The organism is Streptomyces sp. DT190 (assembly GCF_049846985.1).
GTDB lineage: Bacteria > Actinomycetota > Actinomycetes > Streptomycetales > Streptomycetaceae > Streptomyces.
Map to the genome: position 1 here is coordinate 1 of NZ_JBNCNM010000018.1, position 48,824 is coordinate 48,824.

A 48,824-nucleotide genomic window follows, 5' to 3' on the forward strand; every position below is an offset into this window, starting at 1 on the left:
GACCAGGCCGTCCATGTCGGCGTCGAAGGCGATGGGGTAGATGTCCTGGTACTTCTTGGGCGGGTTCTCGGCGTAGGCGATGGTGCCGTCGGGCCGGTGGTGGAACCACTCGGGGTGCTTGTGCACCCAGGGGTGGTCCGGGGAGCACTGCAGGGCGAAGTCCAGGGCGATCTCCAGGCCCAGTTCGCGGGCCTGCTCCACGAACCAGGTGAAGTCCTCCAGGGTGCCCAGGTCGGGGTGGACGGCGTCGTGGCCGCCCTCGGGCGAGCCGATCGCCCAGGGCACCCCGACGTCGTCGGGGCCGGGGGAGAGGGTGTTGTTCCTCCCCTTGCGGAAGGTGGTGCCGATGGGGTGGATCGGCGGCAGGTACACCACGTCGAAGCCCATCGCCGCGATCGCCGGCAGCCGCCGCGCGGCCGTGCGGAACGTCCCGTGCGGCCTGTCCGGGGTGCCCTCCGAGCGGGGGAAGAACTCGTACCACGAGCCGTACAGCGCCCGCTCCCGCTCCACCAGCAGCGGCAACGGCTCGGAGGTGCTGACCAGGTCCCGCAGCGGATGGCGGTCCAGCACCGCGACCACCTCGGGCGTCAGCGCCGCAGCCAGCCGCGCCGCCGGAGGCAGCGTGTCGTCGCGCAGGGTCCGTGCCGCGCCGAGCAGCACGGCGCGGCCGGCTTCCTTCGGCACGCCGGCCGCCGCCCGCTCGTGGAGGTCGGCACCCTCCTCCAGGACCAGGCCCGGGTCGATGCCCGCCGGGACCTTTATGCCCGCCGTGTGGCGCCAGGTGGCCACCGGATCGCTCCAGGCCTCCACCCGGTACGTCCAGCGGCCCTCGGCCGGTGCGGTGACCTCGGCGCCCCAGCGGTCGCTGCCGGGGGCGAGCTCCCGCATCGGCGTCCACGGGCCGGGGCGGCCCTCGGGATCCTTCAGGACGACGTTGGCGGCGACCGCGTCGTGTCCCTCCCGGAACACGGTGGCGGTGACCTCGAACGTCTCTCCCACGACCGCCTTGGCCGGCCGGTTGCCGCTCTCCACCGCAGGCCGGACGTCCCGTACCGGGATACGGCCGATGGGCCGAGTCTTGCTCATGGTCCTCACCTCCACCGTGCTCGAGAGCCGGGCCGGGGCCCGGTCGGGGGACAGCTGGGCGGGAAGGCCGTTACCTTCCCGCCGGGGAGCGCCGCTCGGCCACCGGCGCGCGGCGCTCCACGGCCGGCGGTCTTCGCCCGGCCGCGGCGGCCGGGAGAGCCCGTTCGTCCAGCTCCTCCAGGGTGGTGACGACCTGGTTCGTGCGCAGGTACCGCTCGGCCGCGTCCGCCGCCTCCCGCGCACAGCGCTTGCCCATCAGCACGCAGAGGGTGTAGCCGGAGTCCTCGAAGGTGGCCCGCACCGTGAGGTCGTTCGGTGCCGCGAGCATCACGCGTTCCCAGGCCCGGTAACGCCGCAACTGCCGGGCGACTTCGGCTTTGGCGGGTAGCAGCATGGCGCCGATCACCTTTCGGGCTCGAGGGACACGGTCTCCCGACGGTCGGACGGCATGCCGTGCGCACAGTGGCACGGGACCCGTAACGGCGATCGAGTTCCTCACACATGGTGCACGCACGACGACGCAGCGTCTTGTTGGAGGTTCAACCAGCGGCGGTTCGACTGCGCCGTTCGGGCCATCCGCCCCGCTCACTTGCGGCCTCGGCCGCCTCAAAGGTGCGCTCGTGTTGCACGAACGGGCTAGCACCCTCAGGCTGAGGGTGACTCAGAAGCGATACGCGCTCACGTTCCGTGTTCGGGGCTCGTCCCGCAGGACCGCGGGAACGAGGAGGAGCTGAGCTTCGCGGTGAGGAGCCGACCGATGAAGACCGCAGTGCCCTGCTACTACCACCTCGACGTGGAAGTCAGCCCTGACCGGGTGGGACAGGTCAGCCGTATTCTGGCCGCTCACCTGAAGTTCTGGGACCTGGACAACCTGGTCCAGCCCGTCTGCGGCGGTGCCGAGATGCTGCTCAAGGCCATCGACGAACACGCCACGGACAAGAACACGTCGATCGAGATGTGGTGGAACGGGCAGCACCTGATCACCGCCATCGGGGACAACGACCGGGCGCTGCGCCCGGACCAGGAGCTGCGTGGCTGCCTGGAGCACCTCGCGGCCGTGAGCGACGGCTGGGGCTGCTGCGCCACCGAGACCGGCAGCAAGGTCATCTGGTTCTCGCAGCGCGCCCGGGCCGGCGAGCGGGTCCCGCTGGTGCCGACCGCGCCCGCCCCGCAGGAGAGCGAAGGCCTCGAAGTGCCCCGAGAAGTGCGCATCACGCAGCTGGCCGGCCCGGCCGTCCTCCCGGACGAGGTCCTGGAGGATGCCCGGTGACCCGGCGCCCGACACGGAAAGGGGTGTCCGCGTGGAGCGGGCGCCCCTACCCGCTCGGTGCCTCCTACGACGGGGAGGGCACCAACTTCGCGCTCTTCAGCGAGGTCGCCGAGCGGGTCGAGCTGGTCCTCGTCGACGACGACGGCACCCACACCCGTGTGCCGCTGAACGAGGTCGACGGCTTCGTCTGGCACGGCTACCTCCCCGGGGTCGGACCCGGCCAGCGCTACGGCTACCGCGTGCACGGGCCGTGGGCCCCGGCAGCGGGCCACCGCTGCAACCCGGCCAAGCTGCTGCTGGACCCGTACGCCCAGGCGGTGGACGGGCAGATCGACAACCACCCCTCGCTCTACGAGCGGAACCCGGACGGCCCCGACCCGGCCGACAGCGCCGGGCACACCATGCTCGGCGTGGTGACCGACCCCGCCTTCGACTGGGGCGACGACAGCCGGCCCGGCCGGGCGTACGCCGACACGGTGATCTACGAGGCGCACGTCAAGGGCCTGACCCGCACCCACCCGGAGGTGCCGGAGGAACTGCGCGGCACCTACGCCGGGCTGGCCCACCCGGCCGTGGTCGAGCACCTCACCTCGCTGGGCGTCACGGCGGTGGAACTGATGCCGGTCCACCAGTTCGTCCACGACGGCGTGCTGCACGACCGCGGCCTGTCGAACTACTGGGGCTACAACACCATCGGCTTCTTCGCGCCGCACAACGGCTACGCCGCCCACGGCACACGCGGCCAGCAGGTCACCGAGTTCAAGCAGATGGTGAGGACCCTGCACGCGGCCGGGCTCGAAGTGATCCTCGACGTGGTCTACAACCACACCGCCGAGGGCAACGAGATGGGCCCCACCCTGTCCTTCCGCGGCATCGACAACTCCTCCTACTACCGCCTGGTCGACGGCGACTGGGAGCACTACTACGACACCACCGGCACCGGCAACAGCCTGCTGATGCGCCACCCGTACGTCCTGCAGCTGATCATGGACTCGCTGCGGTACTGGGTCACCGAGATGCACGTCGACGGCTTCCGTTTCGACCTGGCGGCCACGCTGGCCCGGCAGTTCCACGAGGTGGACCGGCTCTCGGCGTTCTTCGACCTGATCCAGCAGGACCCGGTGATCAGCCGCGTCAAACTGATCGCCGAGCCCTGGGACGTCGGCGAGGGCGGCTACCAGGTGGGCAACTTCCCGCCGTTGTGGTCGGAGTGGAACGGCATGTACCGCGACGCGGTGCGCGACTTCTGGCGCGGCGAGGACCACACGCTCGGGGAGTTCGCCTCCCGGCTGACCGGCTCCTCCGACCTGTACCAGCACAGCAGGCGCCGCCCCCGCGCCAGCGTCAACTTCGTCACCGCGCACGACGGCTTCACGCTGCGCGACCTCGTGTCCTACAACGACAAGCACAACGCGGACAACGGCGAGGACAACCAGGACGGCGAGAGCACCAACCGGTCCTGGAACTGCGGCGCCGAGGGCCCGACCCGCGATCCGGCCGTGCTGGAGCTGCGCGGCCGCCAGCAGCGCAACTTCCTCGCCACGCTGCTGCTGTCCCAGGGCATCCCGATGCTCTGCCACGGCGACGAACTCGGACGCACCCAGCGCGGCAACAACAACGCCTACTGCCAGGACAACGAGACCTCCTGGATCGACTGGCGGCTGACCGGGGAACAGCGCGAGCTGCTGGAGTTCACCCGGTACGTGATCCGGCTGCGCACCGGCCACCCCGTGCTGCGCCGGCGCCGCTTCTTCCTCGGCGAGACCCTGACCCGCGCGGACCAGCCGCTGCCCGACCTGGTGTGGCTGGCGCCCGACGCCTGCGAGATGACCGACGAGGACTGGCAGCGCGGCGACGCGCACTCCGTCGGCGTCTTCCTCAACGGCGACGCCATCGCCGAGCCCGACCCGCGCGGCCGCCCGGTGGTCGACGACTCCTTCCTGCTGCTGCTCAACAGCCACTGGGAGCCGGTCGACTTCCGCCTCCCGGACGCCGCCTACGGCGAACGCTGGACGGCCCTGATCGACACCGCCGACCCGGAGGGCACGCCCGACGAGTCGGAGCACAAGGCGGGCACGGGCCTGACCGTCGGGGCCCGCAGCCTGGTCCTGCTGTCCCGGCCGTCCCGGGCGGCGCGCGGCACGCCCGGATGAACCCGTGAACACGGCGCCCGGCATGCGACGGCCCCGCGGACCAAGTGGTCCGCGGGGCCGTCGGTCGGCCGGCGTCGTCCTGCGGTCGTCCCCGGCATGGGGCGGGGCGGGCGCGGCGGTGCGGCGTCACCTGTGCGGCGGGCGGTGAGCCACGGAACCCGGCCGGGGCCGAACGGTTCGGACACGGGCGCCGGTGACGCCCGGGCGCCGCGGGCGCGGGGGATCAGCGCTCGCGGCGCGCCGTCACCGTGAACTGGGCGCCGTCGTGGTCGCGCAGCACCGCCTCGTCGCCGCCCTTGGACAGCACGCTGCCCCCGTGCAGCTCAGCGGCCCGGGCGCAGGCCTCCACGTCGTCGACGCTGAAGTGCACCTGCCAGTGCGGCCGGATCGTGGGGTCGGGGGCCGCCTCCAGCGCGCCCGACTCGATGCGCGCCACCACGTCACCGCGGCTGCGCAGCACCACCTCGCCGCCCTCGTAGTGGACCTCGCAGCAGCCGGGGCGCCCGGAGGCCCAGTCGAGGACCTCGCCGTAGAAGATGGCCGCGTCGAAGGCGTCCCGGGTGTGCAGCGTGATGAAGGCCGGCTGCGCGTTGCGCCAGGTCTCCCAGTCGGTGAAGAGGTCGCCCTCCCAGATCCCGAAGGTCGCCCCGTCCCGGTCGGCGAGCAGGGCCGCCCGTCCGGGCGGCAGCGAGATCGGCCCGACGGCGGTCGTGCCCATGCGCTCCTGCACCCGCGCCACCGCCTCGTCCGCGCTGCGCACGGCGAAGTACGGAGTCCACGCCACCGCCATCTGCCACATCGTCGCCACCCCGGCGATCCCGGCCACCGGCGAGCCCTCCGCCAGCGCGATCCGGAACCGGTCGCCGAGCTTGGCCGGACGCCACTGCCAGCCCAGCACCGCCCCGTAGAACTCCTCGGTCGCCTTGACGTCGCGGCTGGTCAGACTCACCCAGCAGGGTGCCCCGAACACGGAGTGCGATGAGAGCACGTCCTTCGTGCCGGAGGAGGTGGGCATGTCGTGGTTCATGGCAGTCGCGTCCTGATCTCGTCGGCCCGGCAGCCACCGGAGGGATGACACCAGTGTCCGACCGGAACCGTTGCGGGCGCCTGCCGAGTACCCCGGCGACGGCACCGAAACGGTGTCCGGAACCGGCTGCTCCGCCCCGGTGGCAGCGGGCGGGCCGAGTGACGACGATGGAGGGGTCGGACACTGTGTCAAGGCACTCAAGCACTCCGTGAGGCCTCGACGGCAGCGGCGCACCGGACCCGGAGGTGACCATGACCACGGACGGGGGCTCGGAGCGGATCTTCGCTCTGCAGGAAGAAGTGCAGCAACTGAAGGAGGCGGTCGTCTCCCACGCCGTCGTCGACCAGGCGATCGGCATGGTCGTGGCGCTCGGCCGGGTCTCCCCCGACCAGGGGTGGGACGTGCTGAAGGAAGTGTCGCAGCACACCAACATCAAGCTCCGCAACGTCGCGGAGCTGATCCTCGTCTGGGGCCGCACCGGCCTGATGCCCGAGGAGATCCGGGCCGCGCTGGAGGACGCGCTGGACCGCGCCGGACCGACCCAGATCCCCGGGGCGCCGCCGGAGGCGTGACCCCCGGCGGCACCGGTCTCCTGCCCGCCGGGCCCCGCTCAGCGGGGCTCGGTGAGCAGCTCCTCACGCAGGTGGGCGAAGCAGCTGCTGAGCAGCCGGGACACGTGCATCTGGGAGATCCCGAGCTGCTCGGCGATGCGGCTCTGGGTCATGCCCTTGAAGAACCGCAGGTAGAGGATGACCCGCTCGCGTTCCGGCAGCGCCATGAGGCAGGGCTTGACGGCGACGCGGTTGACGACCGTGTCGAAGGCCGGGTCCGGCGCGCCGATCGCGTCCCCGAGGGCGTACCCGTCGGTGCCGGGCATCTCCGCCTCCAGCGACAGCGCGGAGAAGCACTCCAGCGCCTCCATGCCGGTGCGCACCTCGCCCTCGGTGAGGTCTGCGTACTCGGCGATCTCGGCGACCGTGGGGGAGCGGCCGGAGGTGGTCTGCGACAGTTCCTTGACGGCGTGCCGCACCCGGTTGCGCAGGTCCTGGACGCGGCGCGGGACGTGCAGCGTCCACATGTGGTCACGGAAGTGGCGTTTGATCTCGCCGGTGACCGTCGGCACGGCGTAGGCCTCGAAGGCGTTGCCGCGCGCCGGGTCGTAGTGGTCGACGGCCTTGACGAGACCGAGGGCGGCCACCTGGTACAGGTCCTCCAGGGCTTCCCCGCGGCCGCGGAAGCGTACGGCGATCCGCTCGGCCATCGGCAGCCAGGCCTCGACCAGCTCGTCGCGCAGGGCCTTGCGCTCGGGCCCCTCGGGCAGTGTCACGAGACGTGCGAACGCCTCGGCGGTGTCGGGGGCGTCGTCGTGCGGGTGCGTTCGGGTGCTGCCGGCGATACGCATGGAGCGCACCTCCCTGAGCAGGTGCGGAAGGGACGGTCACCAGGGGAGGCGCGGACGCGGACCTCACGGGGCACCCGGGGCCCGGACGGCCGGCTCCCACGGACGTGCCTCCTGTCCGAAGCACTTCACTGCCCTCGCCGGGCAGCGACATAAGAAACAATTCCGACAATACGGCATTCGAGGCTGCTTGGCGCCGCCGCGGTGGCGCCGAGCGTCCGGAAACCGGTCGGTGTCCCGGTGATCTTCACTCGTGGAAGTGATGTGCGGCACGCTCGGGCAAGCGCTTTCTCCAGTGGCTCGCGGATAACCGCTGGGCACGGCTTGATCACCGATCAAATGGGATGAACTGCCTGGCCACAGCGCATTCTGCTCATTTGACAGTGCGCTGAGACCACAGATAGGAAGCAGCTTCCAGAGGTCGAGAGGTGCAGCGTGTACGAGCCGAACGTGGTCGGGGACTGGCAGGAGTACGACGAGCATGCCGGTCTGCGCGTCCGCGTCCACCGTCTGGAGCTCGCGGAGCCGCCCCGCGGACGCGACGACGCCGCCGACGGGCTGACGTACTTCTGCCTGCGCGTCACCGTCGAGAACCGGGGCAGCCGGCACCTCGGCATCCACCTGGAGGACGGCCAGATCGACGTACGGGTCGGCCCCGACGGCGAGAGCGCCTTCCTCGACTGGCGCAACTCCCAGTTCATCGAGGGCTTCGACGTCTATCCGCTGCGCCGGGTCACCGCCGTGCTGTACGCGGCCGCCGCCGAGGCGTCCCTGGGGCTGGTGGACGTCCAGGTCCAGCTGCGGGTCGAGGAGGAGTGGACCGGCCGCCGGCTGTGGTCGGGCTCCATCGGCGCCCACGGGGCGACCGCGGAGGCCCAGCAGGGAGCGGTGCGGGACAGCCTGGCGCACCAGGTGAGCGTGTTCCTGCGGGATCAGGCGGAGGAAGGCACCGCCTGATCCGGCGCCGCTGCCCGGGTGCCGCGGGGGGTCAGTGCGGGATGCCGTCGATGATCTCGCGGGCGCCCTGACGCAGCAGGGCCACGGCGACCGAGGTGCCGAGCGTGGCCGGGTCGAGCCGTCCCGCCCACTCGTGGGCGTTCAGCCGGGTCTTGCCGTCCGGGGTGAACACGCAGGCGCGCAGGGACAGTTCGCCGCTGCGGTCGACCCGCGCGAACCCGGCGATCGGGCTGTTGCAGTGTCCCTGGAGCACATGCAGGAACATGCGCTCGGCGGTGGTCTCCCGGTGGGTGTCCGGATCGCCCAGACCGCTGATCGCGTCGATCAGCTCGGTGTCGTCCTCGCGGCACTGGAGCGCCAGGACGCCCGCGCCGATGGGCGGCATCATCGTCTCGGTCGACAGGATCTCGCTGATCACGTCCGTGCGGCCGATGCGCTCCAGGCCGGAGACGGCGAGCAGCAGGGCGTCGGCCTCCCCGGCCTCCAGCTTCGCCAGGCGCCGGTTGGCGTTGCCCCGGAACGGCACGCACTCCAGGTGCGGGTGCGTGGCGGCCAGTTGGGCGACCCGGCGCACCGAGGAGGTGCCGATGCGGGTCCCGGCCGGCAGTTCGTCCAGGGTGAGTCCGTCCGGGTGGATCAGGGCGTCGCGGATGTCGTCGCGCTTGAGGAACGCGGCGAACACCGTCCCCGCCGGCAGGGGCCGGTCGGCGGGGACGTCCTTCACGCAGTGCACGGCGAGGTCGGCCTCGCCGGCCAGCAGCGCCGCGTCGACCTCCTTGGTGAACGCGCCCTTGCCCTCGACCTCGGACAGGTCGCCCATCCACTTGTCGCCGGTGGTCTTCACCGGCACGACCTCGGTGCGGACGTGGGGATGGGCGGCGGCCAGCTCGGTCCGGACGCGCTCCACCTGGGCGAGGGCCATCGGGGAGTCGCGGGAGACGACGCGGATCAGTTCGGGGACGGACATGCCGACACGATAGACCCTCCCAGGGGTGCGTCTCGCTCGTATCTCCCTCGATCGCCCGGCTGCGCACGTCAGTTCGGGGCGAGCGGCTCGCTCAGCTCGATCGCGCGCAGGGCCGCGGCCAGGGCCCGCTCGTCGCCGACGTCGAGGGCGGTGTCGGTGAGCTTGACGACGTGCTCGTCGCCGTGGGCGAGGGCCCGGTCCAGCACCTCCCGCGCCGTGCGGCCGTGCGCGGGGGCGAAGGCGGCGGGCTCCGCCGGTGCGTACATGGCGGTGACGGCCGCGGACGCGGTCCAGGCGGCGTGCAGACTCGGGGCCCACAGCTCCCGGGGCAGGGAAGGAAGGACGCGCAGCACGGCGTTGGGCGCCGTCGCCGCGTGCACCAGCATGGTCTCCTCGCCGTGGCCGTGGGTGGCGTACCGGTGGGTCGCGGCGCGGACCAGTTCGGTCAGGCGGGCCCGCGCCGTGTCCGGGTCGGTCACCTCGCCCGCCCACCGCGGCAGCCGCCGGACGGCCGCCAGCCGGTCGGGGAAGCCGCCCCGGGGCTCGCTGATCGGCGGCACGGCGTCCAGCGAGCGTGCGGCGCCCGGGGCCGCGGGCAGCGGCACGATTCCGGACAGGGGGCGGTGCCGGGCCGCCCAGTAGCCCAGGCCGTGGGCGAGTTCGGTGAGCCGCGGCGTGTTCCGCGCGGCCTCCAGGGCCCGTACGGCGTGGCCGACGCGGATGACCGGATGGGTGGAGCCACCGTAGATCCCGGGGAGCAGGCGCGGCCACCAGACGGCGAGGACGTCCCGCCAGGGCCGTTCGGCCAGGGCGCGACCGAAGTGGCCGATCCAGTCGGCGGCCCTGCGTGGATCGCCCAGTGCCTCGCGCCAGTTGGCGTCCGTGACCGGGGCGAAGGGCCGCGGGAAGTCCTCCAGCTTGGGCCGGTACAGGTCCAGCCAGCGGTGCACGGCGTCGGCCCGGCCGTGCGCGGCGAGCGCCTCCACGACCATGGGGGCGTGGTTCGTGAGCCTGCCGAGCCGCTCGGGGCCCGAGGCGTGGAGGCGTTCGAGGGCCTCTTCGAGCGTCCCTGTCGAGTCGTGCGTGTCCATGACGGCACGCTAAGCGCCCGGCCGGGGCGGCGGATCGGCCGCGGGGCGGAGAGCGGACCCGGCCGGGGACGTAGGCCCCCGGCCGGGCGGCCGGTCTCAGGCGTACGGGTCGAAGGCGATGCCCGACGGCTTGGCCGAGGCCAGGTGGCTCGCGAAACTCGCGTCCTTCAGACCGAAGTTCGCGCTGCCGAAGTTGTACGACGTGAGCTTGTCGCGCACCCCGGCGGGGTAGCCGTTCCAGCCGACCAGCGGCGGGTACTGCCAGGTGCCCCTGTGGTTCTCCGGCGGCTCGTCGTTGGAGTTGGCCAGCCGGAAGCAGTGCGTGCTGATGCCGTCCTTGTGGTAGACGATCTTCGGGTGCGTGCCGTCGAAGCGGACCGAGGACGCCGCGTGCACGGTGAACGAGCCGTGGTTGGACGTCGAGACGTACTTGACCTGGTTGTCCTGCACCCACACCGCGACGTGCTCGAAGTCGTGCCGGTGGCCGCCGATGCTGCTGCCGGGCAGGGCCTGGTCCTTCTCGAAGTAGAGGGCGTACAGGATCGCGCACCAGCCGTTGTTGCACTTGTAGCGCGAGTAGCCGTTGGTGTTGTCGAGGTCGGAGGCGTCCCGGCAGTTGCCGTTCAGGGCGCCGGTCGGGTTCAGCCCGCCGTTGACCGCGCCGTCCGGGCCGATCGCGGCCGACGAGTAGCAGCCGTCGGTGTCGTAGTCGTAGGCGGGCTGGTACGTCCGCTCCAGGGCCTCCGCGTTGGCGGGCAGGGCCGGCGGCGGGGCGGCGAACGCCGTGGCGGGGAAGGCGAGGACCAGGACGGCGGCACCGGCTGCCCCGGTGAGCCATCTCCTGCGCGATGCGAACGGGCGTGACGACACTGCGTCCTCCTCTTGGGCGCAGCCCAACGGCTGTGGGGGAAAGGGAGGTTCAGCTTCCAGGCTGAACGCGTCCATGCCAAGAGGGGTGGGAGGTCCCAACGGTGAATCACAGCCCAATAGTTGGCGCCCGGAGGGCCGATTCAGACCAGGTCGTCCGGGATGTCGGCCGACGCCTCCTGGGGTGCGAGGTCCGGCCGCAGCCGCAGCCAGGACGGCTGGCGCAGCAGTCCCTCCCGCGTGCGGGTGCTGTAGCGGACCTCGCCGACCAGCCGGGGAACGACCCAGTGCGCGCCCGGAGCGCGCGGGGCCGGTTCGAAGGGGCAGACGTCGGTCGCGGCGGCCGCCAGCAGCCCGGCCAGCTCCGTGCGCTCGGCCTCGCTCCAGCCCGTGCCCACGCTCCCGACGCAACGCAGCCGTCCCGCGGCGCGCTGCCCGACCAGCACCGCGCCCGGCAGGCCGGTGAGCCGCCCCTTGCCGGGCTGCCAGCCGCCGACCAGGACGTCCTCGGTGCGCATGTTGCGGATCTTGATCCAGGACCGGGAGCGCACCCCCGGTTCGTACACCGAGTCCAGCCGCTTGCAGACCAGGCCCTCCAGGCCGTGCTCGCGGGTGGCGCGCAGGGCCTCGGCGCCGTGGCCGACGAGCGCGGCCGGGGTCGACCAGGCAGGCCCGGCCAGACCGAGGTCCTCCAGCGCCGAGCGGCGTCGCGCGTAGGGGAGGCGGAGCAGCGGCCGGCCCGCCAGGTGCATCACGTCGAACAGCACGAGGTGGACCGGAACCCGGGCCGCCCGCCGTGCGGCCAGGGCGGGGGCGTGGGCCAGCCCCATGCGGGACTGCAGCAGCTGGAAGCTCGCGCGGCCCTCGGCGTCCAGGGCCATGATCTCCCCGTCCAGCACGGCGGGCGTGGCCCCGAGGGCGGCGCCCAGCGGCCGCAGCTCGGGGTAGGCGGCGGTGATGTCGTCGCCGGAGCGGGCGCGCAGCAGCACGCTGCCGTCGCCGGGCAGGTAGGCCACCACGCGCTGCCCGTCCTGCTTGGTCTCGTAGGCCCAGCGGGTGTCCTGCGCGGCGGGCGGCAGGGAGCCGGACGTGGCGAGCATGGGCGGGATCAGCGGCAGGTCCACGGGTCAGTTGTCGACGGACCGGGGCGGGGTCACGCCCGGATGCCGTGTCTTTCCCCTGAACGGCGCTGACTGCCACGCATTGCCGCCCCCCGTCGAGAGGCCGCCGCGGGGCACTACGGCTCGACGGCGGCGCGGTGGCACACCGGTGGACCGAGCCGCCCGATTTACTTGAGTTACGCAACGATATGGTAAACTTGCCCCCATGCCCACACCACCGCCCCCCGGCAGCCCGTCCGCCGAGGTCGTCGAGATCGAGCGCGCGCTCACCCGGATCACCTACCTGAGCACGCGCGCCCGCCAGCACGAACGGCTGATGGCCCTGGCGGGCGTCCCGCTCGACCGGGCCGCCGTGGCGCTGCTGCGGCAGGTCGCCGACTCCGAGCCCCAGCGGCCGGGGGAGCTCGCGGCGCGGCTGGGCGTGGAGGCCTCGCACGTGACGCGGACGGTGCAGCAACTGCAGAAGTCCGGGTACGTCACCAACGTCCCCGACCCGGACGACCGCCGCGCCCAGCGCATCGAACTCACCGACGCCGGCCGGCAGGCCATCGCCCGGATCCGCGAGGCCGGAGTGCGCGGCATGCAGACGGCCCTGTCGGACTGGTCGCCCGGGGAACTGCGGCAGCTGGCCACGCTCTTCCACCGCATGGTGGACGACTTCCTCGCCCACGCCGTGGAGGAGGAGCCGGAGCCGCAGCAGTCGGCGGCTGCGGGCCCGCGGCCGCGGTGAGCCGCGTGCCCCTCGGCCCGCCCTCGCCGTGACGCCGGGTCGCGTGCGTCCGCCCGCCCGGCGACCCCGGCCTCCGGCGGCGCGGGGTCGCGCAGCCCGCACAGCGCCTGCCCGCCCAGGGCGGGCAGGGCGATCAGCGGCAGCAGGGCCGTCCGCAGTGAGGTCGCGTCGGCCGGCGTCCCGATCGCCGGAGCCGCGAGGCCGCCCGCGCTCACCGTCGGCCCCGGCGTCACCCCGCTCGCGGTGCCCGGCCGCCGGGGCGGGAAGTCCTGAGCCGGGGTGAGGTGCAGCGAGAACGGCACGTACAGGCCGGCCGACATGAGCGCGGCGAACAGGTACACCGGCGGCCCGGGCACCAGGACCGGACCCGCCACGGCCGGGACGGTCAGGGCGTACGAGCGGCGGACCACGGCCATCCGCCCCTCGTCGACGGCGCGCACGGGACCGCGCGCACCGACCTGTCTACCGTCCAGTAATATCGCGCGGCAGGCCATCAGAGGAGGAACCGTGTCCCGGTCCGAACGCTCGCCCCTGCTGCTCGCCGGCCTGCTGGCCACCGCGGGCGCCGCCCACTTCGCCGCCCCGCGTCCGTTCGACGCGATCGTCCCGCGCGGACTGCCGGGCAGGCCCCGGACCTGGACGTACATCAGCGGCGCCGCCGAACTCGCCCTGGCCGCCGGAATCGCGCTGCCCCGGACCCGCAAGGCGGCCGCGCTCGCCACGGCCGCGTTCTTCGTCGGGGTGTTCCCCGCCAACGTGAAGATGGCCGCCGACTGGCGCCACCGGCCGGCCCCGCAGAAGGCCGCGGCCTTCGGCCGGCTGCCCCTGCAGGTGCCCCTGGTGCTGTGGGCCCGCGGGGTCGCGCGCGACGCGCAGGGCCGGTCGTGACCGCCCGCGTGGAGACCGGCGACAAGGTCGGGGACTTCTCCCTGCCCGACGAGACCGGCACCGAACGCAGCCTGTCCGCGCTGCTCGCCGAGGGACCGGTCGTGCTCTTCTTCTACCCGGCCGCCCTCAGCCCCGGCTGCACCGCCCAGGCCTGCCACTTCCGCGACCTGGCCGCCGAGTTCGCCGCCGTCGGCGCGCGGCCCGTCGGCATCAGCGGCGACGCCGTCGAGCGGCAGCAGGAGTTCGCCGGGCGGCACACTCTCGGCATGCCGCTGCTCTCCGACGCCGACGGCGCGGTCCGCGAGCGGTTCGGGGTGAAGCGCGGCTTCTCCCTGGCCCCGACCAAGCGCGCCACGTTCGTCATAGGGCAGGACTTCACCGTCCTGGACGTCGTCCGCAGCGAACTGCGCATGAACGCCCACGCCGACCGGGCCCTCGCCGCGCTCCGGGCCGTCCGGGGCTGAGCCTCCCGGGTGTCCGGTGCGGAGTGCCGCTCACGGCGTTCCTCACCGGGCCGCCCGGGCGGTCACCGCTTCATGCGCGTGCCGCGTCCGAGGCGACCTGGGCCAGCGTGCGGCCCGACTTCGCGGAACGGGCCCGGCGTGGATCGGGGGCGCCGGCCCCACCGCCCGGGTCACCGGCGCGCCTGACCAGCAGCCACGCCTCCTCGCCGGCGCCGTCCCGGTCGCTCCGGAACCGGGTCAGGGCGTACGCGCCGCGCAGTTTCGAGCCGTGCAGCCGGAAGGTGGCGTGCCCGCGCTCCAGCGACTCCGCGAAGTCGACGGGCCGCCCCCGGCGGTCGTGACTCAGCGGCTCGTAGGTGCCGCGGTCCCAGACGATGACGGTGCCGCCGCCGTACTCGCCGCGCGGGATCACGCCCTCGAACTCCTCGTACTCCAGCGGATGGTCCTCCGTGGGCACGGCGAGCCGCTTGTCCTTCGGATCCGCCGAGGGGCCCTTCGGGACCGACCAGGACCTCAGCACGTCGTCGACCTGGAGCCGGAAGTCGAAGTGCATCGTGCGCGCGTCGTGGATCTGCACCACGAACCGGGGCCGGTCCGGCGGTGGGGCGGCGCTGCCCGAGGGCTCCGCGGTCCGGCCGAAGTCGCGTCTGCCGCGGTACTCCCGCAGCCGGTCCCGATCGGCCACGTCCGGCTCCTTCCCGTCCCGGGCCGCCCGGGTACCCCGTCAGAACTCCTCGTGCACCTCGGGGTCACCGCCGAGCCGCCGCCGGGCCCGGTCCGCGACCGCGGTCATCTCGTCCTCGCTCAGCTCGAAGCCGAACACGTCGAGGTTGGCCCGTTGCCGCTCGGGGTTCGCCGACTTCGGGATGGGCACCGCGCCGAGCTGCGTGTGCCAGCGCAGCACCACCTGCCCGGCGCTCACCCCGTGCGCCCCGGCGATCCGCGTCACGGCGGGATCCTCCAGCAGGGACGAGCCCCGGCCCAGCGGGCTCCAGCTCTCGGTGACGATGCCCTTGGCCGCGTGGAAGGCGCGCAGCTCCTCCTGCGGCAGCAACGGGTGGAGCTCGATCTGGTTGACGGAGGGCAGCACCCCGGTCTCCTTCTCCAGCCGCTCGATGTGCGCGGCCGTGAAGTTCGAGACGCCGATGGACCGTACGAGTCCGTCCTCGCGCAGCTTGATCATGGCCTTCCAGGAGTCGACGTACCGGTCCACGCGGGGCAGCGGCCAGTGGATCAGGTACAGGTCGACGTGGTCCAGGCCCAGGCGGGCCCGGGACTCCTCGAAGGACGCGAGGGTCTCCGCGTAGCCGTGGTGGCGGCCCGGGAGCTTCGTCGTCACGACGATCTCCTCGCGCGGCACCACACCGGAGGCCACGGCCCGGCCGACCCCCGTCTCGTTGCGGTAGTTCGTCGCCGTGTCGATCAGGCGGTAGCCCGCCTCCAGGGCCGAGACCACCGCCGCCTGCGCCTCGTCGTCGCCGAGGGGCCAGGTGCCCAGGCCCAGGGCGGGGAGTGTCATGCCGTCGTCGAGCGTGTGCGTCGGGGTGCTGATCACCGTCGGACCTTCCCGTTGACTGTGTCGTCCCTCCAGCGTCACGGATAGGGTGAGCAATGATCAACCGGACGGCTGGGGGACGAGGGCGGCGGACGGCATGGGCGGTGCCGAGGAGAAGACGGCGACGGGATCGGGACGTCCCACCTCACGGGACGTGGCCCGGCTCGCCGGCGTGTCGCACACCGCGGTGTCGTTCGTGTTCAACGGCCGTGCCGACGGCAACCTCTCGCCCGCCACCCAGGAGCGCATCCGGCGGGCCGCCGCCGAGCTCGGCTACCGGCCCGACCCTCTCGCGCGCGGCCTGCGCAGCCGCCGTACGGCCGTGATCGGCCTGGTCACCGACGAGATCGCCTCCTCGCCCTTCGCCGGACGGCTGCTGCGCGGCGCCATGGACACCGCCTGGGCCGGCGAGCACCTGGTCCTCACCGTCGACTCCGGCGGCGACCCGGCCAAGGAGGACGCCGCCGTTGCCGAACTCCTCGACCGGCGGGTCGACGGCATCATCTACGCGGCCATGTCGCTGCGCCGCGTCCGCGTCCCCGAGGGCCTGCACCGCACCCACTCCGTGCTGGCCAACTGCCTGCCCGAGGACGGCTCGCTGCCCGCCGTCGTCCCGGCCGAGCGGGCCGGCGGCCGCACGGCGGCCCGGCTGCTGCTCGAACAGGGGCACCGGCGGGTCGCGCTGGTCGGCGGACAGGACGACATCGCCTCCGTGGAGCGGCTGCGCGGCTTCCGCGACGCGCTGCGCGCCGAGGGCATCACCGTGCCCAGGGACTGGGTGGTCCGGACCGGCGGGGAGATCTCCGGCGGGTACGAGGGCGCCACGCACCTGCTCGACGGGGCACCGGCCGAGCGGCGGCCCACCGGGATCTTCGCGTACAACGACCGGGTCGCGGCGGGCGTCCTGCACGCCGCGACCCGGCTCGGGATCTCCGTCCCGGGCGAGCTGTCGGTGGTGGGTTACGACGACCAGGAGCACATGGCCGCGTACCTCACACCGCCGCTGACCACCGTCGCCCTGCCCCACCGCGCGATGGGAGAGGCCGCCGCCCGGCTGCTGCTGGACTCCATCGCCACCGGCCGGACACCGCCCGCCACCGTGCGGCGCCTGGCCTGCCCGGTGATCAGCCGCGCGTCGGTGGGACCAGCGCCCCCCCGGTGATCAGCCGCGCCTCGGTGGGACCAGCGCCCACCCGGTGATCAGCCGCGCCTCGGTGGGGCAAGTTCCCACCCGGTGACGGTCGCGTCCGGTGAGGACACGTACAACTCGCGGGTGTCGGCCGGGTTTTCGTAGACCCGCTCGGTGATCGTGGCGCGGTCGCCGGCGAACAGTTCGTAGAGCGAGCCGTCCACGAGGACGCGCACCGTGAGGTCCCCGCCCGGGGGCACCCGGACGACCACGGGACCCCCGGGCGCCGTGCGGGCCCAGCCGTCCCGGTCCAGCGTCACCGTGCCCTCGCCCGGGTCCAGCCGGACCGTCAGCTCGGCGCCCGCGGCCGAGCGCAGCAGACGCACGGTGGTCCCGGAGCGGGCGGTCACCGTCAGGTCGTACGCCGCGGGCAGCACGGCCCGGCCCGGGCCCGTGACGAACGGCTCGGCGGCGCGCAGCCGGTCCAGCTCCGGGGCCGGGGCCACGCGCAGCGCCCCGTCGGGGTGGACGCCGACCGCACGGGGAGCGGTGAGGACACCGGCCCAGCCGGCGTCGCCCTGCTCCCGGGCCTCCCAGGACCAGCCCCACAGCAGGGCGCGGTCCGGCTCCTGGAGCACGGCGGGGGCGTAGAAGTCGCGGCCGTGGTCGACGCGGCCTCCCGCGCGGGGGGTGAAGCGCAAGCCGGCGTCCAGCTGTCCCGTCAGGTATCCGGTGGTCCACGGGTGGCCGTCCCACAGCGACAGGACCAGCACCCACGCGCCGCCGCCCGTCGCGTACAGCTGCGGGCACTCCCAGCCGGTGGCCCGGTCCCCGAACGCCGCCCGGGCGACCGGGTCACGCCCGTCCAGGAGCACTCCGGCGAACCGCCAGCCGGTCAGGTCGTCGCAGTCGTACAGCAGTACCGACGGAGTGCCGTCCGCGTGGCCCGCGCCGACCAGTGCCCGGCGCCGCCCCGCGTGCCGGAACACGAAGGGGTCGCGGAACATCACCACGTCCAGGCCCGGGGGCGGTCCCGCGACGACCGGCGCGGGCACGGGGGTCCAGGCCGTCAGCGCCGGGTCGTCCGGGTCGGCGGCGCGGGCCAGGCAGATCGTGCCGAGCCCGGTGTGGTGCCGGTCGACCCCGGTGTAGACGGCCGTCGGCACGCCCCCGTCGTCGACCACGCACCCCGACCAGCAGCCCGCCTCGTCCGGGCCGCCCGGGGTCGGAGCGAGCGCGATCGGATGGTGCTCCCAGTGGGCGAGGTCGGGGCTGGAGGCATGTCCCCAGTGGACGTCGGCGTGCACCGGGGCGTTCGGGTTGTGCTGGTAGAAGAGGTGGTAGCGGCCGCGCCAGCGGAACGGCCCGTTGGGGTCGTTGATCCAGTGGGCGGGCGGACGGACCCGGAAGCGCGGGGCGTGCGGGTCCTGCGGGGGAGCGGCGAGGTTCAACGGTTGACTCCGGCGGACGTGATGCCCTCACGCAGAGGGCGCTGGCCGACGACGAACACGGCGACGGCGGGGATCATGGACAGGACGACCCCGGCGAGGACGACGGAGACGGAGCCGGTGCCGAGGTTGCCCTGGAGGGAGACCAGGCCCAGCGGCAACGTGTAGTTCTGGCCCGACGTCTCCAGGATCAGCGGCCGGAAGAACTCGTTCCAGTGGTAGTTGAAGGCCAGCACGCCGACGATCGCGAGGCCGGGCGCGGCCAGCGGGGCGTACACGGACCGGAAGGTCCGCCAGGGCCCGGCCCCGTCGAGCATCGCGGCCTCGCCCAGGTCCTTGGGCATGCCCAGGAAGTACTGCCGCATCAGGAACGTGCCGAAGGCGGTGGGGAACGCCGGGATGATCAGGCCGAGCAGGGTGTCGGTCAGGCTCATCGACTTCAGCACCAGGAACACCGGCACGACGGTGACCTGCAGCGGCACCATCATCGTGGCCAGAACCAGGCCGAACAGCGGCTTCTTGAAGCGGAACTCCAGCCGGGCGAAGGCGTATCCGGCCAGGCCCGCCGTGACCATCTGGCCGGCCGCGATCAGGCCGGTGACCAGCGTGGAGTTCAGCGCCAGCAACCAGACGTCGATCTGGTCGAAGACCCCGCGGTAGGCCTCGGCGGAAGGGTGGGCGGGGATCAGCTGCGGCGGCAGGTCGAACGCCTCGGCGGGCGTGCGCAGCGAGGTGGAGACGGTCCACACCACCGGGCCGAGGGTGAGCAGTGCGCACACGGTCAGCCCGGCGATCCGCGCCCAGGGCGCCAGCGCGTGCCGCACGCGGCCGGAGGACAGGGTTGCGTGACTCATGACAGGACTCACCCGGCTCACTGGTAGTGGACGAAACGCCGGCTGAGCCGGAACTGGAGGGCGGTGACCGCCATGATCAGCACGAACAGCAGCACACCCACGGCGGACGCCTCGCCGAAGCGCAGCTGCTCGAAGGCGGTCTCGTAGATCACCATCACGACCGTGCGGGTGGCGTCGCCCGGGCCGCCGTTGGTGAGGACATAGGGCTGCTCGAAGACCTGGAGCGCGTTGATGATGCCGACGACCGAGGCGACCAGCAGGGTCGGTGACAGCAGCGGCAGGGTGACGCTCAGGTGCTTGCGCAGGCCGGTCGCGCCGTCCAGGGCGGCGGCCTCGTGGATCTCCTTGGGGATGTTGTTCAGCCCGCCGACGAACAGCAGGAACGAGAAGCCGAACTGCTGCCAGACGTAGACCAGGACCACCGTCGCCATGGCCGCGTCCTCCGACGTCAGCCAGGGCACCGGGGCGACGCCCACGAAGCCGAGCAGCCAGTTGATCACCCCGAAGTCCTGGTTGAAGAGGTACTTCATCACCACCGAGATCGACGCGGCGGACAGCACCAGCGGGAAGAAGAAGGCCGAGCGGAACACCGACCGCAGCCACACCGGCATGCGCCCGTTCACGGTCAGCGCCAGGGCGAGTGCGACGAGCAGTTGCAGCGCCACCGCCAGCACCATGAAGACCAGCGTGTTACGGAAGGACACCAGCACGGTCGAGTCGCCGAACACCTCGCCGTAGTGGGACAGCCCGGCGTAGGACGGCGAGTCGATCACGTTCCAGTGGAAGAGGCTGAGCACCACGGAACCGGCGATCGGCACGACCGTGAAGACGACGACGCCGACGATCGTCGGGGCCAGGAACAGGGTCGCGAGCAGCCGGGTGCCACGGTCGCGGGCCGCGGGCCGCTTCGGGGCCGGGGCCGGGACCGGGGGCGCCTCGGGCCGTGCGGCCCCGGCGGGCGGTGTCTGGGTGTTCGTCATACGTCACGCTCCATGGCCTTCTCCAGGTCGTCCTGCATCCGGCGCAGCGCGGGGCGTACCGAGCGCGGCGAGGCCAGGGCCGTGCCGGTGTGCTTCAGCAGCACCTGCTCGACCTCCGCGACCTGCGGCGGCGCCGGGATCGGCCCGGTGTCGGGGAAGCGGTCGAGGGTGTCGTAGAAGACCGGCCAGCGCGCCGGGCCCGTCTTCTCGTAGCGTTCGGCGGTGAGCAGTGAGCGGCGGGCCGGGGTGGTCTGGTTCGTGGCGAACAGCCGCTCCAGGGTGTCCCGGCGGGCGGCGTACTTGATGAACTCCCACGCCTCGTCCTGCATCCTCGAGGTGCGCAGCAGCGCGTAGCCCGCCGCGCCGTACTGCATGCGCTGGGTGCGCCAGCGCGGGAAGTACTGCACGTCGAAGCCGTCGCGTGCCATGCCCGCCAGGTGCAGGCCGCCCGCCCAGAAGCCGCCCGCCGGGGTGACGCCGACCCGGCCGGTGGAGAACACGCCGATGAGGTTCTGGCCGTTGCCGCCCTCGGGGCGGGTGCACAGGCCGTCCCGGACGAGGGAGGCCAGGTACTCGTAGGCCTCCTCCACCCGGTCGTGCGTGGCCTGCGGCGTCGTCCAGCGGAAGCCGCCGCCGCGGCCCGCGCGCTGCCCGGCCGGGTAGAAGCCGTCCCAGAGCCACCGGCCGCCGGGCGCCCTGGACTCGGCGAGCAGGTTCGTGTCGTTGGCGAACAGCCAGGGCACCACGCCGCCCCAGAGCCGGTTGGTCCAGAAGTACGGCGTGAAGCGCGAGCCGCTGGACCTCTTCATCTCCCGGAGCAGCGCCGTGAAGTCGTCGCGGGTCCAGTCGGCCGGCGGGAACGCGGCGCCCGCCCGGCGCAGGACCTGCCGGTTGACGTACATGTCGGCGGCGTTGAACTCCACCGGCAGCTGGTACAGGCTCCCTTCGTACATCATCGACTCCACCAGCGAGGGGTGGACGTCGGCGAAGTACTCCGTCAGCTCGGCCGCGTCCCGCCGCACCCACGGGTCCAGGGCGACGCCGAGGCGCCGCGCGAACAGCTGCACGCCCTCGGTCGCGACGTAGACGAGGTCGGGGGCGGTGCCGGCGGCGACCTGGGTGAGGATCTTCGCGAAGAAGTCCGACCAGTCGACGGCCTGGACCGCGTTGATCCGCAGCCTGATGTCGGGGTGCAGCTCGGCGAAGCCCTCCTGGAGCGTGCGGATGGCCTCCGGCCCGTAGGCGGGGCCGAGGGTGGCGACGACGAGGGAGCCGTCGTCCCGGCCGGGGATGTCGGCTCCGGTGAGCCGGTCCCAGCTCGCGGCGGTGCCGGCCAGGGCGGCGGCCCCCGCGCCGTAGGCGCCGTACCGCAGCAGGGCCCGGCGGGTGAGGTGCGAGTCGGTCATCGTGTCAGGGGCCTAACTCGTGTTAGCCGTGGGGTGATGCCCCAGATGATGTGAGCGCGGCCGGAACCTGTCAAGGCGTGCGGCCGCTTGACCTTTAACGAGTTAGGTCCGAGAGTCCTGAACCCATGAACCACCGTTTCCGACGACAGGGACGAGGTGTGTGATGGGCCGGATCACCAGGAGAGCGCTGCTGGCCGGGTCGGCCGCGGGGGCCGCCGGAGGCCTGCTGCCTGCGGCGGGCCCGGCGGCGGCCGCGTCGCGGGCGGCCCGCGCGAGCTACCGCGCCGGGTACCACTTCACCGTGCCCGCGCAGTGGAAGAACGACCCGCAGCGCCCGATATGGATCGACGGGAAGTACCACTACTACTACCTCCACAACGCCGACTACCTCGCCGGTCGGGTCGGCACCGCCTGGCGGCTGGCCACCAGCCGTGACCTGGTCTCCTTCACCGACGGGGGGATCGCCGTGCCCAAGGACACCACGCCCAACGGCGACGTCTGGTCGGGCTCGGCCGTGGTCGACGGCGGCGGCACGGCGGGCTTCGGGGCGGGCGCGGTGATCGTCCTGGCCACCATGTCCCCGCACGACGGCCCGGCCGACCAGGCGCAGTACCTGTACTACTCCACCGACGGCGGCCGCACGTTCACCCCGCACGGCACCGAACCGGTGCTGCCCAACCCCGGCGTGCGCGACTTCCGCGACCCGAAGGTGATCCGCGACGAGGAACGCGGCCGCTGGGTGATGACCCTCGCCGAGAACGACAAGGTCGGCTTCTACCACTCCGCCGACCTCAAGTCCTGGACGTACGTGAGCGGTTTCGTGCGGCAGGGCATCGGGGTGCTGGAGTGCCCCGACCTGTTCCGCATCCGCGCCGCGGACGGCACGGCCAAGTGGGTGCTGGGCGTGAGCGCCAACGGCAAGGGCGCCGGGCTGCCCAACACCTACGCCTACTGGACGGGCTCCTTCGACGGCAGCGCCTTCACCGCCGACACGGCCGATCCCCAGTGGCTCGACCACGGCTGGGACTGGTACGGGGCCGTCACCTTCGACAAGCACGCCGCCGACGGCACGGTCGACCCCGGGACCCGGTACGCGATCGGCTGGCTCAACAACTGGGACTACGCCCACATCACGCCCACGATCGACACCGACGGCTTCAACGGCACCGACTCGATCGTCCGTGAGGTGACGCTGCAGCGTGGCAGCGACGGCACGTACCACCTGGCCTCCCGGCCGGTCACCGCGCTCGACCGGTATGTGTCGCGCACCGTGCGGCTGGGCGATCTGGAGGTGGAGGGCACCCGGATCCTCGACCATCGCGGCACCGCCTACGAAGTGACCGGTGAGATCACCTGGGACCGGCTCGCGGGCGCCGGACTGCAGCTGCGGCGCTCCCCGGACGGCGTCCGCCACATCGACGCGGGCTTCCACCGCGACTACGTCTTCCTCAACCGCGGCCCCTCGGTGTCGCCCGACATGACCGGCCGCTACCGGGAGAGCCGCAGCCCCTTCGATCCGGCCCGCCGGGCGGTACGGCTGCGGATCCTGGTCGACCGCACGTCGGTGGAGATGTTCGTGGACGACGGCCGGTACGTGCACTCCTCGGCGGTCTTCCCGTACCTGGTCGACACAGGACTCGCGCTGTTCACGACGGAAGGCAGGGCGGTGTTCCGGGACGTCGTGATCCGGGAGTTCAGGGTGTGAGGCGGGGTCGCCACCGGCGGGGATCGCTGTCACGATCTCCGGGACGGACCTGACCCACCATCGGAGTGCTCATGACGACGGACAGCCGGACGACGGACGTGCGGGAGGCCGGGGTGGAGGTGCGGCCGGTCGCCGGGTACATCGGGGCGGAGATCCACGGGGTGGATCTGGCCGGTGAGCTCGACGACGCCGTGGTCGCCGCGATCAGGGCGGCGGTGCTGCGGTGGAAGGTCGTGTTCTTCCGGGGCCAGCGGCTCGACCACGCCGGGCACGTGGCGGTCGCGCGGCGGTTCGGGGAGCCGGTGGTGCTGCCGCGCCGCGGCAGGGCGTCGCCGCCGGACTACCCGGAGATCGAGACGACGGCCGACCGGCTGGAGCTGGGCGGGCGGTACGGGATGGAGCACGACGAGTGGCTGGCCCGGCGCCGCCACACCCTGCTGCGCGGCTGGCACTGCGACCACGGCGCCCGTGTCGACCCGCCCGCCGCCACGATCCTGCGCGCCGAGACCGTCCCGCCCTACGGCGGCGACACCACCTGGGCGAACCTCGCGGCGGCCTACGCCGGACTCTCCGCGCCGCTGCGGCGGTTCGTCGACGGGCTGCGGGCCGAGCACCGGCTCGGCGTCGGCTACCAGCCCCGGCCCGGCGACGACGCCTACGTCCGCCACCTGCTGGACCGCCAGGTCGCCTCGCTGCACCCCCTGGTGCGCGTCCACCCCGAGACGGGCGAGCGGATCCTGTACGTCAACGGCTACTACGTCGAGCAGATCGCCGGGCTGTCCCGGCCGGAGAGCGGCGCGATCCTGGAGATGCTGCTGGAACAGGCGGTCCGGCCCGAGTACACCGTCCGGTTCCGCTGGGAACCGGGCAGCGTGGCGTTCTGGGACAACCGCGCCACCATGCACCTGGCCCCCGGCGACACCGCCCACCTCGACCACCCGCGGATCATGCACCGGGTGATGCTCGCCGGGGACGTGCCGGCCGGGGTGGACGGCACGCCGTCGGAGGCGATCACCGGCAGCGAGCCCGGGCGCTGGTGACGCGTCAGGCCGCGGGCCGCCACCCCAGGGCCGGGCCGAGCTTCGTCGCCATGTCCGTGAGGATCTGCACGTAGTCCTCGTGCTCGAAGGTGAACGGCAGGGCGAACGCCACCTCGTCCACCTCCCGGAACGCGGCGTGCGCCCGCAGCCGCTCGGCGATCTCCGCCGAGGTGCCCACCAGGTCCGGCGCGAACAGCAGCCGCGCCGGGCCCTGCGGCCCGGCCGTGCGCGGGGCGCGCCGGGCGGCGTACTCCTCGTACCGGGCGCGCTGTTCGGGCCAGGCGGAGTCCGTGGGGATCACCACCAGGCCCTGCGAGACCCGGGCGGCCTCGCCGTCGGGGTGGGCGGCCCGGAAGGCCCGGATCTGGGCCAGCTGGATCTCCGCGAAGTCGTACGGGCCCTGGGGGTCCTCGGCCTTCACGACGCTGCTGGTGAGGAGGTTCATGCCGTGCTCGCCCGCCCACCGGGCCGACCGCAGGCTGCCGCCGCCGTACCACAGGCGGCGGCCCAGGCCCGGGGAGTGCGGCTGCACCCGGTCGGAGCTGTACTCGATGTGCGGCTGCCGCTGCGTGGCTTCGAAGCCCTCCACGCCGCCGAAGTCCGTCACCGGCTTGCCGCGCACGAAGTCCAGCAGCCGCTCCACCCGCCCGTAGCCGAAGTCCTCCGACTCGGCCGTGTCCGGGTAGAGCGCGCCCTTGACCTGGTCGAAGTGCATCGGCGGGCCGACGCTCACCCCCGGGTTGAGACGGCCGCCGGACAGCAGGTCGACGGTGGCCAGGTCCTCCGCCAGCCGCAGCGGGTTCTCCCAGCCGAGCGGGACGACCGCCGTGCCGAGCTCGATGCGGCGGGTGCGCTGCGTGGCCGCGGACAGGACCGCGACGGGGGAGGAGATGCCGTTCTGGAGGTGGCGGTGGCGCACCCACGCGCTGTCGAAGCCGAGCCGCTCGCCCAGCTCGATGAGCTCCAGGGTCGACTCGTGCCCCCGGCGCGGATCCGCCTCGTCGAACAGCCCGATGGTCAGGAAACCCAGCTTGCGCAGCGGTCGCGGAGTCGGTGGCACGGGCCCTCCAGGGTGAACCTTCAACGGCGTACGGCTGTGCCAACCGGGCGGCGATCCCCGCTGTTCCCGTCCGGCGGCGTCAGCGCAACGGGATCGTCACGTCGTCCTCCACCGGCGGGTCGACCTCCTGGGCGCGGTTGCCGGTGGCCGCGTAGCAGCGCAGCCGGACCGACTCCGGTGAGACGTCCAGGCGCAGGAAGCACTTGAAGAAGGGCGGGCTGTACGTCGCCGAACTCGGCGAGAACAACGACGTGTAGATCTTCCGCACGGGCAGCCGGAACCGCTTGGCCCGGTCGGGGCGGCGGCCGGTGCCGAGCAGCCCCGCGACCAGCCGGACGCGCCGGGTGACGCGGGCCGGGGTGCCCGGGGTGCGCGCGGGCCTGATGCCGAGGCGCTCGGCGATCACGGCGGTCGCCTCCGCCTCCGTGAGCGTGAAGAAGCGGCGCAGGCGCAGCCGGCGGCCGTAGAGCCGGCTGTAGAAGGCGAGGGAGTCGCCGCGCAGCGGATAGCAGCGGAAGTCGTCCTCGGTGACCCCGGCGACTCCGACGCGCGGAATGGTGTGGGTGGCGTGCATGAACGCCCCGCCGCCGCCCGCGACGACGTACTGCAGGGTGCGCCCGTCCGCCAGCCGGACCGGGTAGCGCTGGTAGTTGTGGATGTCGCCGCCGATGGCCGCCACGTAGTGGTGGTCCGGGTCGCGGACGATGGCGTCGACCGTGCCGCCGCCCTCGACGGCACACGGCTCGTGCCGGCCGTCCACGTACAGGGGGGAGCCGGTGACCAGGATCTTCGGGCGGGAGCCCCGGGAGACCTCGCGCAGCCAGGCGCCCTGCCGGGTGTCGACGGTGCCGAGCAGGCCGGTGTCGATGCCGACGATCCGGACCGGCCCCGCGTCGATCGCCCAGTACGGGCCCGGCTGGACGGCCTGCTGGTCGGGGGCCGGACGCAACGCCCGGGCCTCGGCCAGACGCTGTCCGTCGTCCGGGCGGGGCCGGTGCCACAGCAGCGACCGCAGCCAGGCCCGGCTGGGCGGCCGCAGCCGGGGCTCGGCGGGCAGGGGCGGGGCGTCGCCGCAGAAGACGCGCATGAAGCCGCCGAGGTCCTCGTACCAGTCGTGGTTGCCGGGTATCGCGTAGATCGGCGCCCGGTAGTCCCGGTAGGGGCGGAAGAACTTCGTGCCGTAGTCGTCGGCGCTGCCCACCGGGTAGATCACGTCACTGGCGAGGACAGCGAAGCGGGTGTCCTGACCCGTCCTCAGCAGGCCCGGCACGACGGCGTACTGGGGGTCGTCGCCCTCCCCGGTGTCGCCGACGACCAGGAAGGAGAAGCGGTCCGGGTCGTCGCGGCGGATCACCTTGTCGGCCGGCGCCCCCGCGGCCTCGCGCTGCGCCACCCAGCGGTCCCGGGTCCGGCCGGTGGGGTCCCCGAACCAGGAGGCCAGCACCCCGTTGCGGGCCGCCCACAGCATCCGGGGGTCCAGCCAGGAGATCTTCCCGGTCCGCGGGGGCAACAGCCGCTGGTACGCGCCGCGTTCGGCGGAGCCCCAGCCGGCGCCTTCGGGGGTGTCACGTGAGGAGTCGGGCACCGGTGCACCGTAACAACCGGCCCGGACACCTTGGAGGGAGGGTTCTCACCGCCCGCGGGGCGGTGGCGCCGCCGCCCGGTGCCGCGCGGGGGGCGTCGGCGCGGGGGAGCCGGCGGCCGCGGTGTCCGGCCGTACGGCGGACGGCCGTTCACCCAGGACCAGCAGCGGATCGAACATCACCACGACACCGGCCAGCAGCAGGAAGGCGACCGGTCCCAGCAGCATCGGCAGCAGCAGCGAGAGCGGCGACTCGCCGGCCCAGGTCCCGCCCGTGGTGTCGTGCACGTGGACGCTGACGGCGGCCATGCCCGTGTAGTGCATCCCGGACACCGCCACCCCCATCACCAGACTCGCCGCGAGGCTCGTTCCCATGCCCCGGACGGTGACGGCCGACCACAGCGCGGCGGTCGCCGCGGCCACGGCGATCAGCACGGACAGCGCGACGCCCACCGGGTCGTAGCCGATGTCGCCGTTCAGCCGCATCGCCGCCATGCCCAGGTAGTGCATGCCCGCGATCCCCAGCCCGGTGACGGTGCCCGCCACCGCCAGCGTGCGCACGCCCGGACCGCGGTGGCCGACGATGAACACGCCGGCGCCGACCACGACGACGGCCACCACGAGACTGAGCACCGTCGTCGCCGTGTCGTACCGGACCCGGGTCTCCTCGACGTGGAAGCCGGTCATGGCGATGAAGTGCATCGTCCAGATCCCGCACCCGATGGAGGCGGCGCCCAGCGCCAGCCAGCCCGGCTGCCACGACCGCGCGCCGAGCAGCGAGCGCACGATGCACCGCAGGCCCAGCGCCCCGCCCAGGCAGGCCATCAGATACGCCGCGACCGGCGTCACCGCACCGTAGCGGAACCCCTCGACCGTGCCGTCCATGAGCCAACTCCCCCCAGAGCCACGGCTGCTGTCCCGCAAGGTCTACGCGCAGTGACCCCGCGGGGCAAGCCCTTGCCGCGGACGGAGCCCGCCGGACGCGCTGCCGCAGGTGGCGAAAGGGGTCAGAAGGCGCGCCTCAGCAGGTCCAGCAGCGCCGCCCAGTGCCGCCGGTCGCCCTCCTCGTGGTACGAGGCCGTGTCGGCCTGGGTGAAGCCGTGCGGCGCGCCGGAGTACACCTCGCAGCGGTGGCGGACGCCCGCCGCCGTCAGGGCGTTCTCCAGACGCTTGATCTGCTCCGTCGGCAGCGACGGGTCCTGGTCGGCGTGGCCGAAGTACAGCTCGGCCGTGACCCGGCCCGCCACCAGGTGCGGGCTGTCGCGCATCTCGGTCGCCAGCCGTCCGCCGTGGAAGCCGGCCGCGGCCGCGACCCGCTCGGGGTGGGTGCCGGCGGTGAGCAGCGACAGGCGGGCGCCCATGCAGTAGCCGGTCAGCGCCACCGGGCCGTCGGCCGCCAGGGGCGACTCGGCCAGCCAGCGCAGATACGCGCCGGCGTCCCGCATCGCCAGGTCGTCGGTCAGGGACCGCATGACCGGCATGATCCGTTCGAAGATCTCCGGACGCGCCCCCGGGTCGATGAACTCGGGCAGGTCGAACAGCGGGGCGCGTCCGGCCCGGTGGAACACGTTGGGCACCAGCACCGTGTACCCCTCGCCGGCCAGCCGGTCCGCCATGGACCGCAGCTGCGGACGCAGGCCGAAGGCGTCCATGAAGACCAGGACCGCCGGGTGGGCCGCCCCGTCGTCCGGGTGGGCCAGATAGGCGTCGGCGGTGCCGTCCTCGGTGGGGATGTCGACAGCGGTTCCCTGTACGGCGGTCATGGCTGGGCTGCCTCTCTGCGAGGGTGGGGGGCCGGGAACCCGTCCGCGTGACCGGGCGGATCACGGTCATCGTGGCACGGCCTTCCCGGGGCATTTCGCCCACCCCCGGCCCCGGAAGCCGACCGTGAACGGCCCTTGGGAGGCCGTTTACCGAACCGGGGGGGGTACCGCCTACTCGAACCGTGAGGTGTCGCCCGCGCCGCGGCGCACGATCTCCGCCTCCCCGCCGGAGAAGTCGACGACCGTGGTCGGCTCGGTGCCGCACTCGCCGGAGTCGACCACCGCGTCCAGGACGTGGTCGAGCTCGTCCTTGATCTCCCAGCCCTGCGTCATCGGCTCGTCCTCGCCCGGCAGCAGCAGGGTGCTGGACAGCAGCGGCTCGCCCAGTTCGGCGAGCAGGGCCTGGGTGACGACATGGTCGGGGATCCGTACCCCGACCGTCTTCTTCTTGGGGTGCTGCAGCATGCGCGGCACCTCCCGCGTCGCCGGCAGGATGAACGTGTAACTGCCGGGCGTGGACGCCTTGATCGCACGGAACACGTCGTTGTCGATACGCACGAACTGGCCGAGCTGCGCGAAGTCCTGGCACACGAGGGTGAAGTGGTGCCGGTCGTCCAGCTTGCGGATCGCGCGGATCCGGTCGATGCCCTCCCGGCTGCCCAGGCGGCAGCCCAGTGCGTAGCAGGAGTCCGTGGGGTAGGCGACAAGGGCGTCCGCGCGGATGCTGTCGGCGATCTGGCCGATGGTGCGCGGCTGGGGGTTGTCGGGGTGCACGTCGTAGTACTTCGCCATCCGCCGAGCTTATGCCGCCCGGGCGGGCCGGTGGCGCAGCGAGGGGGTCCGGCCCGCGGGCGGCCGCCCGGCGACGGCTGAGGTAACGTCCCCGACCGGTGCGCCGGAGGCGGTGCGAGGAGGGAGGGGAGAGCCGAGGTGGCTGGGCGAGAGGACGGGAACCGGCAGCGCGGGACGCGGACCGGGGCGGGGCCGGCGTGGGCGCAGGAACTGCTCGAACACCTGCGGCCGGCCGGGCGGGACGTGCGCAGGGTCGTCGCGTGGCTCGCCGGTGCCGTGGACGGGTCGGTGGCCCTGCAGGACGCCGCCGGGAACCTCGTCGCGGGAACCCGGCTCACCCTCGACGAGGACCTCGTCACGGACATCACCGTCGGGCGGATCGCCTCAGCGGCCTGGCAGAGCCGGGAGCAGCACCTGCGCCTGGTCCGGGTGGAACACCCCTCCTACGCCTGCGTCCTGGCCGTCTCCCGGCCGTCTCCCTTCGACCGGCGGGCCTCCGACGTCGTCGCGCACACCGCCCAGGTGATCGAGCTGCTGCTGACGGCCCGCGAGTCGACCGCCGCCGGGCACCGGCTCCGGCGCGCCACCTCCGACCTGCGCCTGGCCATCCTGCAACTGCTGATGGTCGAGGACACCGTGTCCGCCCGCCGCGTCGCCGCGGGACTCTGGCCGGGCCTCCTCGACGCCGACACGGCGTGCGTGTACGTCGTCGAGTCCGACCCCGCCGCCCGCGACCGCATCATCGAGGACTGCCTCGACCACACCAGGGAGAACGCCCTGGTGGTGCGCTGCCCGGCCATGGACGGGCACGTGATCGTCGTCAGCCCCCGCGAGACCACCGGTGACGCGCTGAAGTCCCTGATCGGACGGCACCCCGACACCTACCTCGGCGGCAGCGTCCGGCAGAGCCTCGCCCGGACCGCCACCGCCTACGGACAGGCCGTCAGCGCCCTCGCCGTCGCGCACTTCAGGCCCGACAAGACGGCCGTGTACGCCGAGCGCACCCACCCCGAGCGCCTGATGGACCCGGTGGCGCTGCGCGCCTGGGCGGCGCGGCTGCTGTGCCCGCTCGACACCCTGCCGCACCACACCCGCGCCGAGCTCCTGGCCACCAGCCGCCTCGGTCTGGAGTTCACCGCGGTCGCCGCCGCCAAGGTCCTCGGCGTCAGCCGCAACACCGTCCGGGCCCGCATGGAACGCGTCGAGACCCTGCTCGGCACCGACTTCACCGACCTCACCGTCCGGGCCGTGGTGCATCTGGCGCTCAACACGCAGATCGGGCTGGCCGACGCCCCGGCCGCGAGCGACACCCGCGCCCCCGGACCGCACCTCGCCGAGCTGGTGTCCGGGCCCGCCCTGCGCACCTGGGCCCGGGACCTGCTGGGCCGCCTGGACGCGGACGCCAGGAACCCGCGCCGGACGCTGCGCGCCTGGATCGCCGCCGGCGGCAACGCCGAACGGGCCGCGCAGACACTGGGCGTGCACGCCCAGACCGTGCGCGAACACGTCCGCAGCGCCGAACCGCTCCTGGAGCGCCAGCTGCTGGCCGCCGGCAGCGACCTGTACGAAGTCGTGCTGGCGCACCTCGCGGTGGGCGACCTCGACCTGCCGCACCTGCACGCCCGCGCCTGACCGGTTTGCCTCCCGGGCAATCGGCCGGCCCGCTTCCGTCGGGACGAACCAGGGCCATCCGGACTCAGCTGTGCACGGGTGAGCCCTGTTGAGCACGCAACGGGCATCGACGCGGTTCACAAGGCATCGGCCCTGGACGTAGGTTCGACGCATCGCGGGGGCTCGACCGGAACGGGGGACCGGTCGCGCTCCCGCGCACCGCCCAGGGGTCGGCTGCCTCAACCCCGCAGCCGGACCGGTATCTCCCGCCAGCCGAAGGCGACGAACGACGGCACCTGCCGCAGTCCCGCGCCACCGGCGGCCAGGCGCAGGTCCGGGAAGCGGCCGAACGGCGCGGGCAGCGCGGTCAGTGCCTCCAGGCGGGCCGGCGGCGCCCCGATGCAGCGGTGGACGCCGATCCCGAACGAGAGATGGTCGTCGGCGGCGCGCGTGGCGTCGAAGACGTCGGCGTCCGGCCCGTAGTGCGCGGGATCGAGCCCCGCTGCGGCGTAGGTCGTGATGATGGCGTCGCCGGCCGGGATCCGCACCTCCCCGACGTCGAGGTCGTCGACGGCGAACCGCGGCGGCAGCGAGGCGATCGACGGGTGGACGCGCAGCGTCTCGTCGACGACGGCGTCCCAGCCGATCCGCCCCGACCTCACGTCGGCCAGCTGCTCCGGGCGGCGCAGCAGGGCGACGACCGCGTTGCCGATCAGGTTCACCGCCGTCTCGAAGCCGGCCTCGATGACCAGCAGCAGCGCGTCCAGCAGCTCCGCCGTGACCGCCTCGACCCGGGGACGCATCGCCTCGGTGCGCCGGTGTGTGAAGCTCGGTGCCACGAGCCTGCGCAGCCGCGTGTGGTCGGCGCCGTACGGGCTCGACGGCGTGGGACACCAGGGCCGTCCCGGGCTCCAGGTGGTTGTGGACCCGGACACGCCGGTACCCCGCGAGCCGGGCCTGACCACCCGTCACCGCGTCCACGAGGTGGGACTCCTCGCGGGCGAGCCCGACCCAGGCGCCGCACACCACCGCGGCGACCTGGTCTCGCCCTCGGCACCCTGTCCGCGTTCGCCCTCGGCGGCGGGCTGCTGCGCGTGCGGCGGCAACTGGACCGGCAGCGGACGAAGACGGCCGCTCTGCGGGCGCAACTGCCGACGGCCAGGTCCGGTATGTCGATCATCAGCCGTTTCCCGTAGGGAGCCGGGCAGGGCGGCGTGCGGGGCGCTCCGGCGAACCACCCGCAGCGCAGTACACACCGTCATCGACCGGTCTCGCACGGTGTAGCGCCACTTCGCTGGGAAAGTGATCGGTGACGGTTCGCATCTGTGGCAACTGTCAGGATTGCCGTACAGGGGAGGGGAGTTGGTGGCGCGTGCCGGTCTGCCCGGCCGTTCGTGACCGGAAAATCACCGCACGAGTGGCTACGGGCTGTGTGTCCTGCCGGAGGCCGGGTACCCGTCCGGCGCCTGAAGAGGTCCGCTCACGGAGAAGGAGGTCCGAATGACCAGCGAGACGGAGACCGGCGGCGCGACCGGTACGCAGGACAAGGACTACAACCTGATCTGGTACGTCGAGGCGTGCCTGAGCAACGCCCTGCGTCTGGAGGGCTACATCCAGGACGCGGAGCGCGCCAAGGACACCGAGGTCGCGGATCTGTTCCGCAAGGCCCAGGCGGACAGCCGCAAGGGTGCCGAGCTGGGCAAGAACCTGCTGCGCGCACGCCTCAGCGAGGGCTGAGCCTGCCCGTACCCGAACGGCCCGGACCCCGGCGGGGTCCGGGCCGTTCGGCGCGCCGAGAGGCCGCTTCAGTCGCCGTCGCCTCGCCTTCTCAGCCGGCGTGCACCTTGCCTGCCTGGACCGTGTAGTGCGCCGGCTCGGAGCAGCCCAGTGACGGCGTGAGGAGCAGGCTCACCGTCAGCGGGGCGGGCTCGGTGCTCGCGGCCGAGAACGCGCAGACCGCGCCCTTGCCGGTGAGCGGGTACCAGAACCAGCCGTCCACGTCCCCCACGGTCACGCGGTCCGACTCCTTCCAGGCGTCGCCGGAGCGGGTGTAGACCTGCAGACGCACGGAGGCGGCGTACTCGTCCTCCGGGGAACGCAGCGCGGTGAGCGTGATCCGGTAGTCGGATCCCAGGGTCGACGAGGCGATCTGGCGGGACTGCGGCGCGGTGGTGCCGGCGCTCGACGCGCCGGCACCGGCGGCGCCCAGGACGGCCGCCGTCGCGAGGGTGAGGGCCGCGGTCACAGCGCGGCGCATCGGCTTGCGGGTCGGACTCATGTGTTCCCCCGTCGGAACGAGTTGGAGGGGTTTGTTCCCCACGGTGGAGAAGACACGTCACGCCCGGCGGGGGTTGTACGGGCTCACAGACCGAAGACGTCACCGACCCGCTCGCTCAGGGCGGCCTCCGTCAGCGTGCCGTCGACGGTGAGAGAGGGCAGCCCCCGTCGTGCCGTCTCCTCGCGCAGCCGCCTCGTGAACAGGTCGTCCCGCGCGGCGAGATTGCGGGCCGCCCGCTCCGGATCGCCGGTCCGCTCCGTGAAGCTCCCTCCGGCCGCGGCCCGGCTCCGGAACGCGGCCCGGCGGAATTCCGGCGTCGGAAGCAGCCAGACGGCGTGCCCCGGCCCCGGGAGCAGCGGTGCCACGAGGTGCGGCAGCAGCCGGAACCCCTCGACGAGGACGCAGGACCCGCGCGGCATGCGCAGCAGGTCCTCGACGATCAGGCCGAACGCCTCACCCCGGAACCAGTGGAAGGTCTCCAGCATCACCTCGGGGGAGCGGCGCACCCACCGCTCGTCCATGTCCATCGCCAGGAACGCATGCAGCAGGGGCGCCTCAGCTGCGGTGGTGCGGCGCGCGTGGTCCGCCATCACGTCGTCGGTCGAGTAGAGGCGCAGCCCGTGCCTGTGGGCGAGACGCCGCGCGACCGTCGACTTGCCCGCGCCGCTGCCGCCTCCGATCCAGTAGACGTGCCGCACACCTGCCCCTCCCTGCCCCCGCGACCCGATTGTCAGTGGTGGGTGCCACGATGCCGGAGCCGTGGAGCGGCCACCACGGCATCCGACGAACGGGGAGGAGCCGATCGTGCGCAGGCCGGTCGAAGGAGAAGTGTTCGTGCACTACGGCCGGCTCTACGTCGTCAGCGATCCGGACGGCAGCGGACCGGACCTCGGGGTGGCGTTCGCCGGGCAGTTCTCGGGGTTGTGCGGGGCCGCGACCCCCGGCGCGCTGTGGCTGCACACCGGGCTGCACACCGGGGACGTGGGTTTCACCGTCGAGGTCCACGAGCAGGCCCCGCCGCTCGATGCGGTCTGGGAGGACGTGGTGGAGGTGTCCTTCCGGCCCGTCTCGGCGGACAGCGCGCTCGAGGAGTGGGCGGGGGAGGCAACCTGGCCGCTCGGCCTGGAGGTGACCGACTACCGGGTGCGGTACTGCGCCCAGGGCATGGACCGGGCGCACGAGCGGGACACCCGGTCGGACGACGAGCCGCCACTGGACCGGTACCTGCTCCAGTTCTGGCCCGCGCCGCCCGAGCCGGACCGTGTCCTGAGACAGACCTCGGCCATCGCCGCCTACTGGCACTCCTTCGCCCGCGAACAGCCCCCTCCGCCCACCCCGGCCGAACGCGCCGGAACCGAACGCCGGGCACGACCGGCCCGGGAGACGGAGGAACGGGAACGCCTGCTCGCCGTCGAACGGCGGCAGTGAGGCGGGCCCCCTGCATGTCGCAGCCGCCCATGGCGTTGCCCGCGGTGCCGGCGGCGGCCGGGCCCCGACCCGTTCCGGGCGGCCCCCGACGCGCTGTACGCGGCGGTGACCGCGTACGGGGAGGAGCGCCGGGCCCTCCTGGACGAGGTCGGGTCCGTCGTGGAGGGCGGGCACCCGTAGGCGCCCCGCACGGGCCACGCCGGAGACCGGGCCCGGGGACGGCCGGGGTAGGACGGCCGGGGATCGGGAGCCGGTGCGACCGAGCGGTCCGGTGTGCCCGAGTGATTCCGCTGGGCGTGAGTGATTCCGTCCCACCGGGTACCCGGGCGTTCCCGCCATGACCGGCCGGGCGGCCGCGCGCGGCCCCGCCCCGGCCGGCCGCCGGCCCCGAGCCGAAGGAGACCCTGCTCATGACGGACGTATCCGGCACCGGTCCCGCTCCGGGCGACGACCGCAAGGTCCTCACCAATCGCCAGGGCCATCCGGTCTACGACAACCAGAACCAGCGCACCGTCGGCGCCCGCGGCCCGGCCACGCTGGAGAACTACCAGTTCCTGGAGAAGATCAGCCACTTCGACCGGGAACGCATCCCCGAGCGCGTCGTGCACGCCCGCGGCGTCACCGCCTACGGCCACTTCGAGGCCTACGGCACCTGGGGGGACGAGCCGATCAGCCGCTACACCCGGGCCAAACTGTTCCAGGAGCGCGGCAAGCGCACCGACGTGGCCGTCCGCTTCTCCACCGTCATCGGCGGCCGGGACTCCTCCGAGGCCGCCCGCGACCCGCGTGGTTTCGCCGTCAAGTTCTACACCGAAGACGGCAACTGGGACCTGGTCGGCAACAACCTCGGCGTCTTCTTCATCCGCGACGCCATCAAGTTCCCGGACGTCATCCACGCCCTGAAGCCGGACCCGGTGACCTTCGAGCAGCAGCCGAACCGGATCTTCGACTTCATGTCGCAGACGCCCGAGGCCATGCACATGCTGGTCAACCTGTTCAGCCCGCGCGGCATCCCCGCCGACTACCGCCACATGCAGGGCTTCGGCGTCAACACCTACAAGTGGGTCAACGCCGACGGCGAGACCAAGCTGGTCAAGTACCACTGGATGCCCAAGCAGGGCGTGCGCAGCATGACCGAGGAGGACGCGGCCAACGTCCAGGCGGACACCCTGGGCCACGCCACGAAGGACCTGTACGAGGCGGTCGCCCGCGGTGAGCACCCGGAGTGGGAGCTGCTCGTCCAGATGATGGACGACCACGACCACCCGGAGCTCGACTTCGACCCGCTGGACGACACCAAGACCTGGCCCGAGCAGGAGTTCCCGCCGAAGCCGGTGGGCCGGATGGTGCTCGACCGGATGCCGGAGAACTTCTTCGCCGAGAACGAGCAGATCTCCTTCGGCACCGGCGTCCTGGTCGACGGCCTGGACTTCTCCGACGACAAGATGCTCGTCGGCCGGACCTTCTCCTACAGCGACACCCAGCGCTACCGGGTCGGCCCGAACTACCTCCAGCTGCCCGTCAACCAGGCGAAGAACGCCGACGTGCGGACCAACCAGCGCGACGGCCAGATGGCCTACCACCAGGACGGCGGCGGGGAGAACCCGCAGGTCAACTACGAGCCGTCGATCACCGGCGGGCTGCGCGAGGCGCAGTACCCGACCCACGACGAGCAAGGTCCGGAGATCACCGGCAGGCTCACCCGCAAGCGCATCCCGCGCACCAACGACTACCTCCAGGCCGGTCAGCGCTACCTGCTGATGGAGGACTGGGAGCGCGACGACCTGGTGAAGAACTTCGTCGGTCAGCTGTCCCAGTGCGACCGGGCCATCCAGGAGCGCATGGTCTGGCACTTCCTGCTGGTCGAGAACGACCTCGGGCTGCGGGTCGGCGAAGGGCTCGGCATCGGCCCCGAGGACGTGACCGGCCTGGAGCCGCTGGCGAGCCAGGACCTGACGGACGAGGACCGGGAGCGCCTGTCCCGGCTGGGCAAGAACCAGCCGCGCGACGTGGAGGGCCTCACCATGACCCACTGCGTCCCCGACGAGCGGCACGTGGTGACGCGCTGACCGGTCAGTTCGTCACGGCCGAGCGGGCCACGGACAGGGCGTGCTCGGCGTAGCTCCGGCCGAACAGCACGGCGTGCACCAGCAGTGGGAACAGCTGGTGCACGCCGACGCGTCCGGTCCAGCCGCCGGCGAGCGGCGCCACCTCCTGGTAGCCGTCCAGCACGGCCTCCAGATGCGGGCAGCCGAACAGGCTCAGCATCGCCAGATCCGTCTCGCGGTGCCCGCCGTGCGCGGCCGGGTCGATCAGCCGGACGTCGCCGTCCGCCGCCCACAGCACGTTGCCGTTCCACAGGTCGCCGTGCAGCCGGGCGGGCGGCTCGGCGGGCCCGGCCAGTTCGGGCAGCCGCTCGCACAGCCGTTCCACGACGGCCGCCTCGCCGACGCGGACCGTGCCCCGGTCGACCGCCTGCCGCAGATACGGCAGCACCCGTTGCGCGGCGTACCAGCCCGGCCAGTCGGCGCCGGGCTCGTTGCGCATCGGGGCGAGCCCGATGTACGCGTCCGCCGGCCCGCCCGGTGGCGGCGCCCCGAACGCCGGCGCCCCGGCCGCGTGCAGCCCCGCCAGGTCCCGTCCGAAGCGCACCGCCGCCTCCCGGCTCGGCCGCCCCTCCACCACCCGGTCGATGACCAGCCACGGCCCGTCGTCGCCGTGGACGGCCGGCACCCGCACGGTCCCGGCCGCGGCCAGCCACCGCAGCCCGGCGGCCTCGGCCCGAGCGGCCCCCGGCGCGTCGGACCGCTTGGCGACCACGACCCGCCCGTCGTCGAGCGTGACCTCGGCGAGCGCCCCGGACAGGGGCTTCTCGCCGCCGACCGCCCGCCCCGTGAGCCGGGCCACGGCATCCGAACGGTCGGTCATCGGTGCTCCTGTCTCCACGCCGGGCGCGATCGCCACTCAGGCTACGGCCACGCGCCTGCCCGCCCGGGCCCGGCGTCACGCGGGACGGTGAAATCCCGTCCCGGGTCGACAGAACCGGCCTCCGCCGGGGGAGCAGTCCGGGCATGACCACTACACCGTTCCAGCGCACGATCGCCCTGCCCGCCCCGGTGTGCGAACAGGCCGCACAGCACCTGGAGCAGGCCGCGCACCGGGCCGTCGACGGGGCCGCCGTCCCGCTGAAGGCGTTCCGCGCGGCCGCCGACAGCGACTTCGTCCTGCCCCTGTCCGTGGTGGAGCAGGCCGCGGCCTGCCTGCTGGTCCTGGCCACCGAGACGGCCCAGACCGTACGTCCCTCCGCGCTGCGCGCCGTCATCAGCGTCGCCCTGCGGCTGCGCGACGCCGTGGAACTGGCCCACCAGCCCGCCCTCAGCAGCCGCTTCTGGTGAGCGGCGGCGGCCGTCAGCCCTGGGCCGTGTCTTTCCGGTCATCTGATCGACGGGCCGGTCGTGAGGGATGGGGAACAGCCGTGACGGGTCGCCCGGAGACCCGTCACGGGCCGAACGAGCCGTCACATGACGTCGGCGAGGCGTTCGGACAGGGCCAGCATCTCCGGGTCGTGGGGCCACCGGTCGGCGAGCGCCTGCACGGCCGCCTGCCGCAGTCCCCAGTCGGAGTCGTCGGCGGCCCGTTCCCGAAGCAGCACCTCGGTGGCCGGGTCGTGGCGCCAGCCGCCGGCCAGTGCCTCGACCGCCGCGCGCCGGCTCGTCGCTCCGGTGCCGTCGGTGACGATGCGCCGAAGCAGCTCGCCCGTCGCCCGTTCCTCGCGCCAGCCCGCGGCCAGGAGGCGGATGACTTCAGCGCGCAGGAAGTCGTCGGGGTCGTCGACGGCGAGTCGACGCAGCAGATCGCGGGTCAGCGAGGTGCGGAAGCCCAGGACGAGGGCCCGGACGGCGGTCGTGCGGACGTGGGAATCGGGGTCCAGCTCAGCGCGCTCACGGAGCACTTCCTCGGTCCCGGGGGCGTCGCGAAGGCTCGCGCCCAGCATCCGTATCGCCGTCGCTCGCACGTACGCGGCGGCCGGGCCGACCGCCAGTCTGCGCAGCAGCAGCCGGGTGTCCGGGTCGTCGCGCCATCCGGCGGTGACGGCGAGGACGGCCGTCGCGAGCGTCCTCCCCTCCTCCTTGCCGCCGGCGATGCGGCGCAGCACCGCTTTGGCCTCGGGGTCTCCCGGCCACAGAGAGCCGAGAGCCCACAGCGCGGCCTGCCGCACCGAGTCGCTCGCCGGTGAGACCGCGAGCTCGCACAGCCACGGCAGCGTACGCGGGTCGTCGCGCCATCCCGTGGCCACCACCCGTACGGCGGCCACCCGGACGTCCGTGTCCGGGTGCGCTTCGGCCCGTTCGCGCAGCAGCATAGGGGTCCGCGCGTCGGCGCGGCGCCCGACGACGAGTGGCCCGAGCGCGGTGATGCGCGGATCCTCCGCGGGCGCGGGGAAGGTCGCGAGGGCCGCGTCAGGGCGGACGGGTCCGGCCCGCATCCGGTCGAGCGTCCGCTCGGCGGTCTCGCGCAGCCACCTCTCGTCGGCCGGATCGGCGGCGATGGCTTCCAGCAGAGCCGCATTCAGCGGATCCTCGGGCCAGCCCTCGGCGAGAATGCGAAACACGCTGGTCCGCAGGTGCGGGTCGGGGTCGCAGGCGGCCCGCTCGCGGACGACGGCCCCGGCGTCGGGGTCGCCCGGCCAGCCGGACGCGAGACACCGCACTGCGGTGAGGCGGACCTCGGAAGCCGGGTCGTCGGCGGCGTACCGGCACAGCGCGGCATACGTCTCGGGCTCGTCGCGCCAGCCGTTGACGAGTGCTCCCAAGGCTCCCCGGCGAAGGTAGGTGTCGTCGTCGTCGAGCCAGCCTCGCAGCAAGCGTGCGGCGGACGGGTCGGTGCGACGGGCCAGGGCGAACAGCCGGACCGAGCGCTCCCTGGTCTCTCCATCGGGGTCCGCTTCCGCGGATTCGCAGAGCAGCCGAGCCAGTCGCGGGTCCTCGGGCCGCTCCTGGACGAGCGCACGGACGGCCTCGACTCTGGTGGCCGGTGCGGGGCCGAAGGCCGCCTGGCTGTAGAGGTTGTCGTAGAACTCGGGGTGGTCGCCCAGCAGTGCGGCGCCGACCTGTGCGGCCGGTGGTACCTCGAACCAGGCGAAGTTCTCCCCCTCCCTCATGACACTGAGGAACTGACCGCGCGCCAGGTACCAGTCGCCATAGAGCCGGTGGACGGCGGGACAGCGTGCGCCGAGCCGGGCGAGCACAGGCGGCAGGGTCTCCTCCGCCGCGCGCAGGACGGGCGAACCGGGGCGCACCCCTTCGGCGACCACATGCTCGATCAGCGCGATCACCGCGCTCACGACGGCGGAGCACTGGGCGGGCAGTGCGCCGGGGTCGCGGACCTCACCGAGGCAGCGGGCGGCGAGCACGATGTGGTGGGGGATCTCGCGCGAGGACGCCCCGGACAGGCGGACGAACCACAGCGGATCGGCCGCCAGGAGGTGCGCGACGATCCGTCCTGCGACCCGAGGTTCGACCATCCCGGCGGTGAGGACGAGGGATTCGTGCCGGGAGGGGTCGTTCCAGTGCTCGCCGTACTCGTGGTGGACGAGTGCGTCCTCGCTCAGGCTGCGCTCCACGGTGAGCCGGTGGTGGACATCCGCCGCGTCGAGGTATTCGAGCAGCGCGCGATGGAGGAATCCGTACATCGCGCCGCCGAAGTGGCTGAGGATCCCGTTGCGTACGCGGAACTCCTCCAGCATCGCGCGGGTGAGCGCCGGCGAGCGATCGGGCGGAAGCTTGTCGCGCAGGTAACCGTCGAGTTCCGCGGTCAGCTCCGCGTCCGTCAGGAGGTTCCCGGCCGTCCCGCCCGCCCCGGTCTGCATCCGGTGGGCCACGCGGCGCAGCAGCTCCATCCGCTCGCCGGCGCGCAGGCGCCCCGCGTCCTCGGCCACCCGTTTGTCGCGTGCGAACCGGCCCGGGTCCCACTGGGCGATGAACGCGCTCACGGTCTGTTCGAGCACCGCGCGCCGGTCCCTCGGCAGGTCCCGGTGTTCACCGCGAAGGGCCAGCATGGTGAGCATCAGCGGGTTTCCCGCGAGCTCAGCCGCTGCCGGCGTGTCGTCGATGGCGGCCAGCAGCCGCTCCCGCAGGCGGGCCGCCTCGGCGGGCTGTTCGGGGAAGGCCAAGCGGTACCAGCGGGTCACGAACGTGTCGATCCGCACCCGGTCGAGGTCCCGCAGTACGTGGATGCGGAAGCCCTCGCGTTCGAGTACGGCGTGCTGGTAGTCGACGATCCGGGAGGTCACCACGACGCGGGCGTTCGGATAGCGTTCCGCGAGACCTGCGATCTCGCCGGTCACCTCCTCGCGCAGCCGAGGGTCGAAGACCTCGTCGAGCCCGTCGAAGATCAGTACCGCGCGGCCACCCGTACGCAGGTACGCGTCGAGCAGGTCCTTCGGCAGACCGGGCCCTTGGGTGTGGTGGAGGCGGTCGACGAGGTCGAGGAGTGTGCCGGTGCGCCACTGCGGGTCGGCGTACGCGCCGAGCTCCACCAGGAGCGGCAACGCCCCCGTGAGCGGCGCGAGATCCGCGTCGACCTGGTGGTCCGAGTCCAGGGCCTGTGCGAGCGTGAGCGCGAGGTAGCGGGCCAGTGTCGACTTGCCGTGGCCAGGGTTGCCGAGCAGCACGATCCGTTGCGCGTCGCCTTGGGCCAGTACCTGGAGGGCGGGGCGGGTCCGGCCGTCGTCGAGCGGCCATGGAGCGGGGGCCGACGCGTCGGCGCCGCGGGTCGGCGGCGCGCCCGGCCCTCCGTCCCGCGTCGGCGTCCCGGGACGAACGGCCGGGGCGACGAACACGTCGGTCAGCCGGAGCGGTTCGGGGCGGACCGGCGCATGGGGGGAAGCGACGACGGCGAGCTGTGCGTGGCGTCGGCGCAGTTGGGCGAAGTACGTCGTGCACGCGGCGTCGAAGCCGGCCGGGACGGAGCGGGCGCGGCGTGCGGAAACGGCGTCCTCGTACCAGCGTTTCCACTGGTCCTCGTCACCCAGCGCCGCGTTCTCCGCCGTGAATCCGCGGTGGTCCGCCGCCAGCCTGATCAGGACTTTGAGTACGGGACGGAAGGTGCGCCAACTCCCCGGGTGGTGGCCGTTGGGGCTCTTCCAGGCGCTGATCGGCTTGTTGCTCGGGTTGCCCTTGCGGTCGGTGACCCCCGCCCTTTTCGCCACCGCCGTCAGATCGGGGTGGTCGGCTGCTTCGTACAAATCCTGGAGCCGCCTGGCGAACTCCAGCCGAGCTGTGCTCGGGACACCTCCGCCCGCCAAGAGACTCCCCCTCCGACGCGTGTCCCGCCGTCCGGTCCGGTCCGGTCCCGTCCGGGCCGGACACCTCGCAGCAGCCGCCCTGACGTGCACGTTCGATCGGGTGAGGCAAGCAGCGAAGGCCGAGGCGGCCCCGCTGCCGCTGCACTGGTGCGGACCGGCTTCCGAACGCTTCCGATCGAGGAAAAGGAGTCTTCCATGAGCTCCGCAATGATCACCCTGCTTTTCGGCATCTGCCTTGCGCTTCTGGCATCCGCCCTGTTCGCGGCCGTCGTCGGCCTGGCGGCCCGCAGAGGAGGGGCGAGTCCCGCCTCGGCCGTTTCCCGGGCCGCTCACGCATTCAGCACGTCCCTGAATGGCACGCTGCTGATCATCGGCCTCATCGTCACCGTCGCCGTCCGTTGAGGCGGGGCGGTCCTGTACGGCACCGAGTAAGGAGCGGCATGTGGTGGACGCCGTAGACGGACGTGGTGCCGCGCATCGCGACGTTCTCCGCCGGCCGCCCGAGCCGGAAGGCCAGGGAAGCGCCGGAACAGGCGGAGACCTCGGACGAAGGGGCTGCAGGACGCGACCTAGGACCGGTCCCGGTGGAAGGCCGGCCCGACCTGCCTGCGGCGCAGTTCCTCCAGCGTGGCGCACTGGCGGCGGGCCCGGGCGAGGAGCTCGTCCAGCCGCTCCGCGTCGAGGCGCCGGTCCGCCGCGGCCAGCGCGCGGAGCGTCTCCCAGGCCGCCGCCTTGCCCTCCGCGCCCAGGCGCAGCGCCTCCAGCTCCCACAGCGTGCTCAGCGGGGACCGCCGTACCAGGCGGCCGTTGCCCTTCAGGCGTCCCATCCGCTCGGCCGCCAGCCCGGCGACGACCTTGTAGCGCCGCACCGGGACGTCGAGCCGCCGCATGACGTGCAGCAGGGCCGCCCGGTCCTCGGTCAGTTCGGCGACGACCGGGGCCAGCGGGCCGGCCAGGGCCGAACCCCGGCACGAACGCAGCAGCGAGCGGGCCCGCGCGGCGCCCGCCGCGGCAACGGCCAGCTGGTCGTTGAGGTAGATCCCGAGCAGGGCCGTGTCCGTGGCCGGGACGGCCCGGGCGCCCTTGGTGCCCGTGGCGTTCCGTGCGCCGCCTCGCGGGTCCGTCATGAGTCCGCTCCTGTCGTGGCCGGGTCCCGCGCGACGGCCACCTGGGTGGTGATGCGGACGACGCCGGGACGGCGGGGTGTCGAGCCGGACCCGAACCGCACGGGGGGCTCGACCGGGGCGAGGGCGCCGAGATCGCGCCCCTGGTGGGTGACCGTGGCCGAGGTGATCGGGTGCAGGTCACGGGCGCCGTACCACTGGTGCCGGCCGGACCGGGCGCCGGCGTGCGTGCGGGCGCCGAGCAGCAGCCGGGCGGGCCGGTCCCACAGGGCGAGCCATCCCGGGCTCGTGGCGAGCCGGGCGGGCACGGCCCGCAGCGCGAGACCGGGCAGGCCCCGCGGGCCGGTGCCGAACCGCACATCGAGCGGTGGGGCCGAGACCGTCCAGTGGCGGCGGTCGGTGATCCGCACCCGGACCGGCACGACCCGCACCTCGTCGAAGGCGTAGGTGCCGGCGATGAAGTCCGCCGTCTCCCGGGTCGGCGCCAGCAGCAGGCGGTGCCCGCCGGGCTCCTCGACCATCAGGTCGCTGAACGGCCCGAACGGCGACCTCGGCCAGTGCCCGAGTACGACACGGGTGCCGGACGCGGTGCCGAGGCCCGCGATCCAGCCGTCGAAGCGCAGGGTGCGCACTCCCGCCCGGCCCTTCGGGGCCCGGGCGGGGTGGGCGTTCGCGGATCCGGGACGCGGCAGGTGGCGCAGCACCCGGGCCGGGTGCCCGCCCCGCTCGGCCGTGAAACGGCCGGGCCGTCCCCCTCCACGCCCCGGGAAGCCGCACCCGCGCCGGACGCCCGGATGCCCGCCGCGGGGTGTGGCCGAGGCCACGTCGCGGACGAGGTCCCGATCACGTCCGGGCTCGGGAAGCGGCGGTTACCGTCTACGACCAGACCCCGCCCCCTGCCCCTCGGACGGCCCGGCAGTGCAAGCAGATCTCTCCCCGGTCATCGCGGCCACCGCCCAGTGGCTCACGCGTGCCTTCCCCGCCACCGGCGGCGCACTGGCCTCCGCCCTGTGCGAGGTGCAGGCCCGGCAGGCCGTGACGGTCGCGGCACGGCTCCGGTACCCGACAGCCATGGACGCCGCCCTGCTCGACCTCGTGGGGCCCGGCGGCTCGGCGCGGCTCGACTGGGTCACCGGCGCCGACGCGGCCCCGGACGGCGACGAGGACGCGCACGCGTGGCGCACCTGGGTGGACGAGGTCGTGGCGAGCTGGGCGGCCGTCCTGCTCACCGACCCCGACCTGGCCGCCCGGGCCGTGGCCGCGCTCACCGGGGACCGGCGCGGCACCGGCTCCCGGGCCGAGTTCCGTCGGCTCGTCGCACCCGACGCCGGCGACCGGAGCGCCGCCGCACTCCTGCGCCACCCGGACCTGCTCGCCCCCGTCGCGCGGCTGCACCACCCCCAGCTCCTCGAACGCCTGGACCCGGGCCGCACCCTCATCGCCTGACACACGCCGCCTCCCCACGGGTCCGCACCCCCCCCCCGGCGACCTGCGCGGACGCGCCACTGCCCCCTCCCGTCACCCTCCGTGAGTCACCGGTTTGCCGTAAGCGACCGTGCCCCGCCGCAGCGATCGGCGGAGGCTGAGCGTGGGCTCGACGGTCTCCGGCCACCTTCGGCGGCCCGGGGTTTCCCCGCCGTCCTGCCGTGCCGTGACGCCGCTGACGGAGGAGAGACCGCCATGACCACCGCCTTCTCACGGAGCTGGCAACACGCCGTCGTCACCGGCGGCGCCGGATTCGTCGGCTCCCACCTGTGTGCCGCCCTGCTGGACGCGGGCGCGGCCGTCACCTGCGTGGACGACTTCAGCACCGGCCGCCCGGAGAACATCGCCCCGCTGCTGGAACGGCCCGGCTTCACGCTCGTCCAGGCCAACGTCGCCGAAGGGCTGCGGATCAAGCGCCCGCCGGACCTCGTGCTGCACTTCGCCTCCCCGGCGTCCCCGGCGGACTACCTGCGCCTGCCGCTGCACACCATGGAGGCGGGCAGCCTCGGCACCCGCAACGCCCTGGAACTGGCGCACTCCGCCCGGGCCCGGTTCGTCCTGGCCTCGACCTCCGAGGTGTACGGCGACCCCCAGCAGAACCCGCAGGACGAGCGCTACTGGGGCAACGTCAACCCCGTCGGGCCGCGCAGCGTCTACGACGAGGCCAAACGCTTCGGCGAGGCGCTGACCACCGCCCACGCCGAGACCCACGGCACCGACACCTGCATCGTGCGGCTGTTCAACACCTACGGCCCGCGGATGCGCGGCCACGACGGACGCGCCGTGCCGACCTTCGTACGCCAGGCCCTGGACGGCGAACCCCTCACCGTGACCGGCGACGGCCGCCAGACCCGGTCGCTGTGCTACATCGACGACACCGTCCGCGGCATCCTCGCCGCGGCCGCCCACGGCATGCGCGGCCCGGTCAACATCGGCAACCCGGCCGAGATCACCATGCTCGACCTGGCCCGGCTGGTCGTCGAACTCGCCGCGTCCCCCTCGGAGATCCGCTTCATCGAACGCCCGGTGGACGACCCGGCCGTGCGCTGCCCGGACATCACCCTGGCCCGCGACAAGCTCGGCTGGGACCCGCAGGTGCGCGCCGAGGAAGGGCTGCGGCGCACGATCGCCTGGTTCCGCGAGGCCGGGACCGACGACTGACCCGCCCCCGGCCCCGCCCCGCGCACCGCCGCGCCCGGTCCCGCCCCCACCGCCGAAAGGCACGCCACGCCCATGCGCATCCTCGGAATCAACGCCCTCTTCCACGACCCCGCCGCCGCCCTCGTCGTCGACGGACGGACCGTCGCCGCCGCCGAGGAGGAGCGGTTCTCGCGGCGCAAGCACGGGAAGCGGCCCCTGCCCTTCTCCGCCTGGGAGCTGCCCGAGAAGGCCGCCGCCTGGTGCCTGAAACGGGCCGGGCTGCGACCGCAGGACCTCGACGCGGTCACCTACTCCTTCGACCCGGCGCTGGCCCGGCCCGCCGACGCCATGGGCCTGGACGACCCGTGGGACCACCTGCGGCTCACCTACGCCCGCGAGGCTCCCGGCTTCCTGGCGGCGGCCCTGCCCGGCCTCGACCCGGGCATCGTCCGGTTCGTGCCGCACCACATGGCCCACGCCGCCTCCGGCGCCTTCGCCGCACCCGACGCCGGCGACTCCTCGGTGCTGGTCCTGGACGGCCGCGGCGAACGCGCCTCCCACCTGGCCGCACGCCGCGTCGGTGACCGGCTGGAGGCACTGCACACCCAGGACCTGCCGCACTCGCTCGGCCTGGTCTACGAGGAACTCACCGCGCACCTGGGCTTCCTGCGCTCCTCCGACGAGTTCAAGGTGATGGCGCTCGCCTCCCACGGCACCCCGCGCATGCTGGCCGAACTGCGCCGCCACGTGTACCCCACCGGCGACGGCGGCTTCCACGCCACCGCGGTGCCCTGGCACGAACTGTGCGCGCCGCGCGGGGCCGACGAGCCGTGGACGCAGGACCACGCCGACGTCGCCGCCAGCGCCCAGGCCGTGCTGGAGGAGACCCTGCTCGACCTGGTGCGCTGGCTGCACGGCCGCACCCACGACAGCGTGCTCACCCTCGCCGGAGGCGTCGCCCTCAACTGCGTCGCCAACTCCCGTGTCGCCCGCGAGGGCCCCTTCACCCGGGTGTGGGTGCAGCCCGCCGCCGGCGACGCCGGGACCGCCCTGGGCGGGGCCCTGCTGCTGTCCGCGGGCGAGGGCGACCAGCCGGAACCCATGACCGGCGCCGACCTCGGCCGGGACTGGTCCGACGCGGAACTCGGCGCCTGGCTGAAGACTGCGGCCGTCCCCTTCGAACGGCCCCCGGACATCGCCGAGACCGTCGCCCGGGCCCTCGCCGACAACGGCATCGTCGCCTGGTTCCAGGGCCGCTCCGAGTACGGCCCGCGCGCCCTCGGCCACCGCTCCCTGCTGGCGCACCCCGGCCACGCGGGCAACCTGGAGCGCCTCAACGACGTCAAGGGACGCGAGCAGTTCCGGCCCGTCGCGCCCATGGTGCTCGCCGACCGCGCCGCCGAGATCTTCGACGGTCCGCTGCCCAGCCCGTACATGCTGTTCGTGCACGACGTGGCCCCGGCGTGGCGGGACCGTATCCCCGCCGTCGTCCACGTCGACGGCACCGCCCGCATCCAGACCGTCGACCCGGACCGCGAACCCCTGGTGGCCCGCATGCTCGGCGCGTTCGAACGGTTCACTGGGCTGCCCGTGGTGGTCAACACCAGCCTCAACACGGCCGGACGGCCCATGGTCGACGACCCGCGCGACGCCCTGGAGTGCTTCGGCTCCTCGCCGGTGGACCTGCTGGCCATCGGCCCCTACGCGATCCGCCGCGGCGACCTCTTCCGCACCGGCGACCGGGACGACCTGCGCTCCGCCGCCGGAGGCCCCCGATGACGGCCTTCGCCGCGGCGCGGGACGCCGAGTACGCCGTCGTGATCCCGACCCTCGGCCGGCCCAGCCTGCGCGCCTGCCTGCACGCCCTGGCCGAGGCGGCCGGGCCGGGGCCGGTCCGTGTGGTCCTGGTCGACGACCGGCCCGACGCGGCCGGGGTCCCCCTGACCGCCGACGTCCCGCCGTCGCTGCGCGCCCGCACCGTCGTCGTGCCCGGCGGAGCGCGCGGACCCGCCGCCGCCCGCAACCTCGGCTGGCGCGCGGCCGGTGACGTCCCGTGGATCGTCTTCCTGGACGACGACGTCGTCCCCGGGCCCACCTGGGGCGACGACCTCACCCTCGACCTGACGGCGGCGTCGGACCGGACGGCCGGGATCACCGCCCGCATCGAGGTGCCCCTGCCGGCCGACCGCCGCCCGACCGACTGGGAGCGCAACACGGCCGGACTGGCCGGTGCCCACTGGATCACCGCCGACATGGCGTACCGCCGGGCGGCGCTCGTGGCCGTCGGCGGCTTCGACGAGCGCTTCCGGCGTGCCTTCCGCGAGGACGCGGACCTCGCCCTGCGCATGCTCGACGCCGGCTGGACGCTCACCGGGGGACGGCGCACCACCACCCATCCCGTCCGGCCCGCCGGACGCTGGGTCTCCGTCTGGCTGCAGGCCGGCAACGCCGACGACGTCCTGATGACCCGGCTGCACGGCCGTCACTGGTGGCGCCGGGCGGGCGCGCCGCGCGGGCGCCTGCCCGTGCACCTCGCGGTCACCGGCGCCGGGGTGACGGCCGCCGGCTGCGCCCTGCTCGGCCGGCACCGCCTCGCCGGGGCCTGCGCCGCCGCCTGGCTGGCCGGCACCGCCGAGTTCGCCCTCGCCCGGATCCTGCCCGGACCGCGCACCCGCGACGAGGTGCTCACCATGGCCGTCACCAGCGCGCTCGTGCCGCCCGCCGCGACCTGGCACTGGCTGCGCGGCCGCCTGACGCACCGCGCCGCCCGCCCGCACACCCCGCCGGGAACCACGGGCCCGACGACGGAGCCCCGCCCGGCGGTCAGGGAACGGCTGCGCACATGACCGGCCCCACCGGCCCCCGGCGACCCACCGGAGCGTGCGGAACCGGCGGCACACCGCCGCCCCCGCCCGCCCCGCTCCCGGCCACCACCGCCTCCGACCCCGCGGCGCGGGGCCGACACCGCCCGCTGCCGCGGCCCGGCCCCCGCCCGGACATGCGGGCGGGACACCGGCTGCCGCCGTCGGCGTGGCCCGATCCGGACGGGCACGCGGGCTACCGGCTGCCGCTGTCGGCGGGCCCCGGCCCGGACGTGCGGGCGGGACACCGGCTGCCG

The 48,824-nt window shown here is 73.7% G+C and carries 45 protein-coding genes and 3 pseudogenes; 21 read left to right on the forward strand and 27 right to left on the reverse strand.

Annotated elements, in window-relative coordinates; all coding sequences use genetic code 11:
* Positions 1-1,086, reverse strand: a 1,086-nt coding sequence (locus ACPXCS_RS27375) for a maltotransferase domain-containing protein (protein ID WP_425971041.1), incomplete at its 3' end; no start/stop codon positions are given.
* A gap of 70 nt (positions 1,087-1,156) precedes the next feature.
* Positions 1,157-1,480, reverse strand: a complete 324-nt coding sequence (locus ACPXCS_RS27380) for a DUF5133 domain-containing protein (protein ID WP_425950488.1) — start codon at positions 1,478-1,480, stop codon at positions 1,157-1,159.
* 363 nt (positions 1,481-1,843) lie between these two features.
* Between ACPXCS_RS27380 and ACPXCS_RS27385 the strand changes: the two genes are divergently transcribed.
* Together ACPXCS_RS27385 and glgX are read left to right on the forward strand one after the other, a co-directional pair.
* A complete protein-coding gene (locus tag ACPXCS_RS27385) occupies positions 1,844-2,356 on the forward strand; it encodes a pep a2 (protein WP_425950489.1) in 513 nt (170 codons plus the stop codon).
* On the forward strand, positions 2,353-4,509 hold the full coding sequence (gene glgX, locus ACPXCS_RS27390; RefSeq protein WP_425950491.1) for a glycogen debranching protein GlgX: 2,157 nt from the start codon (positions 2,353-2,355) through the stop codon (positions 4,507-4,509). The genes ACPXCS_RS27385 and glgX overlap by 4 nt, the downstream gene beginning before the upstream one ends.
* 223 nt (positions 4,510-4,732) lie before the next feature.
* Here the strand turns inward: glgX and ACPXCS_RS27395 are convergent, their stop codons facing one another.
* Positions 4,733-5,536, reverse strand: a complete 804-nt coding sequence (locus ACPXCS_RS27395; RefSeq protein ID WP_425950492.1) for a VOC family protein — start codon at positions 5,534-5,536, stop codon at positions 4,733-4,735.
* A gap of 251 nt (positions 5,537-5,787) precedes the next feature.
* Between ACPXCS_RS27395 and ACPXCS_RS27400 the strand changes: the two genes are divergently transcribed.
* Positions 5,788-6,108, forward strand: a complete 321-nt coding sequence (locus ACPXCS_RS27400; protein ID WP_425950494.1) for an ANTAR domain-containing protein — start codon at positions 5,788-5,790, stop codon at positions 6,106-6,108.
* A gap of 38 nt (positions 6,109-6,146) precedes the next feature.
* On the opposite strand, the gene ACPXCS_RS27405 is transcribed toward ACPXCS_RS27400, so the two are convergent.
* Positions 6,147-6,938 carry an RNA polymerase sigma factor SigF gene (locus ACPXCS_RS27405; RefSeq protein ID WP_425950496.1) on the reverse strand — a complete coding sequence of 264 codons (792 nt, stop codon included), beginning with the start codon at positions 6,936-6,938 and terminating at the stop codon, positions 6,147-6,149.
* A 432-nt stretch (positions 6,939-7,370) separates the two neighbouring features.
* Here ACPXCS_RS27405 and ACPXCS_RS27410 point away from each other — a divergent pair, with 432 nt between their 5' ends.
* Positions 7,371-7,892: a hypothetical protein gene (locus tag ACPXCS_RS27410; RefSeq protein WP_425950498.1), complete on the forward strand. Its 522-nt coding sequence runs from the start codon at positions 7,371-7,373 to the stop codon at positions 7,890-7,892.
* 31 nt (positions 7,893-7,923) lie between these two features.
* Here the strand turns inward: ACPXCS_RS27410 and hemC are convergent, their stop codons facing one another.
* From hemC to ligD, 4 genes are all read right to left on the reverse strand, one after another.
* Positions 7,924-8,859 carry a hydroxymethylbilane synthase gene (gene hemC / locus ACPXCS_RS27415; RefSeq protein WP_425950500.1) on the reverse strand — a complete coding sequence of 312 codons (936 nt, stop codon included), beginning with the start codon at positions 8,857-8,859 and terminating at the stop codon, positions 7,924-7,926.
* Positions 8,860-8,927: 68 nt separating this feature from the next.
* Complete coding sequence (locus ACPXCS_RS27420) at positions 8,928-9,950, reverse strand: questin oxidase family protein (protein ID WP_425950501.1); 1,023 nt, start codon at positions 9,948-9,950, stop codon at positions 8,928-8,930.
* A 96-nt stretch (positions 9,951-10,046) separates the two neighbouring features.
* The gene (locus ACPXCS_RS27425; protein WP_425950503.1) at positions 10,047-10,820 is read right to left on the reverse strand and encodes an NPP1 family protein; all 774 of its coding nucleotides are present in this window, start codon (positions 10,818-10,820) and stop codon (positions 10,047-10,049) included.
* 140 nt (positions 10,821-10,960) lie between these two features.
* Positions 10,961-11,941, reverse strand: a complete 981-nt coding sequence (gene ligD / locus ACPXCS_RS27430; protein WP_425950505.1) for a non-homologous end-joining DNA ligase — start codon at positions 11,939-11,941, stop codon at positions 10,961-10,963.
* 202 nt (positions 11,942-12,143) lie between these two features.
* Here ligD and ACPXCS_RS27435 point away from each other — a divergent pair, with 202 nt between their 5' ends.
* The 3 genes from ACPXCS_RS27435 to ACPXCS_RS27445 all read left to right on the forward strand — a co-directional run bounded on the left by ACPXCS_RS27435 (position 12,144) and on the right by ACPXCS_RS27445 (position 14,020).
* Entirely contained in the window at positions 12,144-12,668 is a 525-nt protein-coding gene (locus ACPXCS_RS27435; RefSeq protein ID WP_425950506.1) for a MarR family winged helix-turn-helix transcriptional regulator, read from the forward strand.
* A 507-nt stretch (positions 12,669-13,175) separates the two neighbouring features.
* Positions 13,176-13,556 (forward strand): DoxX family protein, encoded by a 381-nt coding sequence (locus ACPXCS_RS27440; RefSeq protein ID WP_425950508.1) that lies wholly within the window; start codon positions 13,176-13,178, stop codon positions 13,554-13,556.
* Positions 13,553-14,020, forward strand: coding sequence for a peroxiredoxin (locus tag ACPXCS_RS27445; protein WP_425950510.1), 468 nt, complete (start codon positions 13,553-13,555; stop codon positions 14,018-14,020). Before ACPXCS_RS27440 ends, ACPXCS_RS27445 begins: the two co-directional genes overlap by 4 nt.
* A 70-nt stretch (positions 14,021-14,090) precedes the next feature.
* Here ACPXCS_RS27445 and ACPXCS_RS27450 read toward each other — a convergent pair whose 3' ends face one another.
* Together ACPXCS_RS27450 and ACPXCS_RS27455 are read right to left on the reverse strand one after the other, a co-directional pair.
* Positions 14,091-14,705: a DNA polymerase ligase N-terminal domain-containing protein gene (locus ACPXCS_RS27450; protein ID WP_425950512.1), complete on the reverse strand. Its 615-nt coding sequence runs from the start codon at positions 14,703-14,705 to the stop codon at positions 14,091-14,093.
* Between the two features lie 39 nt (positions 14,706-14,744).
* A complete protein-coding gene (locus tag ACPXCS_RS27455) occupies positions 14,745-15,575 on the reverse strand; it encodes an aldo/keto reductase (RefSeq protein ID WP_425950514.1) in 831 nt (276 codons plus the stop codon).
* Positions 15,576-15,672: 97 nt separating this feature from the next.
* On the opposite strand from ACPXCS_RS27455, the gene ACPXCS_RS27460 reads away from it, so the two are divergent.
* Positions 15,673-16,737 carry a LacI family DNA-binding transcriptional regulator gene (locus ACPXCS_RS27460; protein ID WP_425950695.1) on the forward strand — a complete coding sequence of 355 codons (1,065 nt, stop codon included), beginning with the start codon at positions 15,673-15,675 and terminating at the stop codon, positions 16,735-16,737.
* A gap of 38 nt (positions 16,738-16,775) precedes the next feature.
* On the opposite strand, the gene ACPXCS_RS27465 is transcribed toward ACPXCS_RS27460, so the two are convergent.
* The 4 genes from ACPXCS_RS27465 to ACPXCS_RS27480 are packed head-to-tail and all read right to left on the reverse strand — an operon-like array spanning position 16,776 to position 21,392.
* The gene (locus ACPXCS_RS27465) at positions 16,776-18,155 is read right to left on the reverse strand and encodes a glycoside hydrolase family 32 protein (RefSeq protein WP_425950516.1); all 1,380 of its coding nucleotides are present in this window, start codon (positions 18,153-18,155) and stop codon (positions 16,776-16,778) included.
* Positions 18,152-19,006 carry a carbohydrate ABC transporter permease gene (locus tag ACPXCS_RS27470; RefSeq protein ID WP_425950518.1) on the reverse strand — a complete coding sequence of 285 codons (855 nt, stop codon included), beginning with the start codon at positions 19,004-19,006 and terminating at the stop codon, positions 18,152-18,154. The genes ACPXCS_RS27465 and ACPXCS_RS27470 overlap by 4 nt, the downstream gene beginning before the upstream one ends.
* 17 nt (positions 19,007-19,023) lie before the next feature.
* Positions 19,024-19,986, reverse strand: coding sequence for a carbohydrate ABC transporter permease (locus ACPXCS_RS27475; protein WP_425950520.1), 963 nt, complete (start codon positions 19,984-19,986; stop codon positions 19,024-19,026).
* Positions 19,983-21,392 carry an extracellular solute-binding protein gene (locus ACPXCS_RS27480; RefSeq protein ID WP_425950522.1) on the reverse strand — a complete coding sequence of 470 codons (1,410 nt, stop codon included), beginning with the start codon at positions 21,390-21,392 and terminating at the stop codon, positions 19,983-19,985. The genes ACPXCS_RS27475 and ACPXCS_RS27480 overlap by 4 nt, the downstream gene beginning before the upstream one ends.
* Positions 21,393-21,555: 163 nt before the next feature.
* On the opposite strand from ACPXCS_RS27480, the gene ACPXCS_RS27485 reads away from it, so the two are divergent.
* Both ACPXCS_RS27485 and ACPXCS_RS27490 read left to right on the forward strand, forming a co-directional pair.
* A complete protein-coding gene (locus ACPXCS_RS27485; RefSeq protein WP_425950524.1) occupies positions 21,556-23,097 on the forward strand; it encodes a glycoside hydrolase family 32 protein in 1,542 nt (513 codons plus the stop codon).
* 71 nt (positions 23,098-23,168) lie between these two features.
* Entirely contained in the window at positions 23,169-24,137 is a 969-nt protein-coding gene (locus tag ACPXCS_RS27490) for a TauD/TfdA dioxygenase family protein (RefSeq protein WP_425950526.1), read from the forward strand.
* Between the two features lie 4 nt (positions 24,138-24,141).
* On the opposite strand, the gene ACPXCS_RS27495 is transcribed toward ACPXCS_RS27490, so the two are convergent.
* The 5 genes from ACPXCS_RS27495 to ACPXCS_RS27515 all read right to left on the reverse strand — a co-directional run bounded on the left by ACPXCS_RS27495 (position 24,142) and on the right by ACPXCS_RS27515 (position 29,334).
* Complete coding sequence (locus ACPXCS_RS27495) at positions 24,142-25,197, reverse strand: LLM class flavin-dependent oxidoreductase (RefSeq protein WP_425950528.1); 1,056 nt, start codon at positions 25,195-25,197, stop codon at positions 24,142-24,144.
* Positions 25,198-25,276: 79 nt separating this feature from the next.
* Positions 25,277-26,782, reverse strand: coding sequence for a metallophosphoesterase family protein (locus tag ACPXCS_RS27500; RefSeq protein ID WP_425950530.1), 1,506 nt, complete (start codon positions 26,780-26,782; stop codon positions 25,277-25,279).
* Positions 26,783-26,827: 45 nt separating this feature from the next.
* Positions 26,828-27,664 carry an MHYT domain-containing protein gene (locus ACPXCS_RS27505; RefSeq protein ID WP_425950532.1) on the reverse strand — a complete coding sequence of 279 codons (837 nt, stop codon included), beginning with the start codon at positions 27,662-27,664 and terminating at the stop codon, positions 26,828-26,830.
* Positions 27,665-27,786: 122 nt separating this feature from the next.
* Positions 27,787-28,542 (reverse strand): dienelactone hydrolase family protein, encoded by a 756-nt coding sequence (locus tag ACPXCS_RS27510; RefSeq protein WP_425950534.1) that lies wholly within the window; start codon positions 28,540-28,542, stop codon positions 27,787-27,789.
* Positions 28,543-28,713: 171 nt separating this feature from the next.
* Positions 28,714-29,334 carry an L-threonylcarbamoyladenylate synthase gene (locus ACPXCS_RS27515; RefSeq protein ID WP_425950536.1) on the reverse strand — a complete coding sequence of 207 codons (621 nt, stop codon included), beginning with the start codon at positions 29,332-29,334 and terminating at the stop codon, positions 28,714-28,716.
* Between the two features lie 138 nt (positions 29,335-29,472).
* Between ACPXCS_RS27515 and ACPXCS_RS27520 the strand changes: the two genes are divergently transcribed.
* On the forward strand, positions 29,473-30,966 hold the full coding sequence (locus tag ACPXCS_RS27520; protein ID WP_425950538.1) for a helix-turn-helix domain-containing protein: 1,494 nt from the start codon (positions 29,473-29,475) through the stop codon (positions 30,964-30,966).
* 218 nt (positions 30,967-31,184) lie between these two features.
* On the opposite strand, the pseudogene ACPXCS_RS27525 reads toward ACPXCS_RS27520, so the two are convergent.
* Positions 31,185-31,805 (reverse strand): annotated as a pseudogene (locus ACPXCS_RS27525) (cytochrome P450); the annotation flags it as partial.
* Positions 31,806-31,815: 10 nt separating this feature from the next.
* A pseudogene (locus ACPXCS_RS27530) lies at positions 31,816-31,992 on the reverse strand (ATP-binding protein); the annotation flags it as partial.
* 453 nt (positions 31,993-32,445) lie between these two features.
* On the opposite strand from ACPXCS_RS27530, the gene ACPXCS_RS27535 reads away from it, so the two are divergent.
* Positions 32,446-32,682, forward strand: coding sequence for a hypothetical protein (locus tag ACPXCS_RS27535; protein WP_311678792.1), 237 nt, complete (start codon positions 32,446-32,448; stop codon positions 32,680-32,682).
* A gap of 91 nt (positions 32,683-32,773) precedes the next feature.
* On the opposite strand, the gene ACPXCS_RS27540 is transcribed toward ACPXCS_RS27535, so the two are convergent.
* Together ACPXCS_RS27540 and ACPXCS_RS27545 are read right to left on the reverse strand one after the other, a co-directional pair.
* The gene (locus ACPXCS_RS27540) at positions 32,774-33,223 is read right to left on the reverse strand and encodes a hypothetical protein (RefSeq protein ID WP_425950540.1); all 450 of its coding nucleotides are present in this window, start codon (positions 33,221-33,223) and stop codon (positions 32,774-32,776) included.
* 83 nt (positions 33,224-33,306) lie between these two features.
* Positions 33,307-33,921: an AAA family ATPase gene (locus ACPXCS_RS27545; RefSeq protein WP_425950541.1), complete on the reverse strand. Its 615-nt coding sequence runs from the start codon at positions 33,919-33,921 to the stop codon at positions 33,307-33,309.
* Between the two features lie 106 nt (positions 33,922-34,027).
* Here ACPXCS_RS27545 and ACPXCS_RS27550 point away from each other — a divergent pair, with 106 nt between their 5' ends.
* Complete coding sequence (locus tag ACPXCS_RS27550) at positions 34,028-34,651, forward strand: hypothetical protein (protein ID WP_425950543.1); 624 nt, start codon at positions 34,028-34,030, stop codon at positions 34,649-34,651.
* A 410-nt stretch (positions 34,652-35,061) separates the two neighbouring features.
* Positions 35,062-36,720 (forward strand): catalase, encoded by a 1,659-nt coding sequence (locus ACPXCS_RS27555; protein WP_425950545.1) that lies wholly within the window; start codon positions 35,062-35,064, stop codon positions 36,718-36,720.
* A gap of 4 nt (positions 36,721-36,724) precedes the next feature.
* Here ACPXCS_RS27555 and ACPXCS_RS27560 read toward each other — a convergent pair whose 3' ends face one another.
* Complete coding sequence (locus ACPXCS_RS27560; RefSeq protein WP_425950547.1) at positions 36,725-37,579, reverse strand: fructosamine kinase family protein; 855 nt, start codon at positions 37,577-37,579, stop codon at positions 36,725-36,727.
* A 143-nt stretch (positions 37,580-37,722) separates the two neighbouring features.
* Here ACPXCS_RS27560 and ACPXCS_RS27565 point away from each other — a divergent pair, with 143 nt between their 5' ends.
* The gene (locus ACPXCS_RS27565) at positions 37,723-38,046 is read left to right on the forward strand and encodes a hypothetical protein (protein WP_425950548.1); all 324 of its coding nucleotides are present in this window, start codon (positions 37,723-37,725) and stop codon (positions 38,044-38,046) included.
* 122 nt (positions 38,047-38,168) lie between these two features.
* Here ACPXCS_RS27565 and ACPXCS_RS27570 read toward each other — a convergent pair whose 3' ends face one another.
* Positions 38,169-41,897 carry a HEAT repeat domain-containing protein gene (locus tag ACPXCS_RS27570; RefSeq protein ID WP_425950550.1) on the reverse strand — a complete coding sequence of 1,243 codons (3,729 nt, stop codon included), beginning with the start codon at positions 41,895-41,897 and terminating at the stop codon, positions 38,169-38,171.
* A gap of 255 nt (positions 41,898-42,152) precedes the next feature.
* Here ACPXCS_RS27570 and ACPXCS_RS27575 point away from each other — a divergent pair, with 255 nt between their 5' ends.
* A complete protein-coding gene (locus ACPXCS_RS27575) occupies positions 42,153-42,359 on the forward strand; it encodes a hypothetical protein (RefSeq protein WP_425950552.1) in 207 nt (68 codons plus the stop codon).
* A 167-nt stretch (positions 42,360-42,526) separates the two neighbouring features.
* Here the strand turns inward: ACPXCS_RS27575 and ACPXCS_RS27580 are convergent, their stop codons facing one another.
* Together ACPXCS_RS27580 and ACPXCS_RS27585 are read right to left on the reverse strand one after the other, a co-directional pair.
* Positions 42,527-43,084 (reverse strand): hypothetical protein, encoded by a 558-nt coding sequence (locus ACPXCS_RS27580; protein WP_425950554.1) that lies wholly within the window; start codon positions 43,082-43,084, stop codon positions 42,527-42,529.
* Entirely contained in the window at positions 43,081-43,905 is an 825-nt protein-coding gene (locus tag ACPXCS_RS27585; protein WP_425971043.1) for a hypothetical protein, read from the reverse strand. Before ACPXCS_RS27585 ends, ACPXCS_RS27580 begins: the two co-directional genes overlap by 4 nt.
* A 94-nt stretch (positions 43,906-43,999) precedes the next feature.
* On the opposite strand from ACPXCS_RS27585, the gene ACPXCS_RS27590 reads away from it, so the two are divergent.
* From ACPXCS_RS27590 to ACPXCS_RS27610, 5 genes and pseudogenes are all read left to right on the forward strand, one after another.
* Positions 44,000-44,527, forward strand: a complete 528-nt coding sequence (locus tag ACPXCS_RS27590; protein WP_425950557.1) for a hypothetical protein — start codon at positions 44,000-44,002, stop codon at positions 44,525-44,527.
* 234 nt (positions 44,528-44,761) lie between these two features.
* Positions 44,762-45,727 carry an NAD-dependent epimerase/dehydratase family protein gene (locus tag ACPXCS_RS27595; RefSeq protein ID WP_425950559.1) on the forward strand — a complete coding sequence of 322 codons (966 nt, stop codon included), beginning with the start codon at positions 44,762-44,764 and terminating at the stop codon, positions 45,725-45,727.
* 72 nt (positions 45,728-45,799) lie between these two features.
* Positions 45,800-47,485 (forward strand): carbamoyltransferase family protein, encoded by a 1,686-nt coding sequence (locus ACPXCS_RS27600; protein WP_425950561.1) that lies wholly within the window; start codon positions 45,800-45,802, stop codon positions 47,483-47,485.
* Entirely contained in the window at positions 47,482-48,552 is a 1,071-nt protein-coding gene (locus ACPXCS_RS27605) for a glycosyltransferase family 2 protein (RefSeq protein WP_425950562.1), read from the forward strand. The genes ACPXCS_RS27600 and ACPXCS_RS27605 overlap by 4 nt, the downstream gene beginning before the upstream one ends.
* A pseudogene (locus ACPXCS_RS27610) lies at positions 48,549-48,824 on the forward strand (hypothetical protein); the annotation flags it as partial. The gene ACPXCS_RS27605 and the pseudogene ACPXCS_RS27610, both read left to right, overlap by 4 nt.

What these genes read in the sequence shown, in the direction of transcription:
- ACPXCS_RS27470 (WP_425950518.1), bottom strand. Translation starts at nt 19,006, where the DNA reads ATGAGTCACGCAACCCTGTCCTCCGGCCGCGTGCGGCACGCGCTGGCG.
- ACPXCS_RS27475 (WP_425950520.1), bottom strand. Translation starts at nt 19,986, where the DNA reads ATGACGAACACCCAGACACCGCCCGCCGGGGCCGCACGGCCCGAGGCG.
- ACPXCS_RS27490 (WP_425950526.1), top strand. Translation starts at nt 23,169, where the DNA reads ATGACGACGGACAGCCGGACGACGGACGTGCGGGAGGCCGGGGTGGAG.
- ACPXCS_RS27555 (WP_425950545.1), top strand. Translation starts at nt 35,062, where the DNA reads ATGACGGACGTATCCGGCACCGGTCCCGCTCCGGGCGACGACCGCAAG.
- ACPXCS_RS27400 (WP_425950494.1), top strand. Translation starts at nt 5,788, where the DNA reads ATGACCACGGACGGGGGCTCGGAGCGGATCTTCGCTCTGCAGGAAGAA.
- ACPXCS_RS27385 (WP_425950489.1), top strand. Translation starts at nt 1,844, where the DNA reads ATGAAGACCGCAGTGCCCTGCTACTACCACCTCGACGTGGAAGTCAGC.
- ACPXCS_RS27565 (WP_425950548.1), top strand. Translation starts at nt 37,723, where the DNA reads ATGACCACTACACCGTTCCAGCGCACGATCGCCCTGCCCGCCCCGGTG.
- ACPXCS_RS27485 (WP_425950524.1), top strand. Translation starts at nt 21,556, where the DNA reads ATGGGCCGGATCACCAGGAGAGCGCTGCTGGCCGGGTCGGCCGCGGGG.
- ACPXCS_RS27460 (WP_425950695.1), top strand. Translation starts at nt 15,673, where the DNA reads ATGGGCGGTGCCGAGGAGAAGACGGCGACGGGATCGGGACGTCCCACC.
- ACPXCS_RS27560 (WP_425950547.1), bottom strand. Translation starts at nt 37,579, where the DNA reads ATGACCGACCGTTCGGATGCCGTGGCCCGGCTCACGGGGCGGGCGGTC.
- hemC (WP_425950500.1), bottom strand. Translation starts at nt 8,859, where the DNA reads ATGTCCGTCCCCGAACTGATCCGCGTCGTCTCCCGCGACTCCCCGATG.
- ACPXCS_RS27505 (WP_425950532.1), bottom strand. Translation starts at nt 27,664, where the DNA reads ATGGACGGCACGGTCGAGGGGTTCCGCTACGGTGCGGTGACGCCGGTC.
- ACPXCS_RS27580 (WP_425950554.1), bottom strand. Translation starts at nt 43,084, where the DNA reads ATGACGGACCCGCGAGGCGGCGCACGGAACGCCACGGGCACCAAGGGC.
- ACPXCS_RS27510 (WP_425950534.1), bottom strand. Translation starts at nt 28,542, where the DNA reads ATGACCGCCGTACAGGGAACCGCTGTCGACATCCCCACCGAGGACGGC.
- ACPXCS_RS27435 (WP_425950506.1), top strand. Translation starts at nt 12,144, where the DNA reads ATGCCCACACCACCGCCCCCCGGCAGCCCGTCCGCCGAGGTCGTCGAG.
- ACPXCS_RS27605 (WP_425950562.1), top strand. Translation starts at nt 47,482, where the DNA reads ATGACGGCCTTCGCCGCGGCGCGGGACGCCGAGTACGCCGTCGTGATC.
- ACPXCS_RS27535 (WP_311678792.1), top strand. Translation starts at nt 32,446, where the DNA reads ATGACCAGCGAGACGGAGACCGGCGGCGCGACCGGTACGCAGGACAAG.
- ACPXCS_RS27515 (WP_425950536.1), bottom strand. Translation starts at nt 29,334, where the DNA reads ATGGCGAAGTACTACGACGTGCACCCCGACAACCCCCAGCCGCGCACC.
- ACPXCS_RS27380 (WP_425950488.1), bottom strand. Translation starts at nt 1,480, where the DNA reads ATGCTGCTACCCGCCAAAGCCGAAGTCGCCCGGCAGTTGCGGCGTTAC.
- ACPXCS_RS27540 (WP_425950540.1), bottom strand. Translation starts at nt 33,223, where the DNA reads ATGAGTCCGACCCGCAAGCCGATGCGCCGCGCTGTGACCGCGGCCCTC.
- ACPXCS_RS27420 (WP_425950501.1), bottom strand. Translation starts at nt 9,950, where the DNA reads ATGGACACGCACGACTCGACAGGGACGCTCGAAGAGGCCCTCGAACGC.
- ACPXCS_RS27595 (WP_425950559.1), top strand. Translation starts at nt 44,762, where the DNA reads ATGACCACCGCCTTCTCACGGAGCTGGCAACACGCCGTCGTCACCGGC.
- ACPXCS_RS27405 (WP_425950496.1), bottom strand. Translation starts at nt 6,938, where the DNA reads ATGCGTATCGCCGGCAGCACCCGAACGCACCCGCACGACGACGCCCCC.
- ACPXCS_RS27480 (WP_425950522.1), bottom strand. Translation starts at nt 21,392, where the DNA reads ATGACCGACTCGCACCTCACCCGCCGGGCCCTGCTGCGGTACGGCGCC.
- ACPXCS_RS27600 (WP_425950561.1), top strand. Translation starts at nt 45,800, where the DNA reads ATGCGCATCCTCGGAATCAACGCCCTCTTCCACGACCCCGCCGCCGCC.
- ACPXCS_RS27575 (WP_425950552.1), top strand. Translation starts at nt 42,153, where the DNA reads ATGAGCTCCGCAATGATCACCCTGCTTTTCGGCATCTGCCTTGCGCTT.
- ACPXCS_RS27395 (WP_425950492.1), bottom strand. Translation starts at nt 5,536, where the DNA reads ATGAACCACGACATGCCCACCTCCTCCGGCACGAAGGACGTGCTCTCA.